A 56,198-nucleotide genomic window follows, 5' to 3' on the forward strand; every position below is an offset into this window, starting at 1 on the left:
GCAGGCCGATGGTGCTGGGCCTCTTCGGGGTGCTGCTGCGCACGTTCGAGAACTTCCGCTACGTCGGTGAGTTCACCGGCACCGCCCGGACCGGCACCGACGGCACATCCGCCCCGTCGGCGGTCCTGCTGTTCCGCGCCGACGTGGGCGGCAAGGAGATCCACGGCATCGATCTGCTGCACTTCGACGAGGACGGCCGCATCAAGGAGTTCACGGTGATGGTCCGGCCCCAGTCCGCCGTACGGGCCCTCGGTGACGCCGTACTCACCGGCCTGATCGCGGACGGACTCGTTCCGGCACCGGCCGGTCAGCAGAGGTAGTCCGCACGTCCGGCCTCGCCCAGGACGTCGCACCACCACCCCGGAAGGGTGGACCAGGGCTCGGGCGACCTCTTGAGTACCCCAACGCCCCCATGCTAGAAAACGCTTACCACGCTGGCATTCCCGCACTGGTCCACTCTTCCTCCGGAGCTTCGATGACAACTGCCTGGTCCCGTCGCGCCCTGCTGGCCACGGGCGGCGGTGCGGCGCTCGCCCTCGGCCTGCCGACCGCCGCGACCGCGTCCGACTCCGCCTCCCGCCCGGCCGCCTCGCCCTCCGCCGAAGCCGCCGAAGCCGCCGACGAGTTCGCCGCCCTGCGCGCCAAGTGGCGCGATCTGTACCTGGGAACGGGGTTCAGCCCGACCGCCGAGCCCTTCAAGTCCAAGCTCGCCGACCTCGGCACCCAGGCAAGCGGTTACCTCTCCACGATGGCCCCCGCGCGCGGCTCCCTCTGGCCGGACCTGGTCTACCTGGACCCCGAACCGGACACCGACACCGAGTCGTTCAACTTCTCCGCCAACATGAACACCGGCTACAACCGGCTGCGCACCATGGCGGAGGCGTACGCCCAGCCCGGCACCGGAGTCACCGGCGACACCGGCCTGAGGGACGCGGTCGTCACCGGCCTCGACCACCTGTACGCCGATGTCTTCAACGAGTCGACCACCCGCTACGGGAACTGGTGGAACTGGCAGATCGGCGCGCCCCAGGCCCTCATGGACACCTGCGTGCTGCTCCACGACGCCCTGTCGGAGACCCAGAAGGCCAACTACTGCGCGGCCGTCGACACGTTCCTGCCCGACTCGGCCGTCGGCTCGTACACCGGCACCAGCACCGGCGCCAACCGTGTCGACCTGTGCCGGGGCATGATCCTGCGCGGCATCGTCGGTGCCAGCACCGCCAAGATCGCGCGGGCGGTCGCCGCGCTCTCGCCGGTCTTCCCGTACGTCACGACCGGCGACGGGTTCTACCCGGACGGCTCCTTCGTCCAGCACACCTCCATCCCGTACATCGGTGGCTACGGCGCGGTCCTCAACGACGGGCTCGGCCGGCTCTTCGCCCTGCTGCGCGGCTCGACCTGGGAGATCACCGACCCGGGCAGCCGGCAGTTCCTCGACACCATCGACGCGGCCATCGCCCCGTTCATCTACGACGGCCTGATGATGGACAACGTCTCGGGCCGCGGCATCACCCGCGTCGGCTCCAGCGACCACACCCGCGCCCACGGCGTCATGGCCTCCATCGTGCTGCTCGGCATGGGCGCGGGCCCCGAGGAGAACGCCCGCTGGCGCGCCATGGTCAAGGGCTGGCTCCAGCGCGACTACTACGCCCCGGCGCTCAAGGCCGGATCCCTGAGCCTGGTCAACACCGCCCGGCTGCAGTCCCTGCTGGACGACGCCACCGTCACCGCGTCCCCGGAGCCGTCCGCGCACCGCGTCTTCCACAACATGGACCGGGTCACCCACCGCCGCCGCGGCTGGGGCGCCGGGCTCTCCATGGCCTCCGAGCGGATCGCCCACTACGAGTTCGGCAACGGGGAGAACAAGCGCGGCTGGCACACCGGCGCGGGCTGGCTCCAGTGGTGGGGCGACGGCACGGGGCTCGACCAGTACTCGGACGCGTACTGGCCGACCGTCGACCCGTACCGGCTGCCCGGCACCACCGTCTCCCGGAAGCGGCTCGCCGACGGGCAGGGCGGCGCCTGGGCCAACCCGACACCGGACACGGCGTGGGTCGGCGGCACCGGCGACGGCGAGTTCGGCACCACCGGCCAGCACCTCCAGGGCCTGGCGAGCACGATGCACGCCCGCAAGTCGTGGTTCTGGCTGGACGACTGCGTGGTCTGCCTCGGCTCCGGCATCACCTCCGCCGACGGCGCGGGCGTGGAGACGGTCGTCGACAACCGCTTCCTCGGCGCGGACGGCACGCAGCGGCTGCTGCTCGACGGCGTGGCGCAGCCCACCACCCAGGGCTGGACCACCACCCGCACCACCACCTGGGCCCACCTCGACCGGCACGCCGGATACGTCTTCCCCGGCGGCACCGGACTGCACGCCCTGCGCGAGGAACGTACCGGCGCCTGGAAGGACATCAACGACGGTGGCACCGGCACGGCCAACACCCGCCGGTACCTGACCCTCTGGCAGGACCACGGCACCGATCCGGCGGACAGCTCCTACGCGTACATCCTGCTGCCGGGCGCGAGCAGCAAGCGCACCGCCGACCGCGCCAGGGACACCGGCTGGCTGCAGATCCTCGCCAATGACGCCCGGCGCAGCGGCATCCGGGTCCCCTCCCTCGGTTTCACCGGCGTCAACTTCTGGGCGGCCGGCACGGCGGGCAAGGTCACGGCGAGCGCGCCGGTCTGCGTGCAGATCCACGAGAAGCGCGACGGCACCGCCACGATCTGCGTCTCCGACCCGTCCCGGACCGTCACCGGGCTCACCCTCACCTGGCGGCGGCCGGTCAAGTCCGTGCTGTCCAAGGCGGACAGCGTCAGCGGTGTCCGGACCGGCTCGTCGGTGACCGTGACCTACGGCGACCTGAGCGGGAGCCGGGGCGCCACGCACACGGTGCGCGTCCGGGTGCGGTGATCACGGGCCGGTCCGGACGGCCGAGCCGCCGGCCGCGGGTGTGCCCGCGTACCGGCGGGATGCCGCCGGGCCGTACGCCACGCCCCGGCTGAGCCGGGCCGGGTCCGACGGGGGTGCCGTCGCGGGAAACGGGTCCGCGACGGCACCCCCGTGCCCGTACCGGCTCACTCGACGTGGCCGCCGGACCCGTTCCGGAGGGTGGCTTCGAGCAGGGCGACCAGCCGCCCGACCCGCTCCTGCGCGTTCCGCCGGTCGGGGCCGCCGGTCATGAGCAGATGGTGGACGGTCCCGACCAGGGCGAGGGCCGCGGTGGCGGTGTCGGCCCCCTCCGCGATCCGGCCGCCCCTCCGCTCCTCGTCCAGGTACTCGGCGATCGCGTCCTGGACCGTGCCGAAGCCCGGCGCACCGCCCGCCAGGGCCTCGCGGATGCGCGAGGACGCCTCGGGCCGGACGAGCGCCAGGCCCGCGACCGTGGGGCCGGCCGAGGACAGCAGCGCGAGAGCCGTGCCGAGCAGGTTCTCCGCAACGGTGCGCTGCCCCACCCGCCCCCGGAGCTCTTCGGCGTGCCGGGCCACTCGCGCGAAGCGGTCCAGGACCAACTCCGCGACGAACTCGTCCAGTCCGGAGAAGTGGGCGTGCAGCAGGCCCTTCGCGCAGCCGGCCTCGCCGGTGATCGCCCTGCTCGTCAGGGCTCCCGGACCCTCGCGTTCCAGCACCCGCTCCGCGGCGCCGAACAGCCGCTCGCGGACGTCCGGGGTCGTCACACCACGCGGTGACATGGGCCCCTCCTTCCCGGTGTGTTTACAGTATGGGCGATTGCCCATACCTTTGAATGGGCGCCCGCCCATACTAGTCGTCCCGACACCTCCGGGCGCCCTCATCCACCGGGGAGCACCACATGCGACACATCGTCAACACGGATCAGGAGCAGGGATGGAACGGTTACGAGGGGACGTACTGGGCGACCCACCAGGCCCGTTGGGACCGTGTGAACGAGGGATTCGACGAACCCCTGCTCACCGCCGCGGCGATCACCGACGGGGACCGTGTCCTCGACGTCGGCTGCGGGGCGGGGTCCACCACCCGGCTCGCCGCGCGTCGGGCGGGCGGCGGGCAGGCGCTGGGGCTCGACCTGTCGGCGCCGATGCTCGCCCGCGCGCGGGAGTCCGCGGAGCACGAAGCGCTCGGCAATGTGACGTTCGAGCAGGCGGATGTCCAGGTCCACCCGTTCGGGCCCGGGAGCTTCGACGTGGCGATCAGCCGGTTCGCGGTGATGTTCTTCGCCGATCCCGTCGCCGCATTCGCCAACATCGGGCGGGCGCTGCGCCCCGGCGGCCGTATCGCCTTCGTCTGCCCGGCGGAGCCCGGCCGGACCGAGTGGCTGCTGGCCGTCCAGGGGCTGCGCGACCTGCTGCCCGTCGGCCCACTGGGCGCCCCGGGAGAGCCCGGCATGTTCTCGCTGGCGGACCCGGCGACCGTGCGCGACGTGCTGTCCCGGGCCGGGTACGAGGCGATCGGCACCGCCCCCGTCGAGGCGTACGGGACGTGGGGCCCGGACGCCGCCGACGCCGCCGGCTTCCTGCTGGGCTCCGGCCCCGGACGGCACCTGATCGACCGGGCCGGGGAGGATGTCCGGGACCGGGCCCGGAGCAGGCTCGTCGATCTCCTGCGCCCCCATGAGCGCGAGGGGGCGCTCCGACTGCGCACCTGTGCCCTGCTGGTCACCGCCCGACGGCCCGGATGACGGCGGGCGGAGTCCGCTGCCGGGACGGACACCCGCCCCCGGCAGCGGGCGCCGCCCGGCCGTCGTCGTCGGCGAACCACCGCCCCCTTTTCAGGCCGTGGCCTTTTCCGACGGGTCGCCGTTGCCCGCGCCCTCGGCGGCGGGTGCGGTACGCAGGCTCAGCAGCGCCGCGAGGGCGCCGGCCACGGCGAGGGCCGCGGCACCGAGGAAGGCGGCGGAGAAGCCGTTGGTGAGGGCCACCGGGTCGCCGGGTTCACGGGCGCCGTGTGCGGCGGCGATCGCGGTCATGGCGGCGAGGCCGAGGGCGGAGCCGACCTGGTAGCTGGTGTTGACGATCCCCGAGGCGAGGCCGCCCTCCTCGGGACGGGCGCTGGAGAGCGCGGTGCCGAGCGAGGGGATGAACGCCAGCGACATGCCCACCGCCGAGAGCAGCGAGGCGGGCAGGACGTCGACGAGGAAGTTTCCGTCCGGGCGGGCGAGCGAGAGCCAGAACATGCCCGCGCCGAGCGCGAACAGCCCGATGACGATGAGGGGCTTGGGCCCGAACCGGGAGATCAGGCGCGGCGCCAGGACGATCATCATGATCATGATGGCGACGGTCATGGGCAGCAGCGCGGAGCCGGAGGCGAAGGCGCCCAGTCCCAGGACCTGCTGAAGGTAGAGGTTGAGGAAGAACCACATGGGTATCCACGCGGCGGCCATGAGCAGCTGGGCGATGTTGGCACCGGCCAGGTTGGGCGCCCGCCAGATCCCCAGCCGCATCAGCGGTTCGCGCCGCCTGGACTGGATCGCGACGAACGCGCCGATCAGTGCCGCACCGGCCAGGAGAACCAGCCAGGTCTCGGCGGAGCCCCAACCGGTCTCGGGGGCACGGACGATGGCGTAGACGGCGGCGGCGAGACCCGCCGTGACGGTGACCGCGCCGGCCAGGTCGATGGAGCCGCGCCGCCCCGCACCCGAGGGCATGACGGCGGGCGTGGCGGCCAGGACGATCAGGGCGACGGGGATGTTGATGTAGAACACCCAGGGCCAGCTGGCGTACTGGGTGATGACCCCGCCGAGGAAGACCCCGGCGGTGCCGCCGGCCGGGGCGGCCGCACCATACAGCGCGAAGGCCTTGCCCAGCTCCTTGGGCCGGGAGCCGAACAGCGTCATCAGCAGGGTGAGGGCGGACGGGGCGATCAGCGCGGCACCCACACCCTGCAGGGCCCGCCCGGTCAGCTCGACCCAGACCTCACCCGCGAGACCCGCGGTCAGGGAGCCCGCGGCGAGGACGCCCCATCCGGCACTGAACAGGCGCCTGGCGCCGAGCAGGTCCGACAGCCGCCCGCCGAGCAGCAACAGCCCCCCGAAGGCGACGACATAGGCGTTGAACACCCACGACAGGTTCTCCTGGGAGAAGCCCAGGTCGGCCTGCATCTTGGGCAGGGCCACGCCGATGATCGACGTATCCATGATGACGATGAACTGGGCCAGGGCGATCAGCGCGAGCGCGGACCATCTCCGCGAATCGGTTGACGCGGTTGGTGCGGCTGACACGGTCATTGCAAGTACTCCTATACGGGAGGGGGGTATCTATGGATCGTGAATATACCCCCTGGGGGTATCTATGGCCAGCGTCGCAGCGCAAAGACGAGTGGCGAGATCCGGCCGGAGACGAATGACCCGCCGACCTTCGTTCGATAGCTTGGGCACGGAAGTTGACGGATCGTCAGAAATCCTGATCAACCGGCCGAAACCAGCACGGAAAAGAGCAAAGATGACAGAGACGTATCGCGCAGTGGAGTTCTCGGAGTACGGAGGTCCCGAGGTCTTACGCGTGGTGGACCGCGAGCTGCCCCGCCCTGGCCCCGGGCAGGTGCTGGTGGAAGTCCGCGCCGCCGGGGTGAGTCCGCTGGACTGGCGGCTGCGCAGCGGGGCCGTCGCGGCGATGATGCCGGTGGAGTTCCCCTCGGTGCCCGGTGGTGACGTCGCCGGTGTCGTCGCGGCGGTCGGTGCGGACGTGACCGGCTTCGCCGCGGGCGACGAGGTCTTCGGTTCGATCGGCTCCGGCGGCTACGCCGAGTTCGCGCTGGCGCCCGCGGCGCAACTGGCGCGGAAGCCCGGGGGCGTGCCCTGGGAGGTCGCGGCCGGACTGCCGGTAGCCGTCAACACGGCGTACCAGGTGCTCGCGGACCTCGGGGTGAAGGCCGGGGAGACCCTGGTCGTGGACGGGGCGGCCGGTGGCGTCGGGTCCGTGGCCGTTCAGATCGCCAGACATCTCGGCGCGACCGTGATCGGCACGGCCGGCGAGCACAACCACGCGTATCTGCGCTCGCTCGGCGCCGAGCCCGTGACATACGGCGAGGGTTTCGCCGAGCGGACCCGCGCCGTCGCGGTGAAGGGCGTGGACGCCGCGTTCGACGCCGCCGGAAAGGGATCGCTTCCGGCCCTCGTCGAACTGACCGGCGGCCCGGAGCGCGTGGTCACCATCGCCGATCACCGGGCGGCGGAGTACGGCGTGCGCTTCGTCTTCGCCGGCCCCGACACCGTCCGCGAGCGCCTGGAGCAGGCAGCCGCACTGGCCGTGAGCGGCGAACTCGGCCTGTCCGTGGCCCGGACGTACCCCCTGTCCCGGGCGGCCGACGCCCACCGGGAGAGCGCGGGCGGCCATGTGCGCGGCAAGCTGATCATCGTGCCGGCCTGACGCCCGTAGCCCTCGACCGGCCTCACCTCACCAGGAGGGATCCACCCTCACCGGCAGGCCGTCCGGCAGGCCGATCGAGGCGGAGGACGCACGCGCGTGCGCGTCTCCTGTCCCGTTCTGCGGCCATTGAGCCTATTGTCAAAAGATGAGCAAAGCCGAGCATGAGACCGGTCCCCAAGGGGCGCTTGTCTGCCCGGTCTGCAAGCAGCCCGTGACCGCGGTCGTGAAGAGGCGCCACAAGAGTCTCGGAATCTTCGTGCCCGTGTGGCATCCCGGCCCCTGCCACAACCCCGAATGCCCTGAGTACCTGGAGGCCCCGGAGCAACCCGGCCACCAGGACGGCTGACACGGCCGAGCCCGGGGCGCCTCCCACCTCAAGGGCGCGGAGCTGCCGAGGGGCGCGCGGGGCATCCTGTCCGGCGTACCGGCCGGGCAGGCGGAGCCGCCGGCCGACCTCAGGGCCGCCGGCTCCGGACACCCCGGGCAGCCGTGGACCGCCCGCGCCCGAGGGACCGGAACGGGCCCCGCACCCCAGGCCGGCGGGCCCGTAACCCGAGCGGAGCCGCAGGTGGCGGTGGACGAGCCGGGCCGCGCACCGGCTCGACGCACCACCCGAACAGGCGCGGGGCGGTCAGCCTCACGAACGACCCGCGCCGGGCGGCGCCGGCGGAGCGCAGGCTCTCCGGACCGGGCCGACGATCCGGCGCCCTGCCAGTGAAGCGATGCAGGACGGAGCCCCCGTCGAAGCGGAGCCCGCGCCGGTGAACCACCCGTCACCCGCCCGCGCGGGCCGGCCGACTCATCGGAAACCAGTTGCGCCGAACCTCTTGCCGGGTCGGTTCGATCTCCCTAATGTGAACCTTCAAATTCCCAGAAGACGTATGCAACAAGCTTCGTTAGGGCAAGTTTTTGAACGATCAAATCTGTGATCAGATCCAGGTACCCGAAGCCGCCACCTCCGCGGCCCCCGGCCCGGCCCCCGTGCGCGGTCCGATGGCGGGCTACCTCGACCACGCCAGGGTCGGCCCGCTCTCCCGCCCGGCCGCCGCCGCACTCGCCGAGGCGACCGCGCTCGCCGCCCGCGTCGACCCCGCCGACCTGGACCGGCTGTTCGCCCTCGGCGACGCCGCCCTGGCCTCGGCGGCCCGGCTGCTCGACGCCCGTCCGCACGAAGTCGCCCTCGCCCCGTCGACCAGCAACGGCCTGTTCACCGTGGCCGCCGCGCTCCACGGCCCCGGCACCGTCCTGGTGCCCCGTGGCGAGTTCCCCGCCAATCTCTACCCCTGGCTCCGCTTCGCCGGCCGCGGCGGACCCGCCGTCCGTCTCGTCGACCCGGCCGGGCAGCGGCACATCACCCCCGACCTCCTGCGCCACCACCTCACCCCCGACGTCACCGCCCTCACCGTCAGCGCCGTCGACTCGCTCACCGGCCACCTGGCACCGCTCGCCGCCCTCAAGGAGGTCCTCGGACCCGAGCGGCTGCTGATCGTCGACGCCATCCAGGGCCTGGGTGCCGTCCCGCTCGAAGCGGACGCCGCCGACATCCTCGTCAGCGGCGGCCAGAAGTGGCTACGGGCCGGCTGGGGAGCCGCACTGCTGCTGATCCGCGACCGGTGCGCCGAGCGCCTGGCTCCCGGGCTCGGCGGCTGGGCCGGCGTAGCGGATCCCTTCGCACCGCGGCATCCGGCGCCGCCGCTGCCCGGGGCCGCCGCCCACCTCGCCACCAACCCGGACTTCCCGGCCGCCGCGGCCCTCGGGGCGGCGATCGACGACCTGGCCGACCAGGGCGGACCGGCCGTCGTCGGCGGCCGGATCCGCGCCGTCCTCGACGAACTGCTCGACCGTGCACGCCGGGCCGGTGCCGAGGTCCTGCTGGACGGGCTCGGGCCCCAGGAGCGCGGCGGCATCGGCGCTTTCCGGCTGCCCGGCCGTGATCCCGCCTCCGTGCACCGCGCCCTCGAAGCGGGCGGAGTCATCACCACCCGCCGCGACGAGTGGATCCGGCTTTCCCCCCACGCCTCGACCCCCGACGCCGCAGCGGACCTGCTCACCGAGGCGCTGCACGTCTTCACCCGCCCCACGTCCCACTCCCAGGAGCCCATATGTCCCACCAACTGAGCCGTCGCCGTCTGCTTCAGCTCGCCACCGCCTCCGTCGCCGGACTCGGCCTCGCCGCCTGCGGCGACAACGGATCGGGCAGCGCCGGAGGCGACGGCGACAGCGGCAGGATCACCGTCTGGAGCTGGACCACCGCGGCCGAGGGCCTGCGCAGCGTCGTCCCCTCCTTCGAGCGGGACAACCCCGGCATCGAGGTCGACGTCCAGGACGTCGGCAACCCCGCCATCTGGGACAAGATCACTGTCGGCCTCGCCTCGGGCGGCAAGGGCCTCGCGGACGTCCTGCACATCGGCGTCGACTACCTGCCCGGTTACCTGGACAAGTTCCCCGACGGCATCGCCGACCTGTCCAGGCTCGGCGCCGACACGTACAAGGATGCCTTCGCCAAGGGTCTGTGGCCGACCGTCCTGGGCAAGGACAAGGCCGCCCACGCCCTCCCGTGGGAGGTCAACCCGCTCGGTCTCTTCTACCGCCACGACCACTTCGAGAAGGCCGGTGTCGACCCCGACACCATCAGCGACTGGAACGACATGGCCGCCGCGGGGTCGAAGATCCTCGACGCCACCGGGGTCCGGCTGCTCGGGCTCGACAAGACCGGCGCCACCCAGGACATGGACTTCTTCCAGAACCTGATGCAGCTCCAGGACGTCTTCTACTTCGACCAGGACGGGAAGATCACGCTCGCCTCCCCGGCCGCCCTCAGGGCCCTCACCCTCATCAAGCGGCTCAACGACGCCGGTCTGATCGCCGACACCGCGGGCCAGGGCACCGAGAAGCGCCTGCTCGGCCAGGGGAAGCTCGCCACCTACGCGGAGGCGGCCTGGGCCGTGGAGTATCTGGCCTCCACCTTCCCCGAGCAGAAGGGGAAGTGGCGCTCCATGCAGCCGCCCGCCGCCGTTCCCGGGGGCAAGCGCAACGCCGTCGTCAACTCCACCTACCTCACCGTCTCCGGCTCCAGCACGCGCCGCAAGGCCGCCTGGCGATTCATCGAGTACGCGCTCACGAAGCCCGCCCGGATCAATCGGATGTTCGCCTCCGGCGGCGTCTTCCCCGCTCTCAAGACGGCGTACGACGACCCGAGGTTCAGCGCGCCGCACCCCTTCTACGGCGGCCAGAAGGTGCTGAAGCCCTTCGTCGAATCGCTCTCCGCCGATGCCGGGGCCACCAACTTCACCGGCGACTACGCCCGCGCCCTCAAGTTCGCCAGCGACGCCCAGAGCCAGGTGCTGCTCAAGGGCGCCGACCCGGCCGACGCCCTCAGGAAGGCCGCCGAGCAGCTTGCCCGGCAGACCGGCCGGCAGCAGGCGGTCTGACCACCATGTCCCTCGCCCCGTCCGAACACGCTCCCGCCACCGCCGCCCCGGACGGCCGCGGCACCACCGACCGGGCCGGCCGCACCCGCCCGGACCGCCGCCGGCTGCTGACCCGCGCCTCCGTCCCGTACCTGCTGATCATGCCCGCCGTGCTGGGCTTCGCGGTCTTCAAGGCGTACCCCGTCGTCGCCTCGCTCTGGATCAGCCTCACCACCGGCAACGGCGCCGGTCGGCACTTCACCGGGCTCGACAACTACCAGCGCCTGCTGAACGACCCGCTGTTCTGGACCGCGCTGAAGAACACCGCGCTGATCCTGGTCGTCCAGGTGCCTCTGATGCTCGGCCTGGCCCTGCTCGTCGCCCTCGGCCTCGACTCCACCAAGGTCTGGCTGCGCCCGCTCTGGCGGCTCGGCGTCTTCGTCCCCTCGCTGACCGGGCTGGTCGCCGCGGGCGTGATGTTCTCCGTGATCCTCAACCGCGACGCCGGACTGTTGAACTGGGTCCTCTCCCTGTTCGGCATCGACCGGGTGAACTGGCTCGGCAGCCCCTTCTGGGCCCGTGTCGGCGTCGTCCTCGTCATCACCTGGCACTACACCGGCTACAACGCGGTGATCTACCTCGCCGGCCTCCAGGGCATTCCCCAGGAGCTGTACGAGGCCGCGAAGGTCGACGGCGCGGGACCGATCCGCCGCTTCGTCTCCATCACCCTTCCCCAGCTGCGTCCGATCCTGCTCCTCACCGTGGTGCTCTCCACCATCGGCACCCTGCAGCTCTTCGACGAGCCGTACGTCCTCACCGGCGGCGGCCCCGACAACTCCACCCTGACGGTCACCATGTACCTCTACAACAACGGCTTCAAATACTTCGACTTCGGCTACGCCTCGGCCCTCGCCTACGCGCTCGCGCTGATCGTGGCCGTGCTCGGCTTCCTGCAGGTCCGCCTGATGGGAGAGCGCAAGTGAAGCGCCGCAGCCTTCTCCTCACCCTGCTCCTCGCGAGCGCCTTCGGGCTCTGCGTCGGTCCGTTCTACTGGCTCGCCATGGCCGCCACGCAGAAGAACAGCGACGTGTTCTCCTGGCCGCCGAAGCTGCTGCCCGGCGGTCACCTCATGGAGAACCTCCAGGGGCTCCAGGATTCCATCGGGCTCTCCCGTGTCCTGTTCAACACCGTGCTGGTGGCGGGTGTCCAGACGGTCGGCGCGGTCGTCGTCTCGGTCCTCGCGGGCTACGCCTTCGCCAAGTTCGAGTTCCGCGGGCGCAATCTCTTCTTCGTCCTGCTGCTCAGCACCCTCGTCCTCCCCGACACGGTGATGCTCATCCCGATCTTCGAGATGATGATGAAGCTGGGACTGATCGACTCCTACCAGTCCGTCGTCCTCCCGGGCCTGGTCACCCCGTTCGGCATCTTCCTGATGCGGCAGGCACTGCGCTCCATGCCCGACGAACTCCTAGACGCGGCCCGCGTCGACGGCGCCGGCGAACTGCGGGTGCTGTGGCGGATCGTCATCCCGGTCAACCGGCCGGTCATCGCGGCGCTCGCGCTGTTCGTCTTCCTCGGCGGCTGGAACCAGTTCGTCTGGCCGCTGATCGCGCTGCGCAGCCCCGACATGTACACGCTGCCCGTGGCCACCGCCACCCTGCAGGGCCTCGCGACCACCGACTACGCGCAGGTCCTGCTCGCCGCCGCCATCGCCGCCGTCCCCGTGATGGCCCTCTTCCTCGTCCTGCAACGCCAGTTCATCTCCGGCCTGCTGGCCGGGGCCACCAAGGAGTGACCACCGTGACCACCGAAACACCCGCGGTCCCGCAGCAGCCCGTCCCGGTCTGGCGCCCCGGCACGCCGGCCGACGCGACCACCGGCACCGTCGTCCACCAGCAGCTCGTCACCGGGCTGTCCGACTCCACCGGAGCCCCGCTCACCGTCCACCTCACCGGGCTCGGCTGCGACCGGCTGGAGACCGCCGTCACCCCGGCCGGCGACGGCGTGGCCCTGATCGAGGTCACGGCATCGGCCGGGGCCACCGTCCGCGCCGAATGGCGGATCCCCTGCGTCGGGGCCACCGCCTACTGGACCCCGGACACCAACGCCTCCCGCTGGCTGCCGCCGTCCTGGATCGCCCCCCGGACCGTCTCGCTCGCCCTGGGCGCCCCCGTCGCCAGTCTGGTCGGCGCCGACGACCGCGCCCTGTGCACCGCCGCCTGCGAGACCTCCGCACCCGTGCGCGTCGGCGCCGGCGTGGTGGAGGAGAGCGGCGAGTTCGCCTTCACCGTCGAACAGGACCTCGCCCCGGACGGGACGCCGCTGCGGCTGCGGATCGACCTCGGCGGCCGTCACTTCGCCGCCACCCTGCAGGCCGTCACCGCCTGGTGGGCCGAGGGACTGGACCACCCCGGCATCGCGCCCGCCGCCCGGATGCCCGCCTACTCCACCTGGTACAGCCTCCACCAGAACGTCGACACCTCCGCCGTCGAACGCCAGGCCGCCCTCGCCGCGGCCGTCGGCTGCGAGAGCATCATCGTCGACGACGGCTGGCAGACCACCGACCGCGCCCGCGGCTACGGCCACTGCGGCGACTGGGAGCCCAATCCGGTGGCCTTCCCCGACCCCGCCGCCCACGTCGCCGAGGTCCACCGGCTCGGCCTCGCCTACCTTCTCTGGTACGCGCTGCCGTTCATCGGCCGGCACAACGACGCCTGGGACCGCTTCCGGGGCATGATCCTGCGCGAGGAGCCCCACCTGGACGCGGCCGTGCTCGACCCGCGTCACCCCGAGGTCCGCGCCTACCTGGTCGAGAAGGTCTCCCGCGCCGTCGAGCAGTGGGACATGGACGGTCTGAAGCTCGACTTCATCGACCGCTTCGCCGTCACCGACCCTCCGCCCGCCCCGGCCGGTGCCGACCGCACCGCCGTCCACGAGGGCGTGCTCCAGCTGCTCGCCGACCTCGACACCCGCCTGCGCCGCACCCGGCCGGACGTGATCGTCGAGCACCGCCAGCCCTACGTCGGCCCGGGGCTGTGGCCGTACGCCACCATGGTCCGCGCCACCGACTGCCCGCTCAGCCCCGCCGAGAACCGTCAGCGCACCGTCGACTGCCGGCTCACCGCGGGCCCGCTGGCCGTCCACGCCGACATGATCACGTGGCACTCCGCCGAAACGCCCGAGTCCGTCGCCGTCCACCTCGTCAACGCCCTGTTCTCGGTGCCGCAGATCTCCGTCGACCTGGCCGCCCAGAACCCCGGCCAGCTCGCCACGCTGCGCTTCTGGCTCGGAGTCTTCCGCCGGTACGCCGATGTCCTCCAGCTCGGCATCCTGGAACCCGCCAGGCCGGACCTCGGCTACCCCCTGGTCCGCGCCCGCGACCACCGCACCACCGTGGTCGCACGCTACGCGCCGCTGCCCGTCGCCCTCCCGGACCGGCGTGGCGCGGACGGCCCGCAGACCCTGCTCGTCGCCAACGCGGACGGCGACCCCGTGGTGCTCCTGACCGCCACCCGGCCCGAACAGACCCTCGCCCGCGTCCAGGACTGCCGTGGTGAGATCCTGTCGGAGACCGTTCTCGACCTCGTCGCCGGGGTGAACCCGGTGACCGTGCCGACCGGTGGCCTGCTCACCCTGACCCGCGAGCACTGACGACCGGGGGCCGGGGGCGGCCACCGGCCGCCCCCAGCCCGCCGACCACAGAGGAACGATGACCGCTCGACAGGTGACCATCGAGGACGTCGCGCACGCGGCCGGAGTCTCCCGCCAGACCGTCTCGAACGCCCTCAACGCCCCCCACCGGCTGCGCGCCACCACCCTCGCCCGGGTCACCGCCGCCATCGACGAACTCGGTTACCAGCCCGACCAGTCCGCCCGCAGCCTGCGCACCGGCACCCGCAAGGTCATCGGCTACCCCGCCCCCGCCGACAACCCCGCCGACCCCAACCCCTTGATGGGCGGCTTCCTCCAGGCACTGGTGACGGCCGCCGATGCCGTCGGACATCGCATCCTGGTGTTCCGTTCCGACCCCCGGCAGGGCGCCGGAGCAGTCGCCAGGTCCTTCAACGGCTTGATCGCGGCCCGCCAGGTCGACGGGTTCGTCCTCTCCGACGTCGTCCACGACGACCCCCGCGTCGATGTGCTCGCCGAGGCCGGCTTCCCGTTCGCCGCCTTCGGCCGCACCGCCCCCGGCCGCCCGCAGAACTGGGTGGACATCGACTCCACCGCCGCCACCGCCGCCCTGACCGGACTCCTGCTCGACCAGGGCCACCGCCGGATCTGCTACCTCAACTCCGCCGCGTCCCTGCCCTGGCTCGCCGACCGCAGAGCCGGCTTCCTGCAAGCCGCGGCCGCCGCCCCCGACGGCGCCTTCGAGGTCGGCGTCCCCGACGACGACCCGGCCGCGCTCTCCCACGCCGTCGAGCGCCTGCTCAGCGGCCCCGACCGCCCGACCGCGCTGGTCTGCGCGAGCGACTGGCTCGCCCTGTCCGCCTACCAGGCCGTCCGCGCCGCCGGCCTCGCCGTCGGCGAGGACATCGCCGTCACCGGCTTCAACGACATCCCGCTCTGCACGCTGCTCCAGCCCGCCCTCACCAGCGCGCGCCTGCCCCTGGCCGCCATCGCCCACACCCTCGTCGACCGGCTGATCACCGCCGTCGAGGACCCCGCCGCCACCCCGGCGAGCGGGCTGCTGCTTCCCGCGGAACCGGTCGTGCGCGGCAGCACGCCGGAGCGGTAGCGGCTGCCGCCCGCCACACCACTCGCCCGAGCCGTGCGAGATGCCCCGGGCACCGTCGAGGAAGGCCGCCATGGCCCATGTGATCGAAGCCCCCCGCGCCGAGGACGCCGAGTCCCTGGGCCCTGTGCAGTTGAGGGCCTGGCTGCAGACGTATCCCAACGAGGAGGCGGGGATAGACGAGAAATGGATACGTGAGCACCGAGGCTCCTCCGCCGCCGCGGAAGGGATCGCTCAGTGGCGGGATTTCATAGCGGCGGTGGAGGAACGGCCGGACCTGCTGTTCTGCCGTGTCGTCCGCTCCAGCGCGGAGATCGTCGGTTTCCTCTGCGGCCGCCGGGACGACGTGGTCACCCTCGGGCCGATGTATCTGCTGAACGAGGCCCAGGGCGAAGGCGTCGGAGGGCGAATGATGAGCGAATTCCTGGCCTGGGCAGGAAGCGCACCCATGCGCCTGTGGGTCACCGAGTACAACGAGCGCGCGGTCCGCTTCTACGAGCGCTACGGATTCAGGGCCACAGGCGAACGGGAGATCTGGCGAGGACGGCTGCCCAACGTGCGCATGACCCGCAACTCCACGCCGGGGGACGGCCTCGGCTGAGCCGGGACACAGCGAGTCAGTGCGTTCCAGGTGTCGGGGCCGACGACACGCCGGGCCCCGGCCAGGGGCCCTACTCGGTGTAAAACCGCAGGTGGCGGCAGACGAGTCGGGCTGTAGGCCCGGGACAGTCACCACAGCGCTATGACCTGCGCAAACACACAGGGAAGGCACCTTTGTGGCTACCTTGACGGCTACGCAAGGAGACGCCCCCGCCCGGCAGAGTCCGGACGGAGGCTTCGTCTTTCCCAGGGCTCAGACGGTCTGTTCGATGCACTCGAAGATGTCCGAGTCCGTCTCCTGCTGCCAGGTCGGCAGCTCGGCCCAGTCGGCGACGTATCCGGGCTTCGGGTCCTCGAAGTGCTTGAACATCTGGGCGGTCCAGCAGATGGCGACGAAGCGGCCCTTCTGCTCACGCGTAAGCCGTGCGGCATGCCCTTCACTGACGCTGATGAAGTCGCGCACCTGTCCGTACACGGCAGCGGCGGCCTCGCGCTCCCATTCGGGCATCTCACCCCACGGCGTGATGTAGCCGGGCTTCGGCTCGCCAGGGTAGTACCTGGTCACCCCTGCGATCCACGCCTCGCGGAAGATTCGACCGTCACTCATGCGCGTGTCCCTCTCGTCATGCGGTGCGCGAAAGCGCCGCGATTCGGTGATCCAGATCTGAGACTCGGCCATCGGTCATGAGCGGGGCAAGGCGCCTTCGAAGCCCGTCCAGCTTCTTGCCGATGAATCCCGAGTCCGAGCGCTCGGTCAGGCCAAGCACGGCCTCCGCGTACTGCACGACCTGATCGACATCGCCCCTATGCGCTCCGAGGACGGCAAGGTCACTCAAGACAGCGGCACGGCGGCGCAGCGAAAGCGACTGGGCGAGGGCTGCGATGAGAGCGTCCTCCGCGAGGTCGGGGCGGCCGAGTTGGAGGTAACAGGCTCCTCGTTCCTCGGGGAGGCGGGAACCGTCGAAGCGGAGCCAGCCACCATTGTGGAAGTGGCCGTCGAGGAAGTGCACCTTCTCTGCCTCGTCGAGAGCCCGGTCGCAGCCGTCGATGTCGCCCATGGCCGCGTACGCCTGAGCCTGGACAGAAGCGACCCAGTGCCGGGTGGACAGGGCAGTGTCGCCCCGCCGGGCGATCCGGGAGGCCACGGCCAACAGGGGCTGGGCGGCGGGTGCGCGGCGGGCGTACAGCTCGACGTAGGCATGACGGGTCATGGCGCAGGCCCAGAGGTCGTGGTCGCCACCGGCATGGGCAGCGTTGGCAGCCAGCGTGTAGCACTGGGCAGCGTCGGTATATCGGTTGGCATCGAAGAAGAGCTCGCCGACGAGCTGGTAGAGGTCGCCTGTCATCGCGCACAGCCGGGCCCGGTCCGTTGCGGTGCGCGCCTCGGCCAGGCCTTTCGCCAAGACGTCGAGTTGCCTGCGGACCGCCGGGAAGACGGCCTGCTTGGAGTCCGAGAGGGTGAAGACCTGCCACAGGCTGCGGTGCAGTTCCTCCCCTGTCTTCAGGAGCGCCGCTGTTGCGTGTCCTTGAGATGCCTCGTTCGAACCGGGCAGGGTGACCAGCGCGCCCGTGACGGCGAGCAGGCCCAGAACATCGCGGCGCTTCATATCGTCATCATCACCGTGGAGGAGGGGCGGGGTGCCAGGAAGCACGGCGGTTTCGGCCGGCTGTTCTTCGAAGAGAAGCCCTTCCAGCTCGGAGAGGGCGACTCCCAACAGGCTGGCGATCTTGGAACGTTGGTGCGGCTGCGGGGTGGCACGGCCGCTTTCCCAGCGGACCACGGTGGACGCGGCCACCGTAAGCGCTTCTGCGAATTCCTCCTGAGAGTAGCCCTTCGCCACCCGCCGCTCGGCAAAGCGCCTACGTCGTAAAGCCATTGGACTCCTCTCACGAAGAGAATCTCTCCCAATCGCGCTACCCGATGCCCGGCAAACGCCTGGGCAACGCACGGGGTTCGCTCTGGGAGACGGTAACGGATCGTCGTTCACTGGTCACACGTCGCCCGGAGGCCGAAGGCCCCTCCGGGCGGTTGCCCACGGAGAGGAGCAACCGCGTGACAAACTCCGAACTGCCCTGCAGAAATTCTGGCGCCAGTGGCCGTACGTACACGTCCCCGGAGCCCCAGCCAGGTGCGCCGAGCCGGGCTCTGCGGGTACGAGCAGCCGGCGGCTGGGAGAGGTTCATGCGCCGCGTCGAGACCCGGCAGGAGTCGCAGGAGTGAACCCGGTCGGCTCCGACGGCTATGAGCATCACCCACTCCTGGACACGGGTGTCCGTGACATCGCCTCGCGCGGGGAGGGCGTGCTCGTCGCCGTCACCCACGAGCTCCACAGCCACGGCACGGTCCGGATCGCGGACATCCGACCCGCGTCCGGAGTCGAGTGGACGACCGCGGCCGACAACATCCAGGCCGCTCGTCCCTGAACCGCTGCCCACAAAGCGCCGTCCGTGCCCCCTGAGGCGGGGCGGCTTTCCGCACCACCCACTTCGACCCAAGGAGTCTCATGACCGCCCCTGTCGCACTCCCCTCCCCCACACGACCATGGGGTGCAGGCCGACTCAAGCCCTACCCGACGATCATCCGCCGACCCCACGCCACGGTCGCCGTCGACCCCAAGACGCAGCTCGGGGTGTTCCGCGACCACGCCGGGCATGTGGTCGAGATGGGCAAGCACGGCACCAGCTCCGGTACCGAGACCTCCACGACGACGAACTCGGACTCCCGGAACGACCAGGGTCACGATCAGGACAGCAACCAGGACTGATGGCCATGACCGAGAAGAGGCCGGTTCTGGTTGCCACCGAGGCGGACGACATCACCGCCGACATGGTGATTGCCGAACTCAACGGACGCAATGTGCCGGTGGTCCGGTTCAACCCCGCCGACATCGGCGAGAACCTCACGGTCTCGGCTCGGTTCGGCACCTGCCCGGCCCCGGTGGTCGGGCAGGTGCGCACCCCGTCGAGAACTGCTGATGTGACGCAGATCCGGTCTGTGTACTGGCGCCGCCCGGAGTGGCCCAGGTTTGCCCACCTGTCCCCTGACGACTCCCGGTTCGCAGCGGCGCAAGTCCGCTACGGACTCGGCGGCACCCTCTACGCTCTGGGCGGCCCGCTCTGGGTCAACCACCCCCTGCGCGTTGCCGCAGCCGACTACAAACCCGCGCAGCTCGTTCTCGCCCAGCAGCTCGGCTTCACCATCCCGCCCACCCTTGTGACCAACGACCCGGACGAGGCCCGCGAGTTCGTCCACGCTCAAAAGCAGGCGATCTTCAAGACACTGCGATGGACCCCCTACACGCGTGACAGCGTGCCGGTGACCGGCTGGGCGGACCCGGTCACCGTCGACGAGATCGACGACAGCGTCCGGGTCACCCCCCACTTGTTCCAAGCCCGCGTGGACAAGGTCGCCGACGTCCGGGTGCTGATCGTCGGCCGGCATACGTTCGCCGTACGCATCGACTCCGACCTCCTGGACTGGCGAAAGGACTACAGCGCCCTCACCTACACCGTCGAGCACCTCCCGGGCCAGGTGGAAAGAGCCCTGCACACCTACCTGGACCGGCTGGGCCTGGCATCGGGAAGCTTCGACCTCTCGGTGGACCGAGGGGGCGACTACTGGTGGCTGGAGCTGAACCCCAACGGCCAATGGGGGTGGCTGGAGACGGAAATCGGCCTTCCGATGTCTGCGGCCTTCGCTGACCTACTCATGCAAGGAGACAGCCGATGAACGACTCAGAGCCCGAGCGGCACCGCCTGGCCACCCTTCTGGTGAGCAAGGGCGTTCTCACATCCCCCTGGCTGCGGGAAGCCCTCGAAACTGTGCCGCGCGAGCAGTTCCTCCATCCCGGCGTCTTCCTCGACGAGGGACGGACCTGGCGGCCCGTCACCGCGCTCGGCACTGCCTCGGATGAATGGTTGAAGATCGCTTACAGCGTCGAGACCCTCACCACTCAACTCGACGGCCATCTCACCGCCGACCAGGTCGGCGAGCCCGTCGCAGGCGTGCCCACCTCGTCCTCGACCGACCCGACCACGGTCGTCAGCATGATCGAGGCCCTGAACCTCACGGCAGAACACCGCGTCCTGGAGATCGGCACGGGCACCGGCTACTCCACCGCCCTGATGTGTCACTACCTCGGCGAGGACAACGTCACCACGATGGAGGTCGACCCGCAGGTCGCAGCACGCGCCGATGCCGCCCTGGAAACGGTCGGTTATCCGACGTGGACGATGACGGGCGACGGACTCCTCGGCCATCCGGTCCGGGCCCCGTTCGACCGGGTCATCGCCACCTGCGCAGTCCGTCGCATCCCGTACACGTGGATCCGGCAGACCAGGCCCGGTGGAATCATCCTCAGCACGGTCGGCTCCTGGCCCTGGGGAACCGGTCTCGCGAAGGTCACCGTCGGCGACGATGGCACAGCCGAGGGCGTCATCATCGGGCGGTCTTCCTTCATGCAGGCGCGGGCCCAGGCAGCGACCCCCGTGGCGGGCGACCTCTCCGCGCGGACCGCGTACGCGGACAGCGAGCGGGCCACGCTGGTCTCTCCCCTCGTACTGGAGGAGTGGATGCCCGCCTTCCTCGCGCAGCTTGCCGCCCCTGGCATGCAATTCGTCCGCGCTGCGTGCAGCGACGGGACACAGCTGCGGTACCTCTTCGATCCGGACCGGGAATCGTTCGCCGAGTTCCTCACCGACGGCGAGATCTGGACCGTCCGCCAAGGCGGACCCGTGGCCTTGTGGGACGACGTCGAACGCTCCCTAGTCGCCTGGCAGGACGCCGGGGCGCCGGAGATCGACTCCGTACGGCTCCGTGTGACGCCCGCGTGCCACCGGTACTGGATCGGCCAGGCCCCCTCCCTGTACTGGGAGCACCGGATCACCTGACCCACTACCCTCCGGACATGGACGACGAACCGCTCTCCCAGTGGCCCGAGCGCCGGGACGCGTGGATCGGGCAACTTCGCGCCGGCCCGTGCCATGCCTCTGAAACGGCTCCCACCCGGTGGACCACCTGGGGCACACTGTCCGCCCGTGAGTAACGGCATATGCGATGACCCATGGGCTCGGCGGGTGTACTTGACGTGGCTGGCCCGCGACACTCGCTACGCTCTGGCGGTCCTCAACGCCCTGATCGACTATGCGCAGAACACTCCGGTCCCGCCAGCAGCATGGGTCTGCTTCGAGGACTTCCTTTCCTTCCCCGGGAAGGCCCCCAGGACTCTGTGGCCTGCCCCAAGGGTCCGAGCGGGACCGACGAAGGCGGCTCTGCCGGCCACTTCGCCCCCTGCCCCGATCATCCCCTTCGACGCGCCCGCGCAGGACCCGGGCGGCATTCGAGCCTGGCTCGACGAGTAAAACTCGACCGATCCCCCGGGACAGCAACGGGAGATACCGAGGCATGGACAGGTGGCAGGGAAGGCCCCTCCCCAGCTCAGCCGACGCCCACGCCAAGCCGCCCGGAGTGGCTGCCTCGATGGCTACCTTCGTAGCGGCGAAGTTCGGTTCGAACCGGTACGAAACGGGGTGAGGCGACGCCCGCGATTCCACGAGAAAAGGCCCCTGGCCTGCGATATCTCAGGCCAGGGGCCTGAGAGGCAGACGAGTCGGGCTGTACGCCGGGTTCTGTCGCCCGGTCGCCTCGCGGCGGCCGGGGAGACGGCCATCCATCTAGGACCGGCATTGCTGCCGGTCTCGTGCGGTCTACCCGCGAACTCGGGCGGGCCGCCCTCGATCATTCGCGCAGGGCCGTCTTGCGACGGCCCCTCTTGACCTTGCTCCGGGTGGGGTTTACCTAGCCGCCTGAGTCACCTCAGGCGCTGGTGGTCTCTTACACCACCGTTTCACCCTTACCGAGGACCGAAGTCCCCGGCGGTCTGTTTTCTGTGGCACTGTCCCGCGGGTCACCCCGGGTGGCCGTTAGCCATCACCCTGCCCTGTGGAGCCCGGACGTTCCTCGGGGAGATCCGAGGATCCCCACGCGGCCGTCCGCCCGGCTCGTCTGCCGTGCCGACCATGCTACCCGTCCGCCGAGGGCGGCCGGTCGGGGCCGGGTTCGGATGAGTTCCTCGGTCTCCAGGTCGAAGGCGAACGGCGCCGGGAGAGTGAGCCGCTTGCCGAACGGGATCGTGCAGTGCTGGCGGTAGTCGTCGCCCTCCGGGTCGCTGAACAGCGTCAGCGAGGACTCCTCCCGGTCGACCAGGAGGTGGAGCGGGATGGGGCCGCGGGCGTAGCAGTGGCGCTTGTCCGTGCGGTCCGCCCGCGGCTTCGTCGAGGTGACCTCGACGACGAGGGCCACCCCGTCACACGGCATCCAGGGTTCCGCTCCTCGGTACAGACGCAGCGCGGTGGGGGCGAAGTTGCCGTCGGGGATGACGTGGTTCTTGGGACAGCGTCCGCCGCTTGCCAGCTTCAGCCCTTTGTTTCCGGAATAGTCCATATCGGTCCGGGCCAGCCTGATCACCTGCTTCACGATCAGGCTGATGCAGTCCTCGTGGTCCCCGTCCGGCGGCGGCGTCACGATGATTTCCCCATCGATCAGCTCGGCCCGGAAGCCCTCCGGCGTATCCAGCGCCAGGAAGCCCTCCAGCAGGACGTCCGCCTGCGCGAGCAGTTCATGCGGCATGGCAGTCATGTCACGCCCCTTCCTCGGTCGCTCGCCAGATTGGGACATCGATGGACCCGCCGTCCGTGAGATGGGAGTGCGCCCGTCGATCGTGGCACAGGCGGGCGCGGGGTTGTCGGATACGGAGAGGTGCGGTGCGCGCTTGACCCTGCCGCAGCGTCAAGGTTTCTACTGGCTCCATGCGTATCGGAGAGATAGCCGCGCTCGTCGGGGTCACCTCGCGGACGGTCCGGCACTACCACCACATCGGGCTGCTTCCCGAGCCCGTGCGCCGCTCCAACGGCTACCGCGTCTACAGCGTGCGGGACGCCGTGGTGCTGGCCCGGATCCGGCGGCTCACCGAGCTCGGGCTCGGGCTGGACGAGGTGCGGGACGTGCTCGCCGATACGGCGGGGCGCGAGCTCATGGACGTGCTGGCGGAGCTGGACGCGGATCTGGCCCGGCAGGAGAGCGGGATCCGGGAGCGGCGGCGCCGGCTGGCCCGGCTGCTGGAGGGTCCCGTCTGTGCCGAGGAGCCCGTGTCGCCGGCCCTCGCCGAGCTGCTGGGCACGGCTCCGGCGACCGGCTCCCCCATGGCCGCCAAGGACCGCGAGCATCTCGTACTGCTGGACACCACGGGCGTCGGCCGCGAGATCTACGCCGCGCTGGCACCGCTGGCCGAGGACCCGGCCGTGCACGCGTTGTACGAACGGCTCGACGCACTGGCCGGGGCGGCCGTGGACGATCCCCGGATTTCCCCGCTCGCCGCAGAGCTGGCGTCCGCCGTGCCGGACGCCGTGCTGGCGGCGATCCCCTCGGACGGGCCGGTCGTGACGGGGCTCGGTGCGGCGCTGCTCGACGACTACGCGCCCGCGCAGGCCGAGGTGGTGCGCCGGGTGATGGCGGCCCTGGCGGCTCGTGTGGCGGGGAGGGCGGTGGGATGAGCGTGCGCCGGCTCGTCGGGCACGAGATGCGCGCCCTGCACAGTCTCGGGCTCTGGGTGCTGCGGCGGCGGCACGCCGTGCCCGAGGACGCCCTCGCCGTCCCGTACACGGGGCCGCAGACGGCGATGATGTACGGCCTGCTGTTCGTCTCCCTGGTCGAGACGGTGATGCTGGCGCTGCTGGTCCCGTGGCCGGTGGTGCACGGGGTACTGCTCGTACTCGATGTGTACGGGGTGCTGTTCGTGCTGGGAATGCATGCCGCGTGCGTGACCCGGCCGCATGTGGTGGAGGCCGACGGCGCGCTGCGGATTCGCTACGGCGGACGGTTCGACCTGCGGATTCCGGCCGGTGCGGTCGCCGGGGCGCGGGTCGAGCGGCGCTTTCCCGAGGGCGGGCCGGTGCTGCTGGGCGCGGACGGGGTGCTCGACCTGGTCGTGGGCGGTCAGACGACGGTGACCGTGGAGCTGGCCGGTCCGGTGGAGTTCGTACGGCCGCTGGGGAAGCGGGGGCTCGCGCGGACGGTCCGGTTCCACGCGGATGATCCGGGGGCCGCCGTGGCCGCGCTCACGCGGGGGCGAAGAGCACCTTCGCCGAGCCAGGATCCGCCCGGGCCAGCCTGACCCGCAGCCGCTCCCCCAGCGGGAGCCTCGCGTCGCCGCCCTCGATCCGGGCGACGACGGCGGGGTCGTCGATGTGGACGGTGCCGGTGGTGGGTTCCCGCTCCGACACGTCGACCACGACCGCGTCGAAGACCTCGCCGATCCGGTCCTTGAGCAGTGCGGCCTCGACCAGGTCGACGCACTCGCGCTCGACGGTGTTGGCGCGCCCGGTCCCGTCCGCCATCTCCTTCGGCAGGCCGGGCAGCGCGGCGCGGGCCCACTCGGGCGGGTCCTGTTCCGCGACGGCGGCCAGGCACAGCTCGGCCGCGTACCGGTCGACGAGGCGGCGCAGCGGGGCGGTGCAGTGCGTGTAGAGGTCGGCGACGGCGGCGTGGACGGCGGGGGTGGGGAGTTCGCCGTGCTCGAAGACGGTGTAGCCGGCGCCGCGCAGCAGGGTGGTGCACTCCTGGAGGAACGCGGCGTGGCTGGCCTTCCGCGGGTCGAGGGAACGAAGGACCTGGGCGTACGGGACGTGGTGCGGCCAGTCGATGTGCAGCGCCTCGGCGGAGCGGCGGAGCCGGGCCACGGCGCCGTCCGGGGCGACCGGCAGGGTCCGCAGGATGCCGGTGCCGGTCTCGGCCATGAGGTGGGCCGCGGCCATGCCGGTCAGCAGGGAGATCTGGGCGTTCCAGCCGTCGGCGGGCAGCGGGGCGCGGTACTCCAGGCCGTAGCCGCCGTCGCGCTCGACGATCTCCTGCTCGGGCACGTCGAGGGAGATGCCGCCTCGGACGACCTCCTGCTCCTCGCGGAGCCGTCCGATGTCGCGGAGCAGGGCGAGGGGTTCCTCGGCGGTGCCGGTGTCGATCTGCCGCTGGACGCCCGCGTAGTCGAGCTTGGCACGGCTGCGGACGAGGGCCCGGCGTACCGAGGTGGCGACGGTGCCGCCCTCGGTGTCGAGGTCGATCCGCCAGAGCACGGCGGGCCGGGTGCGCCCCGGCAGGAGGCTGGCCTCGCCCTCGGAGAGCAGGGTGGGGTGGAGCGGCACCTTGCCGTCGGGGAAGTAGAGGGTCGTCACCCGGCGGTGGGCCTCGGTGTCGAGTGCGCCGCCGGGGCGTACGAAGGCGGCGGCATCGGCGACGGCGTAGTGCACCCGGTAGCCGCGTCGGCGGTGTTCGAGGTACATGGCCTGGTCGAGGTCGGTCGAGGTGGGCGGGTCGATGGTGAGGAACGGCAGATCCGTCGCGTCCTCGTGGGCCGATACCGCCGGGTCCTTCGCCGCCTGTGCCGCTTCGGCGAGGACCTCGGGCGGGAAGTCGTCGGAAAAGCCGAGCTCGGTACGCAGTTTGCGCAGGGACGCCCCCAGCGGGGTGTCGGCCGGCCCGGTCATACGGAGATGGCGGCGGGGCATGGACCGAGCGTATGGCGGGGCGGGGCGGGCGGCATCCCGGGTGGCGGCCCGGCCGGTCCCGGCGTGCCCGTACGCTGGCGCGGGGGCCTGGTCCCGTCGCCCCGACTGTGCGTACGAAGGAGAACCGCCGTGCTCGTGCTGTTGCCGCCCTCCGAAGGAAAGGCCGCCTCGGGGCGCGGGGTGCCCCTGAAGCCGGAGTCGCTGTCGCTTCCGGGCCTGGCCGGGGCGCGGGCGGAGGTTCTCGACGAGCTGGTCGAGCTGTGCGCGGCGGACCGGGAGAAGGCCCGCGAGGTGCTCGGGCTGAGCGAGGGACTGCGCGGCGAGGTCGCGAAGAACGTGGAGCTGCGGACGGCCGGGACGCGTCCGGCCGGGGAGATCTACACGGGGGTGCTGTACGACGCGCTGGACCTGGCCTCCCTGGACGCGGCGGCCAAGCGGCGGGCCGGCAAGTCGCTGCTGGTCTTCTCCGGGCTGTGGGGCGCGGTGCGGGTGGGCGACCGGATTCCCTCGTACCGCTGCTCGATGGGTGTGAAGCTGCCGGGCCTGGGCGCGCTGGGGGCGTACTGGCGTGGCCCGATGGCCGAGGTGATGCCGGAGGCGGCCGGGGACGGGCTCGTCCTGGACCTGCGGTCCTCCGCCTACACCGCGGCGTGGAAGCCGAAGGGGGAGGTGGCGGAGCGCACGGCAAGCGTGCGGGTGCTGCACTCCCAGCTGGTGGACGGGGTCGAGAAGCGGTCGGTGGTCAGCCACTTCAACAAGGCGACGAAGGGGCGGATGGTCCGCGATCTGCTGGTCTCCGGTGCGCGGCCGAAGGGGCCCGCGGAGTTGGTGGAGACCTTGCGCGGGCTCGGGTACGTGGTGGAGGCCGAGGCTCCGGCGCGGGCCGGGCGGGCGTGGTCGCTCGATGTCGTGGTGACGGAGATCCACTGAGCCGTGGGCCGGTTGCCGTTGGGCCGCCGAGCCCTCTTCGTTGCATCATGCGCAACGCTCGTTGCGTACAGTGCGTGCGGCGCGGCAAGATGAGCTCATGACCTCCTCTGTGCTGGACCTCGCCCCCGTCGTGCCCGTAGTCGTCCTGGAGGACGCCGCCGACGCGGTGCCGCTCGCCCGGGCCCTGGTCGCGGGCGGGCTCCCGGCCATCGAGGTGACGCTGCGCACCGCCGCGGCGCCGGCCGCGATCCGGGCGATCGCGGCCGAGGTGCCGGACGCGGTGGTCGGGGCCGGCACGGTCATCTCCGTACGGAATGTCGCCGACACCGTCGCCGCGGGGGCCCGGTTCCTGGTCAGCCCCGGCTGGACCGACCGGCTGCTGGACGCGATGAAGGCGTCGGGGGTGCCGTTCCTGCCGGGCGTCTCCACGACGTCCGAGGTGGTCGCGCTGCTGGAGCGCGGGGTCACGGAGATGAAGTTCTTCCCGGCCGAGGCGGCCGGTGGCACGGCGTATCTGAAGGCGCTCTCCGCACCGCTGCCCCAGGCCCGCTTCTGCCCGACGGGCGGCATCTCCCTGGACTCCGCGCCGTCCTATCTGGCGCTGCCCAACGTCGGCTGCGTGGGCGGTAGTTGGATGGTTCCGGCGGACGCGGTCGCGGCGAAGGACTGGGCGCGGGTGGAGCGGCTGGCGCGCGAGGCGTCGGCGCTGCGCGGCTGATTTCCCCTGCCCGCCCCTTCCCGTAACCGGGGCTCCGCCCCGGACCCCGGTGGGTGCGGGCGGGGGTGCGGGGCACCCCCGGGCGCCGGCAGAAGCGGCAGCTTCACGCCGCCCGGGGAAGCGGAAGGCGCTCCGCGCCTCCGCCGGAGTGGGCGACACCCTGCTGTCCCGCCGGGCGGCCGCCGCTTCCGCGCGCGGAAGCCTCCGCTCGCCGTCTCACCACAGGCGCGGAGGTGTCGTTCGGCAGTCGGACCCACACGTCGCGACCCTCCCGGCACACCAACACCGGGACCAGGACGAAAACGGGCAACACCCCGCCACACCCACCTCACCGCAGATGCGACGTGTCATTCAGCAGTCGGACCCACACGTCCCGACCCACCCGGCACACCAACACCGGGACCAGGACGAAAACGGGCAACACCCCGCCACACCCGCCTCACCGCAGATGCGACGTGTCATTCAGCAGTCGGACCGACGCGTTCCCGTCCGCGTAGTACGCCACCGCCGAGACCGAGGCCGCCGAGAGTTCCATCCGGAACATGGCCTCCGGCGGGGCGCCGAGTGCCAGGCGGATCAGGGTCTTGATCGGGGTCACATGCGTGACCAGGAGGACCGTGCGGCCCGCGTAGCGGGTGGTGAGGCGGTCGCGGGCGGCCGACACCCGGCGGGTGACCTCGGCGAAGCTCTCACCGTCGCCGGTGGGGGCCACCTTCGCGGAGGCCAGCCAGGCGTCCAGGTCGGAGCCGTGGCGCTCACGTACCTCGGCGAAGGTCAGGCCCTCCCAGGCGCCGAAGTCCGTCTCGCGCAGGCCGTCCTCGATCCGGACCTCCAGGCCGAGCCGGGCCGCCACGGCGGCCGCCGTTTCGCGGCAGCGGCGCAGCGGGGAACTGACGATCTCCTCGATCGTGCCGCGGGCGGCCAGCGACTGCGCGATGCGTTCGGCCTGGTGACGGCCGGCCGCCGAGAGTTCGGGGTCGCTGCCGCCGCTGCCCGAGAACCGCTTCTCGGGGGTGAGGGCCGTCTCGCCGTGCCGGAGCAGTACGAAGGTGGCGGGCGCCCCGAGATCCGGCGCCGCGCCCCAGCCGACCTGGGGGGCCGCCGGGGAGGCCGCCGCCGGTCGGGAGGCCAGGGCCGCGCGGGCCTTGGCGGCGCCCGCCGCCGCGTCGCCGGGCGGACCCGAAACCGGGGGGAGGTCCGCGGTGGTCGAGGGCCGGGGGGTGTCGAGGGCGGCCGTCGACGCCGACGGCTCCCACTGCTTGCCGCGCTTGCCCGCGTCCATCGCCTCGTTGGCGAGCCGGTCGGCGTGCTTGTTCTTCTCGCGCGGGATCCACTCGTACGTGACGGCGGAGGCAGGCAGGATCCTGGCGGCCTCCGCCGCGAGCGGCTTCATGTCGGGGTGCTTGATCTTCCAGCGGCCCGACATCTGTTCCACGACCAGCTTGGAGTCCATCCGGACCCGCACCTGGACCGCGCCGTCCGCCGAGGCGTCCGGTACCAGCGCCTTCGCCGCCTTCAGGCCCGCGATGAGGCCCTTGTACTCGGCGACGTTGTTCGTCGCGACGCCGATGTACTCGGCGGCCTCGGCGAGGGTCTCCCCCGTCACCGGGTCGATGACGACCGCTCCGTAGCCGGCGGGTCCGGGGTTGCCCCGGGATCCGCCGTCGGCCTCGATGACGAACTGGCGCGGCTGGGTCATTACAGGCCCGACTCCGCCGTACGGACCAGGATGCGGTGGCAGTTCTCGCAGCGCAGGACGGTGTCCGGGGACGCCGCCTTCACGTCGTTGACCTCGGTGATGTTCAGTTCGAGGCGGCAGCCCTCGCAGCGGCGCTGGTAGAGGCGGGCGGCGCCGACCCCGCCCTGCTGGGCGCGGAGCTTGTCGTACAGCTTCATCAGGTCCGCGGGGACGGAACCGGCGACGACCTCGCGCTCCTTGGTGACGGTCGCGGCCTGCTCGTCGAGCTCCTTGGTCGCGGCGTCACGGCGGGCGGTCGCGTCGTCGGTCTTGGCCTGGACGGCGGAGACCCGGTCGGACAGTTCGGTGACGCGCTCCTGGGCGGACTCGCGGCGCTCCATCACTTCGAGGACGACGTCCTCCAGGTCGCCCTGGCGCTTGGCCAGCGAGGCGATCTCGCGCTGGAGGCTCTCCAGGTCCTTCGGCGAGGTGATCGCACCGGAGTCGAGGCGCTGCTGGTCGCGGGCGGCGCGCTGGCGCACCTGGTCGACGTCCTGCTCCGCCTTGGTCTGCTCGCGGGCGGTGTCGCTCTCCTCGGTCTGCGAGGCGACCAGCAGGTCGCGCAGTTGCGCGAGGTCGCTGGTGAGCGACTCGATCTCGGCGTGCTCGGGCAGCGACTTGCGCCGGTGGGCGAGCTGCGACAGGCGTACGTCGAGGGCCTGGACGTCGAGAAGTCGGATCTGGTCGGCGGGCGCGGCGTTCAGTTGGGGGCTCCAGAAGAGTGGTGGGTGGTGGTGGTCCAGGGGTCGGTGACCTGCTTCGAGACATGGACCCGCAGGTCCCATCCGTGGCGGTCGGAAATCGCGTCGAGCTGCGCCGCGGCCTGTTCGCACCAGGGCCACTCGGTGGCCCAGTGCGCGGCGTCGATCAGGCCGAGCGGGGAGTGCTGGATGGCTTCGGAGGCCGGGTGGTGGCGCAGGTCGGCGGTGAGGAAGGCGTCGACGCCCGCGGCGCGCACCGCGTCGAAGAGGCTGTCGCCGGAGCCGCCGCTGACGGCGACGGTGCGCACGGTCGCCGACGGGTCGCCGGCGAGCCGGATGCCCTGCGCGGTGGCGGGCAGCCGGGCCGCCGCGCGGGCGGCGAGTTCGGCCAGGGTCTCGGGGTGGTCGAGCACACAGATCCGGCCCAGGCCGCGCCGGCCCCCGGGGTCGGACGGGTCCGGCACGAGCGGGCCCTCGACGCGCAGGTCGAGCGCGCCGGCCAGCGCGTCGGAGACGCCCGGGTCGGCGGTGTCGGCGTTGGTGTGGGCGACGTGCAGCGCGATGTCGTGCTTGATGAGGGTGTGCACGACCCGGCCCTTGAAGGTGTCGGCCGCGACCGTCGTCGTACCCCGCAGATAGAGCGGGTGGTGGGTGACGATCAGCTGGGCGCCGAGCCGGATCGCCTCGTCGACGATCTCGTGGACGGGGTCGACGGCGAAGAGCACCCGGTCGACGACGGCGCCGGGGTCTCCGCAGACGGTACCGACCGCGTCCCAGCCTTCGGCCCGCTCGGGCGGCCAGAGAGCGTCGAGCTCGGCGAGGACATCAGACAGACGGGGCACAAGGAAAGGCTACCTGCCCCCCGTGCCCCGTCGCCCATGGCTGTGGCGGTCCGTGCGGACCGCCACGGTCCGCACGGAGATCGTTACTTCACGAGGTCGGCACGGAGGTCGTCGAGGACCAGGTTCGCCGCCGTGACACCGAGGCCGAGGTACCAGGTCTCGTCGGAGACGTCCTTGGCCCGGCCCTCCTTGACGGCCTTCAGGTTCTTCCACAGCGGGTTGGCCTGGGTGGTGTCCCGCTTGGTGGCCTTCACGTCGCCGTAGACACCGGTGAAGATCCAGTCGGCGTCGGCCTCGTCGATCTTCTCCGGGCTGATCTCCGCGGCGAGGTCGTTGATCTGCTGGTTCTTGGGCCGCGGCAGACCGGCGTCGTCGAGGATGGTGCCGATGAAGGAGGCCTTGGCGTAGAGGCGGATACGGTCCGGCAGGTAGCGGACCATCGAGATGGTCGGCTTCTTCGGGCCGATGTCCTCGCCGAGCTTCTTCGCCTTGGCCTCGTAGGCGCCGAGCTCGCTCTTCGCCTTGGCGGTCCTGTCCAGCGCGGCGGCGTTGAGGAGGTAGTTCTCCTTCCAGGTGAAGCCCGGCCGGATGGAGAACACGGTCGGCGCGATCTTGGAGAGCGCGTCGTACTTGTCGGCGGCGCGCAGCTGGCTGCCGAGGATCAGGTCGGGCTTCAGACCGGCGATCGCCTCAAGATTGAGGTTGTTGATCGTGCCGACGTTCTTGGGGTTGCCCGCGTCCTTCTTCAGGTACGAGGGAATCGCGGCGTCGCCCTCGGAGGGGGCGTAGCCGACCGGCTTCACACCCAGCGACACGACGTTGTCGAACTCGCCGACGTCCAGCACGACGACGCGCTTGGGAGCGGACTTGATCTCCGTCTTGCCCATGGCGTGGGTGAGGGTGCGGGGGAACTGGCCGGCCTTGGCGTCCGTCCCGTACTCCGCCGTCTTCTTCGCAGCGTCGCCGAAGTCCTTGCCGCCCGTGGCGACGGCCGCCTTCTTGTCGCCGCCCTCGGACTTGGCCGAGCCGCCCGACCCCCCGTCGTCGCTCCCGCAGGCCGAGAGGGAAAGGGCGGCAGCCACCGCCAGGCCGACTGCGGCGGTACCGCGGCGACGAAGGGACATCACTTGCTCCAGTGCTAACGAACACATCAATAACGCTTAGGGCTGCCTAACCTTACTCATTCGCCCCACGCCCAGCACAGCCACCCCCTCCCTCTCAGGCGAACACCGGCATCGCCACCCTTATGTGTGAAGTGACAGGTCTCGCGTTGTCCGGCTGGAAGTGCGAAAACTACCTTCGGTTGCCGGAGGTGACCAGTCCATGACTGTCTGTGCCAGCGAGAACGGGACCGTAGGCGCGATCGGGGCCGCCGAGGACCACGGGGACGCGGCCCTGGACGGCAGCGGGCCGACGGTGCCCGGTGCGCCGGACGACCGACCGCGCGGAGCGGACGGAGGCGGCGCGCCGCCCGGGGCGGCCCCGGCCACGCCCGCGTTCACGCTCGCCGCGGACGGTTCGTACGCGGCGCGGCTCGCGTTCGCGGAAGTGGCGGCGGACGAGTCCGGCGTGGCCGGCGGGGCGTGGTTCGTGGAGCGCTGGACGCTCGACGGGCCCGAGCCGTACGCCGTGCCGCTCCCCCTCGACCAGCCGGAGGAGCCGGACTCCGAGGTGCTGCCGCTGGCCGACGGACGAGTGCTGATCCGGCGCCGGGTCGCGGACCGGCATGCGGTGTCGCTGCTCTATCCGACCGGCCCCGGGACCGGTGAACTCCCGCTCGGCGCGGTCGAATGCGCGGAGCTGACCCTGCTGCCGCCCACGCCGGACGGTGCGAGCGCGTACGCGTTGTCGGCAGGTGCGCACTCCACCTGTGTCTGGCTGGTGGCGGGCGGCGGCCACGGCCCGGAGCCGGTCGCCGAGGTTCCGGGGCGTTGCTCCGGCGGTGTCTGGCTGGACCGGGCGGGCCGGCTGCTGGCCCTGGACCGGCAGATGCCGGGCGGCGGCCCGGTCAAGGCGGTCGCCGTGGACCTGGAACGGGGCGGCGAGGTGACGCCGCTGCTGCAGATCGCCCCGGACAGCAACGACCGGCTGCTGCTCGCCGACCCGGACAGCGGACTGCTGCTGATCCGCTCGGACGCGCCGGGACACGACCGGCTGGGCTGGGGCGTGCTCGGCAGCTGTCTGCCGGTGCGCTTCCCGGAGTGCCTGCGCCCGGCCGATGTGGCGGTGACGCCGTTCGCCGTGCAGCCGGGCCAGGTACTGACGCCGGAGAGCTGCGCGGTGGCGCTGCGGATCGACGGGGCGGCGGGCAGCTGGGTCGGGGTGTGGCGCCCGGCCGGGCGCCGGCTGCATCAACTCGCCGCCCCCCAGGGGTGGCAGGCCGGCCGCGGGGCGTGGACCCGGGACGGCGTGCTCAGACTCCCGTACGCCGACGGGAACGTGTCGTGCGGCGTGGCCCTGCTGGAGGCACCGGCGGACGACGCGTACGGCGTGCGGCCGCCGGCGGAACCCGGCGCGGAAAGCGGTATGCAACCGTCCGCCGCCGCTGCGCCTCTACCTGTGTGCAAGCCGATTCCGCTGGGGCAGGCGCCTCTCACGGGGCGCATGGTGCCTGGTTAAAATCTGGGCCCGGGCTACGCAGCCGCATCCCGCGGTCGCCCACGGTGACCGCGCCGTGTCGCGGTCGGCGTGATCGGCCTGGTGCACACACGTAAGCGAACACAACGGGGTGACTTCCCACATGTCTGAAGCCCGAACCGACACGACCCAGACGCGTCCGGCGGACGCGGACCGGGCCGAAGCCGACGGCGCCGGAAAGCACCGGGGCGACGAGTCGATGGAGGACGCGTCCGCGCAGCCGCACGGCCGCCACCGCCGCCCCTCCGAGGGGGACGGCCGGGCGGCCTGACCGCGCGGAAGAGCAACGAGGGACGGGTGGGCCCCGGCAGCCGGAGACGGCTGCCGGGGCCCACCCGTTCCCGTGTCGTCCTCGTCAGCCCCGTTTCAGGCCGAGCACCTCCGCCGCGGCGAAGGTCTCGTTCGGCGGGCGGTCCTCGTAGTACGGCGAGATCAGCTCGTCCAACTCGCCGAAGGAGAACGTCTCCTTCGCGGAGTCGAACTTGGCCGCGACCCTGGGGCGTTCGACGATCGCGACCATCCCCCCGTGCACGACGAGCAGTTGCCCGTTGACCTTGGCGGCGGCCGGGGAGGCCAGATAGCCGACCAGTGGCGCGACGTGCTCGGGGGCGAGCGCGTCGAGCCGGCCGTCCGCCGGTTCCTGGAAGCCCGCGAAGACGTCCTCGGTCATCCGGGTGCGGGCCCGCGGGCAGATGACGTTGGCGGTGACTCCGTACCGGGCCAGGGCCAGGGCCGTGGAGGTGGTGAGGCCGACGATGCCGCCCTTGGCCGCCGCGTAGTTCGGCTGGCCCGCCGAACCGGCCAGGAACGCCTCGGACGAGGTGTTGACGATCCGGCCGTGGACCGGGCCGCCGGACGCCTTGGAGCGGGTGCGCCAGTGCGCGGCGGCGAAGTGCGTGGTGTTGAAGTGGCCCTTGAGATGGACCCTGATGACGGAGTCCCACTCGTCCTCGGTCATCGAGAAGATCATCCGGTCGCGCAGGATGCCCGCGTTGTTGACCAGGATGTCGAGCTTTCCGTAGGTGTCGACAGCCAGTTCCACCAGGGCGCGGGCCTGCTCGTGGTCGGAGACGTCGCCGAGGTGCGCGACGGCCCGGCCGCCCGCGGCCCGGATCTCCTCGGCGACCTCCTCGGCGGGCGTCGCGGACGCCTCGCCGGAGCCGTCGCGGCCCGGCTGCCCGTAGTCGTTGACGACCACGGCCGCGCCCAGCCCCGCAAGTTCCAGCGCTTCGGCGCGTCCGAGGCCGCGGCCCGCGCCCGTGACGATCGCGGACATGCCGTCCAGGGGAAGTGACATCGGAATCTCTCCAGTCCTCTCGGGAGGGGCGGGCGGTGGTCAGAGCTCGACGCAGGTGCGCAGCGACTCACCGGTCCGCATCTGGTCGAGCGCGTCGTTGATCCCTTCGAGCCGCACCCGGTGGGTGATCATCGATTCGAGGTCGATCCGGCCGGCCCGCCAGAGCGCGATGGCCCGTTCGTACGAGCGCAGCACATCGCCTCCCCCGTACATGGAGGGCAGGATCCGCTTCTCGTCGAAGAACAGCTCGAACATGTTGACCTGGAAGTGGTCGTCCATCGCGCCCGCGCCGACGACGCACAGGGTGCCGCCGCGCCGGGTGTTCTCGTACGCGGTGCGCGCGGTGGCCGACTTGCCGACGACCTCGAAGACGTAGTCGAAGCCCTCGCCTGCGGTGATCCGCTGCTTGGCGTCGGCGAACTCGTCGGGCGACACCGCCTCGGTCGCGCCGAAGCGCAGTGCCGCCTCGCGCCGGGAGGCGACCGGGTCCACGGCCACGATCTGGGCGGCGCCCTGCACCCTGGCGCCCTGGATCGTGGAGATGCCGACCCCGCCGCAGCCGATCACGGCGACCGACGAACCCGCCTCCACCTGAGCGGTGTTGATGGCCGCACCGAGTCCGGTGGTCACCCCGCAGCCGATCAGCGCGGCGATCTCGAACGGTACGTCGTCGGGGATCGGCACCGCGCAGCCGGCGCCGACGACGACCTCCTCGGTGAAGGTGCCGGTGCCCGCGAAGCCGAACACATCGCCGCCGGGGCGCTTGAAGTTGGGGGTGCCCGCGTTCATGAAGCCGGCCAGGCAGAGCTGGGTCTGGCCGCGTTTGCAGGACGGACACGCCCCGCAGGCGGGCAGCCAGCAGACCAGTACCCGGTCCCCCGCGCTCAGCCCGGAGACGCCGTCACCGACGTCCAGGACCTCGCCGGCGCCCTCGTGGCCCGGGATGAACGGGGCGGGCTGCGGCAGCACCCCGCTCATCGCCGAGACGTCCGAGTGGCACAGTCCGGTGGCCCTGATGCGGAGCCTGACCTTGCCGGGGCCGAAGCCCACCGCCTCGACGTCGTCGAGGACCTCCAGTTTGTCCTGGCCTATCTCGTGCAGTACGGCTGCGCGCATGGTGCGGCTCCCCTCATGGGCGTGTGGAACGTGGGCCTGCGGGTCCTCTTGGAGTCGGTCCGGCTCGGGTCAGGAGTGCTCGACGAAGGTGTCGCCGAGGACCGTGGCGTCGTCCCGCTCCACGGCCCTCACCTCGACCCGCACCTGGTTCTCGGCGGTCCACATCTCGATGCGGAGGGTCTCGCCGGGGAAGACGACCCCGGTGAAACGGGTGCGGTAGGAGCGGATACGGGTCACATCGCCGCCGAGGACCGTGTCGGTGACGGCCTTGAGCGCGATGCCGTAGGTGCACAGTCCGTGCAGGATCGGCCGGTCGAAGCCGGCGAGCGCGGCGAACTCGGGGTCGGCGTGCAGCGGGTTCCAGTCCCCGGAGAGGCGGTACAGCAGCGCCTGGTCCGGGCGGACCGGCCGCCGCACGATGTGGTCCGGGGCGACCTCGGGATACGCGACGCGCTCGGACGGGCCGCGTTCACCGCCGAAGCCGCCCTCGCCCCGGACGTAGATCTGGGCGTCGTTGGTCCACAGCGGGCCCTCCTCGTCGGCGGCCTCGGTGCGCAGCACCAGCACGGCCGCCTTGCCCTTGTCGTACACCGCGGCGACCTTCGAGGTCTGTACGGCGCTGCCCCGGACCGGGATCGGCCGGTGCACCCGTACGCTCTGCCCGCCGTGCAGGACGGCGGCGAGGTCGATGTCGATGCCGGGCGAGGAGAGTCCGCCGACGACTCCCATGCCCGCGCCCGCGACGGTGGCGAAGGAGGGCAGCACATGGAGCCGGGACTCCAGTGTGTAGCGCAGCTCGTGGGGGTCCACGGCGGCGTCGGCGCGGTCGGGGTCGAAGCCGGCGCCGATCCCCAGATGGTAGAGCTGTACGTCCTTGTGGTCCCAGCCGATCCGGGTGGAACGGGGTTCGGCGGCGAGAGCCTTTTCGGCATCAATGGGCATGGGAGAGCTGCTCCTTGATGGTGGGAAGACCTCGGCGCGGCCGTCCGCACCGTCGGCCGCACCGAGGTCGCGCGGGACCGGCCGCAGCGCCCGTTCTAGAACGCGTTCTAGCCGATGAACCCATGTATAACGCAGCACCCGGCAGTTGGGAAGGGCGCTGCTGACGTGGCGTCAGATTCATCCATGGGCCGAGGTCCGGCCATGACATATGTCATGGCGAAGTCCGTACACACACATCTGCCGGGGACCCCGGCCGCCTCCGTAGCGTCATGTCCATGAAGCAGACAACGGGGAGCGGAGCCGCGGTGGTCCTCACCGGGGCGGTCAGGACCTTCGGCCGGGCGGGCGGCGGTGTGCGGGCCGTGGACGGGATCGATCTGTCCATCGGCCGCGGCGAGACCGTCGCCCTGCTCGGCCGCAACGGCGCGGGCAAGTCCACCACCATCCGGCTGCTGCTGGGCCTGGACCGGCCGGACTCCGGCACGGTGCGGGTGCTGGACCGCAGCGCCGAGCGCGCGGTGCTGGACGGACTGGTCGGCGCCATGCTCCAGGACGGGCAACCGATCCAGCGGGTCACCGTCCGCGAGCTGATCACCTTCGTCGCCTCGACCTATCCGAAGCCGATGCCGGTGTCCGAGGCGCTCTCCCTCGCGGGCGTGAGCGCGTACGCGAACCGGCGCGTCGACAAGCTCTCCGGCGGCCAGACCCAGCGCGTCCGCTTCGCCGTCGCGCTGGCCGGCAATCCCGAGCTGATCGTGCTGGACGAGCCGACCGCCGCCCTGGACGTGGAGGCGCGCCGCGCGTTCTGGGAGTCGATGCGGGCCTACGCCCGGCGCGGCAACACCGTCCTGTTCTCCACCCACTACCTGGAGGAGGCCGACGAGAACGCCGACCGGATCGTCGTCGTCGACCGGGGCCGGATCGTCGCGGACGGCACCGGCGACGCGATCAGGAGCTCGGCCGGCAGCAGTCTGGTCTCCTTCGACCTGGCGGGCGGGCCGACCGAGGGGCTGGAGCTGCTGCCCGGCGTGGTCGCCGTCGAGGTGTCCGGGGACCGGGCGCTGCTGCGCACCGACGACTCGGACGCCACCGTCCGCGAGCTGGCCCGCCTCGACGCGATCCGCGGCCTCCAGGTCTCCCGGGCCACGCTGGAGGACGCGTTCCTCTCCCTCACCGCACCGGCCGCCGCTCCGCCCGCAACCGAATCCGAGAGGGAGAACGCCTGATGTACCGCTACATCGTGCTCGAAGTCCGCCGGACCCTGCGCGACGGCTTCTTCCTGATCTTCGGGACCGGGATGCCGGTGATGATGTACCTGCTCTTCACCAACATCGGCGGCGGCAACGACGTCGACGGGTGGAAGACCGCCTCGATGGTCGGCATGGCCGCGTACGGGGCGCTGGGTTCCGCCATGTCGATCGGTACGGGGGTCGCCTCCGACAAGACGCTCGGCTGGCTGGACCAGCTGCGGGTCACCCCGCTCGCCCCTGCGCAGGCGGTCGTGGGCCGCGCGATCAGCGGTTCGGTGACGGTGCTGCCGACGATCCTGACGGTGCTGCTGGCCGGCGGGCTGCTCAACGGGGTGCGGCTGGACGCCTGGCAGTGGATCACGCTGGCGCTGCTGCTGTGGATCGGCGCGCTGCCGTTCACCCTGCTCGGCCTCGGCAACGGCTACCGGCTCACCCCGCAGGGCACCGGGGTGGTCAATGTGGCCTCCCTGATGGGCTTCGCGATCGTCGGCGGGCTGTGGTTCCCGCTGGAGCTGCTGCCCGGGTGGCTGCGCTCCATCGGCAGGTTCACCCCGGCCAACCGGTTCGCCGACCTGGGCTGGGCCACCACCGAGGGGCACGCGCCCGGCGCCGGCACGATCGCGGTGCTGTGCGGATGGCTCCTGCTGTTCGGTACGTACGCCGTGGTCTCGTACCGTCGGTCCGCGAGAACCGTGTGACAGGAGGGGACATGGCCGGGAACCGGACGGATGCGTGTGCGGACGGGCGGCCGCGCCCGTGGCGGCGCCGGCGCGGTAAGGGCGAGGAGCGGCGCCCCGGCCCGCCGGGACCGTACACGATGCTGCCCTGGCTGCTGATGGGGATGGGCGCCTTCTCCAATCTCTTCCAGGGCGAGGCGCCCAATCCCTGGCTCGGCGGTATCGGACTGTTCGCCTTCAACTCCCTCTACGTCTCCGTGGTGTTCCGCGGATTCGACAGGAAGAAGCGCGAGAGCCCGGTGTCGTACTGGCTGCTCGCCGCGATGACGGCCGTCACCCTCGCACTGGCGATCGGCTACGGCGGGAGCTGGCTGCTGTTCTTCCCGCTGCTCTCGCTGGCCTGCGGCTCCATCCTGCGCGAACGGCAGCTGGCGTTCGGGGTGCTGGGGCTCGCCGCGGTCGCGACCCTCGTGGCGGTGTGGCGCGGCCACGGCAGCTCGGACCCGTGGACGATCGGTTACGGCACCTTCATCTCGGGTGCGGTGACCGCCGCGATCCTCACCCTCGCGGAGACCGTGATGGAACTGCGCGCCACCCGGCAGGAGCTGGCCCGCACCGCTGTCGAGAAGGAGCGGCTGCGCTTCTCCCGCGATCTGCACGACCTGCTGGGCCACACCCTCTCCGTGATCGTGGTCAAGTCCGAGGCCGCACGCCGGCTCGCGCCGCGCGACATGGACGCGGCGCTCACCCAGGTCGCCGACATCGAGTCCGTCGGCCGTCAGGCCCTCACCGAGATCCGCGAGGCCGTCACCGGCTACCGGGAGGGCAGCCTGGCCACCGAGCTCGACCGGGCCCGGTCCGCGCTGACCGCCGCCGGCATCGAGCCGGTGCTCCGCCGCTCGGGACCACCTCTCGCCCCGCAGACGGAGGCGCTGCTGGGCTGGGTGGTGCGGGAGGCCGTCACCAATGTCGTACGCCACTCCCACGCGACCACCTGCTCGTTCGTGCTCGACGGCACGGCCGAACGGGTCCGGCTGACGGTGACCGACGACGGCAGCGGCCCCGATCCGGACGCCCCGGTCACACCCGGTATCGGCGGCACCGGGCTGACCGGGCTCACCGAGCGCCTGGCCGCGTCGGGAGGCAGCCTCCGGGCAGGCCCGGGGCCGGGAGGCGGCTTCGTGGTCACGGCGGAACTCCCGGCGGACGGGCCGGGCCTGGCGGACGAGGACACCGGGACGCCGCAGGATCACCGTCCGGCCCGGATGCCGGGGTCATGAGCGGGTAATGATCGAGGACCGCGACTGTCACCGGAGCCGGGAGCGGTGCATGATCGCACCTTGTGAAGGACGACTCGGACGTCATATGCCCCCGGTGCGACGCGGTGCTGACGACACCGGACGACCGGTTCAGCACCTGGTGCGCGGCCTGCGACTGGAACGTCGATCCGATCGGCCCCGTCGGCATCCCGAAGGACAGGGCCCGCGAACTGGCCCGCCACGAACGCGCGTTCCGCCGGATGGCGGCTCACGGACCGGACGCCTCGCCCTCGGGTGCCGCCGTGTACGGCGCACTCGTGCTCGCCACCGCCGTCAATCTGGCCACCGCGGCTCTGGTGGCAACCGGGGTGTGGCTGCTGATCACCGGCACCCTCCCGCAGCGGATCCTGGGCGCCGTCGAGCTGCTGGCCACCGTGATGCTGTTCCCACGCCCGGCACGGCTGCCCAAGCACACCGTCGACCGCGCCACCGCACCCGCGCTGCACGCGATCGTCGAGCGGATCAGCGGCGAACTCGGCACCCGGCCACCCGACTTGATCGCCTTCGACGCGCGGTACGGGGCCCGCTGGGCAGCCGTCGGAATGCGTCGCCACCGGGTGCTCGTTCTGGGCCTGCCGCTCTGGGAGACCCTCGCTCCGGATCAGCGGATCGCCCTGCTCGTCCGTGAACTCGCCCACGCGGCGGCCGAAGCAGGGCCACGCTCCCGCTGGATCCGGTCGGCTCTGGACTCGCTCGCGGGCTGGGAGAGCCTCCTCCGTCCCGATCCCGCGCGGTCGGACCTGGTTCCCGACGCGCACCACGCCGTCACGGGCGGCCGACAGGCGAGCAACATCGCCCATGTGGGCGAGATGCTCGCCCGACCGCTGCTGGGGCTGCTCGCCCAGGGCGCCCAACTCCTCCACGCGCTGCTGCGCAGGCTGGACGGTCGCTGCGTAGGCCATGCATACCGGGCGGACCGGACGGCCGCCCGGATCGCCACCGCCGGCTCCGCGGAGAGCCTGCTGCGGGCCCTGCTGCTGGAGGAGCCGGCCCTCCTCGCTCTGGAGCGCCTCTCCCGGGGCGGCGACGACCTGTGGGAGATGCTGCGCGGTTACCTCGCGTCGGTCCCGGACACCGAGCGAGCGCGTCGGCTCCGTCTTTCGGAACTTCGGGGCGACACGTCCGGCAGCGGGCAGCCGCCCACCTGCTTGCGCATCCGGTTCGTCCAGGCACTCCCCCGCACGGAGCCGGTCCTCACCATGACCGGCACCGAGGCCCGGACGGTCGACCTGGAGCTGGCGCCCGTCCGGTCGTCGATCGGCAGGGAATGCCGGCAGAGGCCGTAGCCGGGCGGGGACGAAGCTCCGCGATACACCGTGTGCCCCGGGCCACGCCCTAACCTGTTCTCCGTGAACGAGATGCCGCAGGATCACCGCCCCTCCGCGTCCGTACGGGTCCTGCTCGCCGAGGACCAGGGCATGATGCGCGGGGCGCTGGCCCTGCTGCTCGGTCTTGAGCCGGACATCGAGGTCGTGGCGCAGGTGGCCGCCGGGGACGAGATCGTGGCCGCCGCGCTGGTGTCCCGCCCCGACGTGGCGCTCCTGGACATCGAACTCCCGGGCCGCAGCGGGCTGGACGCCGCCGCCGATCTGCGCGAGGAGGTGCCGGACTGCCGGGTGCTGATCCTCACCACCTTCGGCCGCCCCGGCTATCTGCGCCGCGCGATGGAGGCCGGGGCGGCGGGGTTCCTGGTCAAGGACGGTCCCGTCGAGGAGCTGGCCACCGCGATCCGGCGGGTGCTCGCGGGCGAGACGGTGATCGACCCGGCGCTGGCCGCCGCCGCGCTCGGCGCCGGGCCGAGCCCGCTGACCGCGCGGGAGCGGGACGCGCTGAACGCCTCGGTGGACGGGGCGACGGTCGCCGACATCGCGGCGAAACTGCATCTGTCCGAGTCGACGGTGCGCAACTACCTGTCGTCGGCGATCGGCAAGACGGGTACGCGCAACCGCATGGAGGCGGTGCGGGCGGCTCGGCAGCAGGGGTGGCTGTAGGGCGTGCGGCCCCTCGCCTCAGCGCCGGTCCGCCCGGTGGCGGGGCAGCCAGAGCGACATCAGCAGCAGCCCGCCGATCAGGACCGTGCCGGCTGTCCGGAAGGCGAGGGCGTAGCCGGCCGTGAGTGCCTCCGGGCCGGTGCCGCCCGCGGTGCGTGCCGCCGCGACGGTGGAGAGCACGGCGAGACCGAGCGCACCGCCCATCGTGCGGGAGGTGTTGACGAGACCGGAGACCAGACCGGCCTCGCCGGGGGCCGCGCCGGTGAGGGCCAGCGAGGCGAGCGGGGTGGACGCCAGCCCCGTACCGGCCATCATCAGGACGCCGGGCAGGCAGACCGAGGTGAGGTACGCGCCGTCGGCGCCCATCGTGGACTGCCAGCCGAAGCCGGCCGCGCCGATCGCCGTGCCGATGAGCGCCAGGTTCTTCGCGCCGGTCACGGCCATCACCCGGGGCGCGCACTTCGAGCCGAGCACGACGGCCAACGACGTGGGCATCAGGGCGAGTCCGGCCTCCAGCGGGGTGTAGCCCAGCACGGCCTGGGCGTACACGGTCATGAAGTACCACATCGAGAACGTCGCCGAACCGATCACGAGCATCGCCGCGTTGGCCGACGCCACCGCCCGCGCCCCGAGCACCCGGAGCGGCATCAGCGGTTCCGCCGTCCGGGCCTCCACCGCCACGAAGACGCCCAGCAGGGCCACCCCGCCGAGCAGCGGTGCCAGGGTCGCCGTCGCGGTCCACCCCGCCACCTCGGTCTGCACGATGCCGTAGGCGACGCAGGCGAGGCCCACCGTGACGAGCACCGCACCGGGGAGGTCGATCCGCCGCCGCCCGCCGGTCCGGCCCTCCACGAGCCGGACGGCGGCACCGGCCAGGACGAGTACCCCGATGGGCACATTGATCAGCAGGACCCAGCGCCAGGAGAGCAGGTCGGTGAGGACTCCGCCGATCAGCCCGCCGGCCGCGCCGCCGCCCGCGCCGACGGCCATCCAGGTGCCGATCGCCTTCGCCCTGGCCGGGCCCTCGGGGACGGCGGTGGTGAGCAGGGTCAGGGTGGCGGGGGCGAGCACGGCGGCGCCGAGTCCCTGCGCGGCCCGGGCGGCGAGCAGCTGCCAGCCCTCCTGGGCGAGCCCGCCGGCCAGGGAGGCGGCGGTGAACAGGCCGAGGCCTATGAGGAACATCCGCTTGCGGCCGTATATGTCCGCGGCGCGTCCGCCGAGAAGCATGAATCCGGCGAAGGCGATCGCATAGGCGTTGAGCACCCACTGGAGTCCTGCCGCGCTCATCCCGAGGTCGGAACGCATCGACGGCAGGGCGACGTTGACGACGGACACGTCGAGCACGACGAGGAACTGGCCGACGCAGGCGGCGAGCACCGCCGCCCAGGTGCGGGTACTGGTCCGCTGTCGCGGCGGCGCGGGCGTCTTGACGTCGGACATGCCCGTCATACTCGCACCCGCGCCGCGCCCCGTACATCGGAATTCGGGCGTCGCTCCGCCCCGCGATGCGCCGCGTCCGACGCCGCACGCCGGTCCACCAGGGACGACGGGAGAGCACCTACCGCCGCAGCAGCGTCACCACCGCCGCTCCGCCGAGCCCGATGTTGTGGGCCAGGCCGACCCGGGCGTCCTTCACCTGCCGGTCCCCCGCCTCGCCCCGTAGCTGCCAGGTCAGTTCGGCGGTCTGGGCGATTCCGGTGGCGCCGAGCGGGTGCCCCTTGGAGATCAGCCCGCCGGACGGGTTGACCACCCAGCGGCCGCCGTACGTGGTGGCGCCGGACTCGACGAGCTTCCCGGACTCGCCCTCGCCGCACAGTCCGAGCGCCTCGTAGGTGAGGAGTTCGTTGATGGAGAAGCAGTCGTGCAGTTCGATGACGTCCAGGTCGGCGGCCGAGAGCCCCGAGGCGTCGTAGACCTGCCGGGCGGCGGCCCGCGACATCGGCAGGCCCACCGCGTCGATGCAGGTCCCCGAGGCGAAGGAGTCGCCGGTGTCGGTGGTCATGGCCTGGGCGACGATCTCCACCGCCCGGTCGCCCAGGCCGTGGCGCTCGACGAAGCGCTCCGACACGACGACGGCGGCGGCCGCGCCGTCGGAGGTGGGTGAGCACTGGAGCTTGGTCAGCGGGCTGTGGACGGGCTTCGCCGCGAGTATCTCCTCGACCGTGTACGGGTCCCGGAACTGGGCGTACGGGTTGTTCACCGAGTGGCGGTGGTTCTTGGCGCCGACGGCGGCGAGCTGCGCCTCCGTCGTCCCGTACCGCGCCATGTGCTCGCGGGCCGCGTTGCCGAAGATCTGGGCGGTGGGCGGGTTCATCGCGAAGCCGTGGGCGGCGGCCATGACCCCGTAGTGCCGGGCCACGGGCGAGGTCTTGAAGTCGGCCGCACCGCCGTCCGCGCCACCGCCGCCGAGGGCGCCGCGCGTCATCTTCTCGAAGCCGAGCGCGAGGACGCAGTCGCTGCCGCCGCCCTCCACGAACTGCCGGGCCGTCATCAGGGCGGTGGAGCCGGTGGCGCAGTTGTTGTTGACGTTGTAGACGGGGATCCCGGTCAGGCCGAGTTCGTACACCGCGCGCTGGCCGGCGGTGGAGGGCTGGAAGCAGTAGCCGACGACGGCCTGCTGGATCTGCCCGTACGCGAGGGAGGCATCGGCGAGCGCGGCCGTGCCGGCCTCCTTCGCCATGTCCCAGTACTGCCAGTCGCGTGTCTCGGGCTTCTCGAACTTCGTCATCCCGACACCGAGGACGTACGCCTTCATGAGCTTCATGGGCTTCGCGTGCTGGGTGGGCTTCATGGCAAGTCCCTTCAATCGCGCGGGAGGCCGAGGATGCGCTCGGCGACGACGTTGAGCTGAACCTGGGTGGTGCCGCCCGCGATGGTCAGGCAGCGGGACATCAGGAAGCCGTGCAGGGCCCGCTCCGCCGGCCCCTCGCCGGCCGCGCCCGCCGGGCCGAGGAGTTCGAGGGCGAGTTCGGCGACCTTCTGCTGGTGGGTGGTCTGGACGAGCTTGCGGACGGAGGCTCCCGCCCCGGGTTCGAGACCGGAGACCTGCCGCATCGTGGTCCGCAGCCCGATGCAGCCGAGGGCGTGGGCCTCGGCGGCCAGCGCCCCGATGCGGGCCCGGCAGGCGCCGTCGAGTTCGCCGGAGCGGGCGATCAGCGCCTCCAGGCCGGTGTCGAAGGTCATCTGGTCGGCCATGTGGACGCGTTCGTTGCCCAGGGTGTTGCGGGCGACCCGCCAGCCGCCGTCGGGCTCGCCCACGACGGCGTCGGCGGGCAGCAGGACGTCGTCGAAGTACACCTCGTTGAAGAGGCTGTCGCCGGTGATCTCCTTCAGCGGCCGGATGTCGATGCCCGGGGTGTTCTTCATGTCGACGAGGAAGTAGCCGATCCCCTGGTGCTTGGGGGCGTCCGGGTCGGTCCTGGCCAGCAGGATCCCGTGGTCGGCCCACTGGGCGGCGCTCGTCCACACCTTCTGGCCGTTGATCCGCCAGCCCTCCTCGGTCCGTTCCGCCTTCGTGCGCAGCGAGGCGAGGTCGGACCCCGCACCGGGCTCCGAGAACAGCTGGCACCACAGGAGTTCGCCGCGCAGGGTGGGCAGCAGATAGCGCTCCTGCTGCTCGGCCGTGCCGTGGGCGATGAGCGAGGGCACCACCCAGGTGGCGATGCCGAGATCGCTCAGCTTCACCCCCTGCTCCGCCAGCTCCTGCTGGATGGCGAGTTGTTGCACGGGGCCGGCGCCCAGGCCGTAAGGGGCGGGGAGGTACGGGGCGGCGTAGCCGGTCGGCGCGAGGACACGGCGGGCGGCCCTGGGGTCGAGGCCGCGGGCGGCAGCGACGGCCTCGCGCGCGGCGGCCCGGTGGGCGGCGGCCCCGGCGGGGAGTTGTTCGAGGGCAAGCCCGCGGCGTGCCCCGCCCTCGGCCAGCCGGACGGCCCGCAGCCGGTGGGTGTCGCCGGTCCCCAGCAGCTGCCGGGCCACCAGGGCCCTGCGCAGATACAGATGGGCGTCGTGCTCCCAGGTGAAGCCGATGCCGCCGAGGATCTGGACGCAGTCCTTGGCGCAGCCGTACGCGGCGTCGAGGGCGTCCGACGCGGCGAGGGCGGCGACCATGGACCGTGCGTCCGCATCCGTCTCCTCGTCGGCGGCGCGGGCCGCGTCCCACGCCAGCGCACGGGCCCGCTCGACCCGTACGAGCATGTCGGCGCAGAGGTGCTTGACGCCCTGGAACTGCCCGATGGGGCGGCCGAACTGTTCGCGGACCTTGGCGTGTTCGGCGGCGGTTTCCAGCGCCCTGGCCGCGGTTCCGCAGGCTTCCGCGGCCAGGAGCGCGGCGGCGAGGTCGCGGACGCGCGTGGTGTCGGTCCGTACGAGCCGGGCGGCGGGGACGAGCACCCCCTCGGCGTGGACCCGGGCGGTGGGCCGGGTCGGGTCGGCGCCGTGGTGCGGGCGGGCGGTCAGCCCGTCGGCGGCGGCGTCGACGGCGAACCAGAGGGTTCCGGTGGCCGATTCGGCGGGCAGGAGGAGGAGATCGGCGTCGGCGCCGGAGAGGACGGGCGGTGCGGTGCCGTCCAGTAGATGGCCGTCCTCGCTCTCGACGGCGGTGAGGGTGCCGGGGCCGAGGGCGACGGCGCCGATGCGCGTTCCGTCCGCGAGCCCGCGCACCAGCTCGTGCGACCCCGCCGCGTGCAGTACGGCGGAGGCCAGGGAGCTCGACAGGTACGGGCCGGGGAGCGCGGCCCGCCCCGCCTCTTCGAGGACCACGGCCAGGTCGAGGAGCCGGCCACCGCCTCCCCCGTGTTCCTCGGGCAGATGGACGGCGAGCAGCCCCTGTTCCGCGAGACCGTCCCAGTACCCGGGGCGTACGCCGGGGGCATGAGGGGCGTCCGCGTCGAGCAGCTTGCGGATCTCCTGCGGCGGTACGGCGCGCGCCAGCCAGCCTCGTACGGACTGCGCCAACTCCCTGTGTTCTTCGGTGATTCCGATGCCCATGCGGATCCTCGCCGGTCGCAGCCACTGGAACGGCGCAAGAGTAGAACACGTTCCATTCTGACGGAAGGTCAGATACGGACCGGATCTCCGCACCCGCCGATCCGAGTGCGCCGTCGTGCCCCCGTTCGCACCTCGTTCACCGGAATACCGCGAACACCTGGAAGGTTTCAGCCTGCACGCAGTTGGCGGCCGGCGCAGCCCGCCCGCCGCACCCGCACGCCTCTTCACACCCTCGATCACGCCGCCCGGAGGCCGCACGCATGCCAGAGACGACGAACGGACAGCACACCGGGGAGCTCCCCGATCCGCGGCCGCGCAGGGCGGGCGGCGGTGTCGTCCCCGTGCTCGCCTTCGCGGGCATCACCGTCGCGGTGATGCAGACCCTGCTCGTCCCCGTCATCAAGGACCTGCCCGCCCTGCTGCACACCGACCCGTCGAACGCCACCTGGGTGATGACCGCGACACTGCTCGCGGGAGCCGTCGCCACCCCGATCATGGGACGGCTCGGCGACCTCTACGGCAAGCGGAGGATGCTGCTCGCCAGCCTTGCCGTGATGGTGGTCGGCTCCTTGATATGCGCCTTCACCGACACACTCGTGGTCATGATCTCGGGGCGTGCGCTCCAGGGCTTCGCCATGGGCGCCATCCCGCTGGGCATCGGCATCATGCGCGACGAACTGCCGCGCGAGCGGCTCGGCTCGGCGATGGCGCTGATGAGCTCGTCGATCGGGGTCGGCGGCGGACTGGCGCTGCCCGCCTCCGCGCTGGTCGCCCAGCACGCCGACTGGCACACCCTGTTCTTCGGCGCGGCCGGGCTCGGCGTGCTGTCGATGGCGCTCACCGCCCTGGTCGTACCGGAGACCACGCTGCGCGCCCCCGGCCGGTTCGACGTGACCGGCGCGCTGGGGCTCTCGCTCGGACTGGTCTGCCTGCTGCTGCCGATCACCAAGGGCAGCGACTGGGGCTGGACCTCGGGCAGCACGCTCGGGCTGATCGCCGCCGCGCTGGTGATCCTCGTCCTGTGGGGCCTGTTCGAGCTGCGCAGCCCGGCCCCGCTGGTCGATCTGCGGACCACGGCCCGGCGCGAGGTGCTGCTCACCAACCTCTCCTCGATCATGGTCGGGGTCGCCTTCTACGCCGTCTCGCTCGTCCTGCCGCAGCTGCTCCAGCTGCCGGCCTCGACGGGGTACGGGCTCGGGCAGTCGATGGTGGTCGCCGGGCTGTGCGTGGCGCCGCTCGGGCTGACGATGATGCTCGTCGCCCCGCTGTACGCCCGGCTCTCCGCCCGCCGGGGCCCCAAGGTCTCGCTGATGCTCGGCATGCTGATCATCGCGATCGGCTACGGGGCCGGGCTCGGGCTGATGAGCGCCGCCTGGCAGACCGTGGTGATCGCGGTGATGCTCGGCGCCGGCATCGGGCTCGCCTACTCCTCGCTGCCCGCGCTGATCATCGGGGCCGTCGACCCGTCGGAGACCGGCGCGGCCAACGGCCTCAACACCCTGATGCGGTCGATCGGTACGTCGGTGTCGAGCGCCGTGATCGGCATGGTGCTGGCGAACACCTCGGTGCACACCGGCGGGGCCGTGCTGCCCTCGATGGAGGGGTTCCGCATCTCGTTCCTGATCGCGACGGGTGCGGTGGTGATCGGTCTGGTGCTGGCCTCGTTCCTGCCGTCGCGGCGCGAGGCGATGCGCCCGGTGCTGCTGGCGAGCAGCGACGAGGACGCCCCGGCGCCCGCCGCCTCCCGCCCCGTCGCCCGCTCCGACGGCTTCCGCGGCCGGGTGCTGGACGGGGACGGCGCCCCGGTGGCCCGCGCCAATGTCACGCTGATCGACCACCGGGGCCGGCAGGCCGGTCTCACCGTGGCGGACGAGGACGGCCACTACACGCTGGCCGTCCCGCACGGCGGCAGTTTCGTGCTGGCCGGGTCGGCCACCGGGTACGCGCCGAGCGCCCGCCCGGCCGTCCACCCGGGCGACGGCCTGCCCGTCGGCACGGACCTGGTGCTGACGGTCAGCGCACTGGAGCGTCGAACCGCGGTGTCGTCGTGAGCAGATGAGAGACGTCCGAGCCCGCCGGGAGCTCCTGCGGCTGCGCGCCGCGGGTGAACAGCCGGGCGGGCCGGGCGCCCTGCACCCGGGCCTGACGCCCGTCGACCCGCAGCCACGACCCCTCGCGCAGGCCGAGCACCGGCACGTCGTTCTCCTCCAGGAATTCGGTGAGCCGCTCCTCGCGGGTCTCGCCCTTGTGGGTGCTGGCCGGGTCCGGGTCCAGGTAGTGCGGGTTGATCTGGAACGGGACGAGGCCGAGCGTCTCGAAGGACGGCGGCTGCACGATGGGCATGTCGTTGGTGGTGCGCAGGGTGGGCGCCGCCATGTTCGTCCCGGCGCTGGCCCCCATGTACGGCAGCCCGCTTCGCACCGCCTCGGTCACGGCGTCCCGCAGACCGGTCCGGTACAGGGCGCTCAGCAGCCGGAAGGAGTTGCCGCCGCCGATGAACACGGCGTCGGAAGCGGCGAGTTCGGCGACCGGGTCGGCGTTCTCATGGACCCCGCGCACGGTGATCCCGGACGGCGCGAGGGCCTCGCGGACGCGTGCGGTGTACGCGGTGTAGTCGGCGAGCGCGTAGGGGACGAAGGCCAGCCGGGCGCCGGAGGGCAGGAACGCGGTGACGGTGTCGAGGGCGTGTTCCAGGTAACCCCGGCCGTACTGGGTGGAGTTGGAGAGCAGCAGCAGATTCATGGGGTTCCTCTTGGTTCTCTTCCGGGTCATCGGTCGGTACGGGGACGTCGGGTGCGGGGTTTCGGGCGCTGCGGAGGGTGGGTGAGCCGCTTCTCCAGCAGCTGCGCCGCGTGGCGCAGCGCGTCGAGCCGGTCGTGCGGCGCGCCCGCGAAGAGTTCCTCGGCGCCGCCGAGGCTGAGGCTGCCGTACGGTTCGCGACCGAGGAAGACCGGTACGGCGACGGTCGCGATGCCGGTGTCGTACTCGCCGACCGTCCAGGCGTAGCCCTGGGCGCGGACCTTGAGGAACTCCTCCTCCAGCCGGTCCGGGTCGGTGACCGTCCGGTCGGTGAACCGGGCCATCGGGCGGCCCCGGAAGAGCCGGTGGCGCTGCTCGTCGGGGAGGTACGCGTAGTACGACTTGCTGGTCGCCCCGGCGTGCGCCGGGTAGAGCTCGCCGACCAGGGGGTAGTAGCGCAGCGGCCCGGCCACGCCCTCCTCGGCGGCGACGCACCGCATGTGGAAGCTGTCCGGCAGGCAGAAGAGCACGGTGTCGCCGGTGACCCGGCACAGCTCCTCCAGGACCGGCCCGGCCAGCAGCTCCAGGGATCCGGAGCGCTCCCAGAGCCTGCCCAGGCGCAGCACGGCGGGGCCGATGCGGTAGCGGCGGGTGGCCGGGTCGGAGACCAGGAAGCCGCGGCCGGCGAGGGTGGCGAGCAGCCGCTGGGCCACCGAGGTGTCCCAGCCGAACTCCTCGGCGACCTCGGTGACGCCCCAGTCGGGTCTGGTCCGCTCGAAGGCGAGCAGCACGAGGAGCGCCCGGTCGACGGTTTGCAGGGCTCCGGCGGGGGTGCGCCGGTCCAGATCGAAGTCCGCCATCGTCATCTCACCATTCAGACCTGAATTGCAAATAACGGGAAACAGTTGCGTTCAACGCTATCCGATCCCGAATGTGGCCTCAGCACCCCGCCCCGCGCTTCCCCAGTCGAGGGCCTCGGCCCGGGTGCCCGGATGAGCGAGAAAGTAGGGCCCCCATGTTGAAGTACGTGCTGGACATCGTCGATCTGCTGGACGATCCCCAGGTCAATGGCAAGACGGTCGTCGAGTACCTCGACTCCGTGAGCGGGACCGAGGGCTCGTCCGCGAAGGTCACCACGGTCGCCGGCGAGCAGGGTTCGACGGACTTCGTGATGGTCCGTATTCCGGGCTCCCACGGGCGTACGTCCGGTGGCAGCGCCCGCACGCTGGGCGTGGTGGGCCGGCTCGGCGGCATCGGCGCCCGGCCCGAGGTGACCGGCCTGGTCTCCGACGCCGACGGCGCCGTCTCGGCCATCGCCACCGCCGCCAAGCTGCTCGACATGCGCCGCCGCGGCGACGTGCTGCCCGGCGATGTGATCGTCGCCACCCACATCTGCCCGAACGCGCCGACCGAGCCGCACGACCCGGTGCCGTTCATGGGCTCGCCCGTGGACATCGCCACCATGAACCGCCACGAGGTGACCGGCGAGATGGAGGCCGTGCTCTCCATCGACACCACCAAGGGCAACCGGATCATCAACCACAAGGGCCTCGCCCTGTCGCCCACCGTCAAGGAGGGCTGGGTGCTGCGGGTCAGCGAGCAGCTGGGCGAACTGCTGGCCGTGGTGACCGGTGAGCCGTTGGTCACGTACCCCGTGACCACGCAGGACATCACCCCGTACGGTAATGGGGCACACCACATCAATTCGATCCTGCAGCCCTCCACCGCGACGGCCGCCCCGGTCGTCGGTCTGGCCGTCACCTCGGCCGCCGCGGTGCCGGGCTGCGGTACGGGCGCGAGCCACGAGACGGACATCGCGTCCGCCGCCCGCTACGCCGTGGAGGTCGCCAAGGCCTACGGCAGCGGCCAACTGGACTTCCACGACGCGGTGGAGTTCGACAACCTCGTCAGCCGCTACGGGTCGCTGACGCACCTGCAGACCTTCGGCCGTACACCCCAGGAGTCCTGATGGCAGCCACCCCGCAGGCCGAGGCCGTGGCCCCCGAGGCCAAGAACATCGGCAGCGACGACTACGCGCTCTCCCGCGTCCCGCGCGACAAGCGGTTCGGCTTCTGGTCGATGCTGCTCCAGTGGCTCGCCCAGTCGGGCTCGATCTCGCAGTTCACCCTCGGCGCCACCATCGGCGTCGGCATGACCTTCGGGGACGCCTTCCTCGCCTTCACGCTCGGCGCGGTGATCCTGGAGATCGTGATCTTCGCGATCGGCCTGGCCGGTATGCGCGAGGGCCTGGCGACCCCGATGCTGACCCGCTGGGTCGGCTTCGGCCGCAACGGCTCGGCGCTGGTCAGCTTCGTCATCGCGGTCAGCCTGGTCGGCTGGTTCGGCGTCCAGAACACGATCTTCGGCAACAGCGTCTCGGCGCTGGTCGGCGGCCCGTCCTGGATGTGGTGCGTGCTGGCCGGTATCGCCATCACCGCGCTGGTGATCTTCGGCTTCAAGTACATGGCCGTCTTCGCCAAGATCGTGACGCCGCTGTTCTTCGCGATGGTCGCCTGGTCGATCGTCTCGACGCTGAAGGACCACTCGCTGAGCGAACTGATCCACTCGCCGCCGCCCGGCCAGACCATCCCGCTCGCCGTCGCCGCCACCGCCATCGCGGGCGGCTACATGACCGGCGCGATCGTGTCCCCGGAGATGACCCGGTACAACCGCAAGGGCTCGCACGTCTTCCTGCAGAGCGCCTCGTCGATGATCCTCTCCGAGTACATCGTCGGCCTGACCGGTGTGCTCCTCGGCCACCTGGTCAAGAGCAACGAGGTCTCGCACATCGTGCTCTCCACCTCGGGTGCCTTCGGTGTGATCGTGGTCCTGATGTCCACCGCCAAGATCAACGACTGGAACCTGTACGGCTCCTCGCTCGGCGTCGTCAACTTCTTCCAGGTCGTCTTCGGCAAGCGGATCCACCGCGGCGCGGTCACGATCGTCCTCGGCATCGCCGGCACGCTCCTGTCCGCGGTCGGGATCATGACCCACTTCACCGAGTTCCTCTCCATCCTCGGCGTCGCGATCCCGCCGATCGGCGGCATCATCGTGGCCGAGTACTGGGTCGTGAAGCGGATGCGCAAGCCGCTGGACGACACCCGGGAGTCCGAGACCCTGCCGAAGACCTCGCCGACCTGGGTACCGATGTCCATCGCCATCTGGATCGCGGCGTTCTGCGTCGGCAAGTTCTACGAGGGCGGCATCCCGGCCCTGAACTCCCTGGCCACCGCCTTCATCCTGTACAGCGTCCTCGGCCTGCTGGGCTGGGTGAAGCCGTACGGCACCTCCACCCTGGACGACGAGGACGCCGCCCCCGCCGCCCGTGCGACAACCACTGTGGGAGCAGCATGACCACCCCCGACCCCACCACCTCGTTCGTCCCGGCCTCCGACGAGGCGCAGGACGAGGTCGTCGAACTCTGCGCCGAACTGATCAGGTTCGACACCTCCAACCCCACCAGCGACGAACGGGCGAGCGCCGACTGGGTGGTGGGCCGCCTCGCCGAGGTGGGCATCGAGTCCGAACTGGTCGAGTCCGCCCCGGGCCGGGCCAATGTCATCGCCCGGATCGCCGGTACCGACCCGGAGCGCGGTGCCCTGCTGGTCCACGGCCACCTGGACGTGGTCCCCGCCGACGCCTCCGAGTGGCAGGTCCCGCCGTTCTCCGGCGAGATCCGCGACGGCTACCTGTGGGGCCGCGGCGCGATCGACATGAAGGACACGGTGGCCGTCATGCTGGCCACCGCCCGCCACTTCGCCCGTACCGGCACCAAGCCGTCCCGCGACCTGGTCCTCGCCTTCCTCGCCGACGAGGAGGCGGGCGGCAAGTTCGGCGCCCACTGGCTGGTCGAGCACCGCCCGGAGCTGTTCGCCGGGGTCACCGAGGCGATCGGCGAGGGCGGCGGCTTCTCCTTCGCCATCGACGACACCCGCCGTCTCTACCCGATCGAGAACGCCCAGCGCGGCATGGCCTGGATGGAGCTCACCGCCACCGGCCGGGCCGGCCACGGCTCGTCCCCCAACGACGAGAACGCGGTCACCGACCTCGCCGAGTCGCTGGCCCGCATCGGCCGCGAGACCTTCCCGGTCCGCCTGATCGAACCGGTCCGCGCCCTGCTCGAAGAGGCCGCCCGCCTCTACGGCGTCGAGTTCGACGAGAACGACATCGAGGGCAGCCTGGAGCGGCTGGGCCCGGTCTCCGACTTCATGCAGGTGGTGCTCCGCAACTCCGCGAACCCCACCATGTTCGACGCCGGCTACCAGACCAACGTCATCCCCGGAAAGGCGACCGCCCGGGTGGACGGCCGCTTCCTGCCCGGCCACGAGCAGGAGCTGGTCGACACCATCGACAGGCTGCTGCTGCCCTCGGTCACCCGCGAGTGGGTCAACCACGACATCGCGATGGAGACCACGTTCGACGGCCCGCTGGTCGACGCCATGTGCGAGGCCGTGCGCGCCGAGGACCCGGACGGCCACCCCGTCCCGTACTGCAACCCGGGCGGCACCGACGCCAAGGCATTCACCCACCTCGGCATCCGCTGCTTCGGCTTCAAGGGCCTCAAGCTCCCGCACGACCTGGACTACGGCCGCCTGTTCCACGGCGTGGACGAGCGCGTCCCGCTGGAGGGCCTGCGCTTCGGCGTCCGCGTCATGACCCGACTCTGGCAGAGCTGCTGACCTCCATATCGCATCCCTGCCAGGGGCGCCCGACCCGGGCTCACCCCTCGTACGCCCCCGCCGACACCTTCGGCGGGGGCGTACGGCACGATGGGGCGCCGTCGAACGCGTAGCGCTCATCACCGCCCCCACCAGGAGGAACCGTGCCCGCCGAGTCCGCCGTCGAGCCGTCGCCCGAGATTCTCGCCGCCTTCCGGGCCGCCAAGGGCTTCATGCCGGAGGGCGAGGGGCTCGCGCTGTACGCGGCCGCCACCGGGGCCGCCGCGCTGGGACTGCCGGTCCTGGAGGTCGGCACGTACTGCGGGCGCTCCACGATCCTGCTCGCCGACGTGGCGCGGGCGGCCGGGGTGACGGCGCTCACCGTCGACCACCATCGCGGCAGCGAGGAGCAGCAGCCCGGCTGGGAGTACCACGACCCGACCGTGGTGGACCCGGAGGTCGGCCGGATGGACACGCTGCCGACCTTCCGCCGGACCCTGCACGCGGCGGGCCTGGAGGACCACGTCGTGGCGCTGGTGGGACGGTCCCCGCAGGTCGCGGCGGTCTGGGGCGGGAAGCTCGGCTTCGTCTTCATCGACGGGGGTCACACCGACGAGCACGCGAACGGCGACTACGAGGGCTGGGCGCCGCATGTCGCCGAGGGCGGGCTGCTGGTGATCCACGACGTCTTCCCGGACCCCGCGCACGGCGGCCAGGCGCCGTACCGCGTCTATCTGCGGGCGCTGGAATCAGGGGCTTTCACCGAGGTCTCGGTGACGGACTCGCTGCGGGTGCTGCGGCGCACGGGCCCGGGAATCTGAGGCGGGCCCCGGACCGCCCGGATAGCATCGCGTGGTGCCGTACGACGAGAGTGTTCCCCCCATCCGGCGCCGCCGGTCCCTGCTCGCCGCCACCGCGCTCACGACCGTGTGCCTGAGTGCCGCGGGCTGCGGGGCGGGCGATGTCGGTGCCGGAGCGCCGGCCCGGCCCGGCCCGAGCGGCGGTTCCGCCACCGTGTCGCCGTCGCCCTCGCCCTCGGCCCCGCCCCCGAAGAGCGCTCCGACGCCGGCGCGGACGTCCCCCTCCCCCACCCGGTCCGCACCGCCCGCGGGCGGCAACTCCGGTCCGCTGTCGGGCAGGACCGTCGTCATCGACCCCGGGCACAACCCGAACAACCACCTGCACACCCGCGAGATCAACCGCCAGGTGGACATCGGCACCACGCACAAGGAGTGCGACACCACCGGGACGTCGACCGACTCCGGTTACGCGGAGGCCCGGTTCACCCTCGATGTGTCGCACCGGCTGCGCACACTGCTCCGGGCGCAGGGCGCCAAGGTCGTGCTGACGTACGACAACGACCGCCCGTACGGGCCGTGCGTGGACGAGCGGGCCCGGATCGGCAACCAGGCGCGGGCCGACGCGGTGGTGTCGGTGCACGCGGACGGTTCCGCGGTCGGCAACCGCGGTTTCCATGTGATCCTCCCCGGGCCGGTGCGGGGCGGGGCGGCGGACACCTCGAAGATCGTCGAACCCTCGCGCGACCTCGGCACCCGGATCGCGGGGCTATTCGTCCGCGCTACCGGAAGTGCGCCTTCCAATTACGTCGGCGGCAATACCGGATTGGATGTTCGCAAGGACCTGGGCGGACTTAATTTGTCGACCGTGCCCAAAGTGTTCATCGAATGCGGCAATATGCGTGATCCGAAGGATGCCGCCCTGCTCACCAGCGCGGGCTGGCGCCAGAAGGCGGCACAGGGCATTGCCGATGGCATCAGCAGCTACCTCAACGGGTAGCAAGAGGTTGTTCTGAGGCGAAATTGGGGGGATGTGCGTCCGGCCTCCGGGCAGGGACACAACCCGCCCGGGCAGACGATAGATTCATCCGTACGATGGGGGCCGCCCCCGAGCTTCGTGCCGTGCCCGCCGCACCCGTGCAGGCGGCAGCGACGACCGCCCCGACGAGACGACCGACTAAGGACCTTCACGTGAATATCCGCTCCCTCACTC

The 56,198-nt window shown here is 71.8% G+C and carries 50 protein-coding genes, 1 other RNA gene and 1 pseudogene (2 of these 52 only partly in view); 33 read left to right on the top strand and 19 right to left on the bottom strand.

Going from position 1 to position 56,198, the window contains the following annotated elements; genetic code table 11:
- A protein-coding gene (locus tag AB0D53_RS12975; protein ID WP_362444825.1) for a nuclear transport factor 2 family protein crosses the window boundary here: on the top strand, window positions 1-320 show its 3' portion. Its footprint begins 118 nt before the window's first position; the window shows 320 of its 438 coding nt (coding positions 119-438); its start codon lies off the left edge, out of view; it ends in the stop codon at window positions 318-320.
- Between the two features lie 155 nt (window positions 321-475).
- On the top strand, window positions 476-2,914 hold the full coding sequence (locus AB0D53_RS12980; protein ID WP_362444331.1) for a polysaccharide lyase 8 family protein: 2,439 nt from the start codon (window positions 476-478) through the stop codon (window positions 2,912-2,914).
- A 164-nt stretch (window positions 2,915-3,078) separates the two neighbouring features.
- Here the strand turns inward: AB0D53_RS12980 and AB0D53_RS12985 are convergent, their stop codons facing one another.
- Window positions 3,079-3,693, bottom strand: a complete 615-nt coding sequence (locus tag AB0D53_RS12985) for a TetR/AcrR family transcriptional regulator (RefSeq protein ID WP_362444334.1) — start codon at window positions 3,691-3,693, stop codon at window positions 3,079-3,081.
- Window positions 3,694-3,812: 119 nt separating this feature from the next.
- Here AB0D53_RS12985 and AB0D53_RS12990 point away from each other — a divergent pair, with 119 nt between their 5' ends.
- Window positions 3,813-4,658, top strand: coding sequence for a methyltransferase domain-containing protein (locus AB0D53_RS12990; protein WP_362444337.1), 846 nt, complete (start codon window positions 3,813-3,815; stop codon window positions 4,656-4,658).
- A 90-nt stretch (window positions 4,659-4,748) separates the two neighbouring features.
- Here the strand turns inward: AB0D53_RS12990 and AB0D53_RS12995 are convergent, their stop codons facing one another.
- Complete coding sequence (locus AB0D53_RS12995) at window positions 4,749-6,203, bottom strand: MFS transporter (RefSeq protein WP_362444340.1); 1,455 nt, start codon at window positions 6,201-6,203, stop codon at window positions 4,749-4,751.
- A 214-nt stretch (window positions 6,204-6,417) separates the two neighbouring features.
- On the opposite strand from AB0D53_RS12995, the gene AB0D53_RS13000 reads away from it, so the two are divergent.
- From AB0D53_RS13000 to AB0D53_RS13035, 8 genes are all read left to right on the top strand, one after another.
- Window positions 6,418-7,344 carry an NADP-dependent oxidoreductase gene (locus AB0D53_RS13000; RefSeq protein ID WP_362444343.1) on the top strand — a complete coding sequence of 309 codons (927 nt, stop codon included), beginning with the start codon at window positions 6,418-6,420 and terminating at the stop codon, window positions 7,342-7,344.
- 909 nt (window positions 7,345-8,253) lie between these two features.
- Entirely contained in the window at window positions 8,254-9,462 is a 1,209-nt protein-coding gene (locus AB0D53_RS13005; protein ID WP_362444346.1) for an aminotransferase class V-fold PLP-dependent enzyme, read from the top strand.
- Entirely contained in the window at window positions 9,447-10,775 is a 1,329-nt protein-coding gene (locus AB0D53_RS13010) for an extracellular solute-binding protein (RefSeq protein WP_362444349.1), read from the top strand. Before AB0D53_RS13005 ends, AB0D53_RS13010 begins: the two co-directional genes overlap by 16 nt.
- A 5-nt stretch (window positions 10,776-10,780) precedes the next feature.
- Complete coding sequence (locus AB0D53_RS13015; RefSeq protein WP_362444352.1) at window positions 10,781-11,737, top strand: sugar ABC transporter permease; 957 nt, start codon at window positions 10,781-10,783, stop codon at window positions 11,735-11,737.
- Window positions 11,734-12,549: a carbohydrate ABC transporter permease gene (locus tag AB0D53_RS13020; protein ID WP_362444356.1), complete on the top strand. Its 816-nt coding sequence runs from the start codon at window positions 11,734-11,736 to the stop codon at window positions 12,547-12,549. The genes AB0D53_RS13015 and AB0D53_RS13020 overlap by 4 nt, the downstream gene beginning before the upstream one ends.
- Window positions 12,550-12,554: 5 nt before the next feature.
- The gene (locus AB0D53_RS13025) at window positions 12,555-14,405 is read left to right on the top strand and encodes a glycoside hydrolase family 36 protein (RefSeq protein ID WP_362444359.1); all 1,851 of its coding nucleotides are present in this window, start codon (window positions 12,555-12,557) and stop codon (window positions 14,403-14,405) included.
- 58 nt (window positions 14,406-14,463) lie between these two features.
- Window positions 14,464-15,492 carry a LacI family DNA-binding transcriptional regulator gene (locus AB0D53_RS13030; RefSeq protein ID WP_362444362.1) on the top strand — a complete coding sequence of 343 codons (1,029 nt, stop codon included), beginning with the start codon at window positions 14,464-14,466 and terminating at the stop codon, window positions 15,490-15,492.
- A gap of 70 nt (window positions 15,493-15,562) precedes the next feature.
- The gene (locus AB0D53_RS13035) at window positions 15,563-16,090 is read left to right on the top strand and encodes a GNAT family N-acetyltransferase (protein WP_362444365.1); all 528 of its coding nucleotides are present in this window, start codon (window positions 15,563-15,565) and stop codon (window positions 16,088-16,090) included.
- A gap of 252 nt (window positions 16,091-16,342) precedes the next feature.
- On the opposite strand, the gene AB0D53_RS13040 is transcribed toward AB0D53_RS13035, so the two are convergent.
- Together AB0D53_RS13040 and AB0D53_RS13045 are read right to left on the bottom strand one after the other, a co-directional pair.
- On the bottom strand, window positions 16,343-16,696 hold the full coding sequence (locus tag AB0D53_RS13040) for a hypothetical protein (protein ID WP_362444368.1): 354 nt from the start codon (window positions 16,694-16,696) through the stop codon (window positions 16,343-16,345).
- Window positions 16,697-16,712: 16 nt separating this feature from the next.
- Complete coding sequence (locus tag AB0D53_RS13045) at window positions 16,713-17,966, bottom strand: helix-turn-helix transcriptional regulator (protein WP_362444371.1); 1,254 nt, start codon at window positions 17,964-17,966, stop codon at window positions 16,713-16,715.
- A gap of 340 nt (window positions 17,967-18,306) precedes the next feature.
- Here AB0D53_RS13045 and AB0D53_RS13050 point away from each other — a divergent pair, with 340 nt between their 5' ends.
- The 4 genes from AB0D53_RS13050 (at window position 18,307) to tgmC (ending at window position 20,979) form a co-directional block, all read left to right on the top strand.
- Window positions 18,307-18,513: a hypothetical protein gene (locus tag AB0D53_RS13050; RefSeq protein WP_362444374.1), complete on the top strand. Its 207-nt coding sequence runs from the start codon at window positions 18,307-18,309 to the stop codon at window positions 18,511-18,513.
- Between the two features lie 80 nt (window positions 18,514-18,593).
- On the top strand, window positions 18,594-18,854 hold the full coding sequence (tgmA, locus tag AB0D53_RS13055) for a putative ATP-grasp-modified RiPP (protein ID WP_362444377.1): 261 nt from the start codon (window positions 18,594-18,596) through the stop codon (window positions 18,852-18,854).
- A 5-nt stretch (window positions 18,855-18,859) separates the two neighbouring features.
- Window positions 18,860-19,819, top strand: coding sequence for an ATP-grasp ribosomal peptide maturase (gene tgmB, locus AB0D53_RS13060; protein WP_362444380.1), 960 nt, complete (start codon window positions 18,860-18,862; stop codon window positions 19,817-19,819).
- Window positions 19,816-20,979 (top strand): ATP-grasp peptide maturase system methyltransferase, encoded by a 1,164-nt coding sequence (gene tgmC, locus AB0D53_RS13065; RefSeq protein WP_362444383.1) that lies wholly within the window; start codon window positions 19,816-19,818, stop codon window positions 20,977-20,979. Before tgmB ends, tgmC begins: the two co-directional genes overlap by 4 nt.
- 711 nt (window positions 20,980-21,690) lie before the next feature.
- Here the strand turns inward: tgmC and rnpB are convergent.
- Window positions 21,691-22,092, bottom strand: an RNA gene (gene rnpB / locus AB0D53_RS13070) — RNase P RNA component class A.
- Window positions 22,093-22,150: 58 nt separating this feature from the next.
- Window positions 22,151-22,717, bottom strand: a pseudogene (locus AB0D53_RS13075) (Uma2 family endonuclease); the annotation flags it as partial.
- 179 nt (window positions 22,718-22,896) lie between these two features.
- Between AB0D53_RS13075 and AB0D53_RS13080 the strand changes: the two are divergent.
- On the top strand, window positions 22,897-23,640 hold the full coding sequence (locus tag AB0D53_RS13080; RefSeq protein ID WP_362444386.1) for a MerR family transcriptional regulator: 744 nt from the start codon (window positions 22,897-22,899) through the stop codon (window positions 23,638-23,640).
- On the top strand, window positions 23,637-24,260 hold the full coding sequence (locus tag AB0D53_RS13085; RefSeq protein ID WP_362444389.1) for a hypothetical protein: 624 nt from the start codon (window positions 23,637-23,639) through the stop codon (window positions 24,258-24,260). The genes AB0D53_RS13080 and AB0D53_RS13085 overlap by 4 nt, the downstream gene beginning before the upstream one ends.
- On the opposite strand, the gene AB0D53_RS13090 is transcribed toward AB0D53_RS13085, so the two are convergent.
- Complete coding sequence (locus tag AB0D53_RS13090) at window positions 24,205-25,647, bottom strand: RNB domain-containing ribonuclease (protein ID WP_362444392.1); 1,443 nt, start codon at window positions 25,645-25,647, stop codon at window positions 24,205-24,207. The two genes, AB0D53_RS13085 and AB0D53_RS13090, sit on opposite strands and share 56 nt — an antisense overlap.
- Before the next feature lie 129 nt (window positions 25,648-25,776).
- Here AB0D53_RS13090 and yaaA point away from each other — a divergent pair, with 129 nt between their 5' ends.
- Both yaaA and eda read left to right on the top strand, forming a co-directional pair.
- Complete coding sequence (gene yaaA / locus AB0D53_RS13095) at window positions 25,777-26,577, top strand: peroxide stress protein YaaA (protein WP_362444395.1); 801 nt, start codon at window positions 25,777-25,779, stop codon at window positions 26,575-26,577.
- 97 nt (window positions 26,578-26,674) lie between these two features.
- Entirely contained in the window at window positions 26,675-27,295 is a 621-nt protein-coding gene (eda, locus tag AB0D53_RS13100) for a bifunctional 4-hydroxy-2-oxoglutarate aldolase/2-dehydro-3-deoxy-phosphogluconate aldolase (protein ID WP_362444398.1), read from the top strand.
- A 439-nt stretch (window positions 27,296-27,734) separates the two neighbouring features.
- Here the strand turns inward: eda and AB0D53_RS13105 are convergent, their stop codons facing one another.
- The 4 genes from AB0D53_RS13105 to AB0D53_RS13120 all read right to left on the bottom strand — a co-directional run bounded on the left by AB0D53_RS13105 (window position 27,735) and on the right by AB0D53_RS13120 (window position 31,700).
- Window positions 27,735-28,994, bottom strand: coding sequence for a bifunctional RNase H/acid phosphatase (locus AB0D53_RS13105; protein ID WP_362444401.1), 1,260 nt, complete (start codon window positions 28,992-28,994; stop codon window positions 27,735-27,737).
- Window positions 28,994-29,737: a C4-type zinc ribbon domain-containing protein gene (locus tag AB0D53_RS13110; protein WP_362444828.1), complete on the bottom strand. Its 744-nt coding sequence runs from the start codon at window positions 29,735-29,737 to the stop codon at window positions 28,994-28,996. The genes AB0D53_RS13105 and AB0D53_RS13110 overlap by 1 nt, the downstream gene beginning before the upstream one ends.
- The gene (locus AB0D53_RS13115) at window positions 29,734-30,576 is read right to left on the bottom strand and encodes a Nif3-like dinuclear metal center hexameric protein (protein WP_362444405.1); all 843 of its coding nucleotides are present in this window, start codon (window positions 30,574-30,576) and stop codon (window positions 29,734-29,736) included. Before AB0D53_RS13115 ends, AB0D53_RS13110 begins: the two co-directional genes overlap by 4 nt.
- Window positions 30,577-30,659: 83 nt before the next feature.
- Window positions 30,660-31,700: an iron-siderophore ABC transporter substrate-binding protein gene (locus tag AB0D53_RS13120; protein WP_362444408.1), complete on the bottom strand. Its 1,041-nt coding sequence runs from the start codon at window positions 31,698-31,700 to the stop codon at window positions 30,660-30,662.
- A 199-nt stretch (window positions 31,701-31,899) separates the two neighbouring features.
- On the opposite strand from AB0D53_RS13120, the gene AB0D53_RS13125 reads away from it, so the two are divergent.
- The gene (locus tag AB0D53_RS13125; protein WP_362444411.1) at window positions 31,900-33,195 is read left to right on the top strand and encodes a hypothetical protein; all 1,296 of its coding nucleotides are present in this window, start codon (window positions 31,900-31,902) and stop codon (window positions 33,193-33,195) included.
- A 121-nt stretch (window positions 33,196-33,316) separates the two neighbouring features.
- Window positions 33,317-33,484, top strand: coding sequence for a hypothetical protein (locus tag AB0D53_RS13130; RefSeq protein ID WP_362444414.1), 168 nt, complete (start codon window positions 33,317-33,319; stop codon window positions 33,482-33,484).
- Window positions 33,485-33,568: 84 nt separating this feature from the next.
- Here the strand turns inward: AB0D53_RS13130 and AB0D53_RS13135 are convergent, their stop codons facing one another.
- The 3 genes from AB0D53_RS13135 to AB0D53_RS13145 form a co-directional block, all read right to left on the bottom strand.
- Window positions 33,569-34,510: a 3-oxoacyl-ACP reductase gene (locus tag AB0D53_RS13135; RefSeq protein ID WP_329816207.1), complete on the bottom strand. Its 942-nt coding sequence runs from the start codon at window positions 34,508-34,510 to the stop codon at window positions 33,569-33,571.
- A 39-nt stretch (window positions 34,511-34,549) separates the two neighbouring features.
- Window positions 34,550-35,626 (bottom strand): Zn-dependent alcohol dehydrogenase, encoded by a 1,077-nt coding sequence (locus AB0D53_RS13140; RefSeq protein WP_362444418.1) that lies wholly within the window; start codon window positions 35,624-35,626, stop codon window positions 34,550-34,552.
- A 69-nt stretch (window positions 35,627-35,695) separates the two neighbouring features.
- A complete protein-coding gene (locus AB0D53_RS13145; protein WP_362444421.1) occupies window positions 35,696-36,568 on the bottom strand; it encodes a MaoC/PaaZ C-terminal domain-containing protein in 873 nt (290 codons plus the stop codon).
- 305 nt (window positions 36,569-36,873) lie between these two features.
- Between AB0D53_RS13145 and AB0D53_RS13150 the strand changes: the two genes are divergently transcribed.
- The 5 genes from AB0D53_RS13150 to AB0D53_RS13170 all read left to right on the top strand — a co-directional run bounded on the left by AB0D53_RS13150 (window position 36,874) and on the right by AB0D53_RS13170 (window position 41,805).
- Window positions 36,874-37,794 (top strand): ABC transporter ATP-binding protein, encoded by a 921-nt coding sequence (locus AB0D53_RS13150; protein WP_362444831.1) that lies wholly within the window; start codon window positions 36,874-36,876, stop codon window positions 37,792-37,794.
- Window positions 37,794-38,516, top strand: coding sequence for an ABC transporter permease (locus AB0D53_RS13155; protein WP_362444424.1), 723 nt, complete (start codon window positions 37,794-37,796; stop codon window positions 38,514-38,516). Before AB0D53_RS13150 ends, AB0D53_RS13155 begins: the two co-directional genes overlap by 1 nt.
- A gap of 11 nt (window positions 38,517-38,527) precedes the next feature.
- A complete protein-coding gene (locus tag AB0D53_RS13160) occupies window positions 38,528-39,775 on the top strand; it encodes a histidine kinase (RefSeq protein ID WP_362444427.1) in 1,248 nt (415 codons plus the stop codon).
- A gap of 62 nt (window positions 39,776-39,837) precedes the next feature.
- Window positions 39,838-41,100 carry a M48 family metallopeptidase gene (locus AB0D53_RS13165; RefSeq protein WP_362444430.1) on the top strand — a complete coding sequence of 421 codons (1,263 nt, stop codon included), beginning with the start codon at window positions 39,838-39,840 and terminating at the stop codon, window positions 41,098-41,100.
- 72 nt (window positions 41,101-41,172) lie between these two features.
- A complete protein-coding gene (locus AB0D53_RS13170) occupies window positions 41,173-41,805 on the top strand; it encodes a response regulator transcription factor (protein WP_362444834.1) in 633 nt (210 codons plus the stop codon).
- A gap of 18 nt (window positions 41,806-41,823) precedes the next feature.
- Here AB0D53_RS13170 and AB0D53_RS13175 read toward each other — a convergent pair whose 3' ends face one another.
- The 3 genes from AB0D53_RS13175 to AB0D53_RS13185 all read right to left on the bottom strand — a co-directional run bounded on the left by AB0D53_RS13175 (window position 41,824) and on the right by AB0D53_RS13185 (window position 46,791).
- Entirely contained in the window at window positions 41,824-43,254 is a 1,431-nt protein-coding gene (locus AB0D53_RS13175; protein ID WP_362444433.1) for an MFS transporter, read from the bottom strand.
- A gap of 109 nt (window positions 43,255-43,363) precedes the next feature.
- Window positions 43,364-44,560, bottom strand: coding sequence for a lipid-transfer protein (locus tag AB0D53_RS13180; protein WP_362444837.1), 1,197 nt, complete (start codon window positions 44,558-44,560; stop codon window positions 43,364-43,366).
- 47 nt (window positions 44,561-44,607) lie between these two features.
- Window positions 44,608-46,791, bottom strand: a complete 2,184-nt coding sequence (locus tag AB0D53_RS13185) for an acyl-CoA dehydrogenase (protein WP_362444436.1) — start codon at window positions 46,789-46,791, stop codon at window positions 44,608-44,610.
- A gap of 260 nt (window positions 46,792-47,051) precedes the next feature.
- Between AB0D53_RS13185 and AB0D53_RS13190 the strand changes: the two genes are divergently transcribed.
- Complete coding sequence (locus AB0D53_RS13190) at window positions 47,052-48,842, top strand: MFS transporter (protein ID WP_362444439.1); 1,791 nt, start codon at window positions 47,052-47,054, stop codon at window positions 48,840-48,842.
- On the opposite strand, the gene pepE is transcribed toward AB0D53_RS13190, so the two are convergent.
- Window positions 48,805-49,533, bottom strand: a complete 729-nt coding sequence (gene pepE / locus AB0D53_RS13195) for a dipeptidase PepE (RefSeq protein WP_329816216.1) — start codon at window positions 49,531-49,533, stop codon at window positions 48,805-48,807. The two genes, AB0D53_RS13190 and pepE, sit on opposite strands and share 38 nt — an antisense overlap.
- Window positions 49,534-49,559: 26 nt before the next feature.
- The gene (locus AB0D53_RS13200; protein ID WP_329816217.1) at window positions 49,560-50,390 is read right to left on the bottom strand and encodes an IclR family transcriptional regulator; all 831 of its coding nucleotides are present in this window, start codon (window positions 50,388-50,390) and stop codon (window positions 49,560-49,562) included.
- Window positions 50,391-50,545: 155 nt separating this feature from the next.
- On the opposite strand from AB0D53_RS13200, the gene AB0D53_RS13205 reads away from it, so the two are divergent.
- The 6 genes from AB0D53_RS13205 to AB0D53_RS13230 all read left to right on the top strand — a co-directional run.
- Window positions 50,546-51,499 carry a DUF1177 domain-containing protein gene (locus AB0D53_RS13205; RefSeq protein WP_362444444.1) on the top strand — a complete coding sequence of 318 codons (954 nt, stop codon included), beginning with the start codon at window positions 50,546-50,548 and terminating at the stop codon, window positions 51,497-51,499.
- Window positions 51,499-52,884, top strand: coding sequence for a cytosine permease (locus AB0D53_RS13210; protein WP_362444447.1), 1,386 nt, complete (start codon window positions 51,499-51,501; stop codon window positions 52,882-52,884). Before AB0D53_RS13205 ends, AB0D53_RS13210 begins: the two co-directional genes overlap by 1 nt.
- Window positions 52,881-54,209, top strand: coding sequence for a M20/M25/M40 family metallo-hydrolase (locus AB0D53_RS13215; RefSeq protein WP_362444450.1), 1,329 nt, complete (start codon window positions 52,881-52,883; stop codon window positions 54,207-54,209). The genes AB0D53_RS13210 and AB0D53_RS13215 overlap by 4 nt, the downstream gene beginning before the upstream one ends.
- Before the next feature lie 212 nt (window positions 54,210-54,421).
- Entirely contained in the window at window positions 54,422-55,009 is a 588-nt protein-coding gene (locus AB0D53_RS13220) for a class I SAM-dependent methyltransferase (RefSeq protein ID WP_362444840.1), read from the top strand.
- Window positions 55,010-55,043: 34 nt separating this feature from the next.
- Entirely contained in the window at window positions 55,044-55,985 is a 942-nt protein-coding gene (locus tag AB0D53_RS13225; protein WP_362444453.1) for an N-acetylmuramoyl-L-alanine amidase, read from the top strand.
- Between the two features lie 191 nt (window positions 55,986-56,176).
- Window positions 56,177-56,198, top strand: partial view of a hypothetical protein gene (locus tag AB0D53_RS13230; protein WP_362444456.1) — the 5' portion only. It continues 797 nt past the right edge of the window; the window shows 22 of its 819 coding nt (coding positions 1-22); the start codon lies at window positions 56,177-56,179; its stop codon lies off the right edge, out of view.

The organism is Streptomyces sp. NPDC048295 (genome assembly GCF_040652135.1).
Taxonomy (GTDB): domain Bacteria; phylum Actinomycetota; class Actinomycetes; order Streptomycetales; family Streptomycetaceae; genus Streptomyces.

What these genes read in the sequence shown, in the direction of transcription:
- AB0D53_RS12980 (WP_362444331.1), top strand. Translation starts at nt 476, where the DNA reads ATGACAACTGCCTGGTCCCGTCGCGCCCTGCTGGCCACGGGCGGCGGT.
- AB0D53_RS12985 (WP_362444334.1), bottom strand. Translation starts at nt 3,693, where the DNA reads ATGTCACCGCGTGGTGTGACGACCCCGGACGTCCGCGAGCGGCTGTTC.
- AB0D53_RS12990 (WP_362444337.1), top strand. Translation starts at nt 3,813, where the DNA reads ATGCGACACATCGTCAACACGGATCAGGAGCAGGGATGGAACGGTTAC.
- AB0D53_RS12995 (WP_362444340.1), bottom strand. Translation starts at nt 6,203, where the DNA reads ATGACCGTGTCAGCCGCACCAACCGCGTCAACCGATTCGCGGAGATGG.
- AB0D53_RS13000 (WP_362444343.1), top strand. Translation starts at nt 6,418, where the DNA reads ATGACAGAGACGTATCGCGCAGTGGAGTTCTCGGAGTACGGAGGTCCC.
- AB0D53_RS13010 (WP_362444349.1), top strand. Translation starts at nt 9,447, where the DNA reads ATGTCCCACCAACTGAGCCGTCGCCGTCTGCTTCAGCTCGCCACCGCC.
- AB0D53_RS13015 (WP_362444352.1), top strand. Translation starts at nt 10,781, where the DNA reads ATGTCCCTCGCCCCGTCCGAACACGCTCCCGCCACCGCCGCCCCGGAC.
- AB0D53_RS13030 (WP_362444362.1), top strand. Translation starts at nt 14,464, where the DNA reads ATGACCGCTCGACAGGTGACCATCGAGGACGTCGCGCACGCGGCCGGA.
- AB0D53_RS13035 (WP_362444365.1), top strand. Translation starts at nt 15,563, where the DNA reads ATGGCCCATGTGATCGAAGCCCCCCGCGCCGAGGACGCCGAGTCCCTG.
- AB0D53_RS13040 (WP_362444368.1), bottom strand. Translation starts at nt 16,696, where the DNA reads ATGAGTGACGGTCGAATCTTCCGCGAGGCGTGGATCGCAGGGGTGACC.
- AB0D53_RS13045 (WP_362444371.1), bottom strand. Translation starts at nt 17,966, where the DNA reads ATGGCTTTACGACGTAGGCGCTTTGCCGAGCGGCGGGTGGCGAAGGGC.
- tgmA (WP_362444377.1), top strand. Translation starts at nt 18,594, where the DNA reads ATGACCGCCCCTGTCGCACTCCCCTCCCCCACACGACCATGGGGTGCA.
- tgmB (WP_362444380.1), top strand. Translation starts at nt 18,860, where the DNA reads ATGACCGAGAAGAGGCCGGTTCTGGTTGCCACCGAGGCGGACGACATC.
- tgmC (WP_362444383.1), top strand. Translation starts at nt 19,816, where the DNA reads ATGAACGACTCAGAGCCCGAGCGGCACCGCCTGGCCACCCTTCTGGTG.
- AB0D53_RS13080 (WP_362444386.1), top strand. Translation starts at nt 22,897, where the DNA reads ATGCGTATCGGAGAGATAGCCGCGCTCGTCGGGGTCACCTCGCGGACG.
- AB0D53_RS13085 (WP_362444389.1), top strand. Translation starts at nt 23,637, where the DNA reads ATGAGCGTGCGCCGGCTCGTCGGGCACGAGATGCGCGCCCTGCACAGT.
- AB0D53_RS13090 (WP_362444392.1), bottom strand. Translation starts at nt 25,647, where the DNA reads ATGCCCCGCCGCCATCTCCGTATGACCGGGCCGGCCGACACCCCGCTG.
- eda (WP_362444398.1), top strand. Translation starts at nt 26,675, where the DNA reads ATGACCTCCTCTGTGCTGGACCTCGCCCCCGTCGTGCCCGTAGTCGTC.
- AB0D53_RS13105 (WP_362444401.1), bottom strand. Translation starts at nt 28,994, where the DNA reads ATGACCCAGCCGCGCCAGTTCGTCATCGAGGCCGACGGCGGATCCCGG.
- AB0D53_RS13120 (WP_362444408.1), bottom strand. Translation starts at nt 31,700, where the DNA reads ATGTCCCTTCGTCGCCGCGGTACCGCCGCAGTCGGCCTGGCGGTGGCT.
- AB0D53_RS13125 (WP_362444411.1), top strand. Translation starts at nt 31,900, where the DNA reads ATGACTGTCTGTGCCAGCGAGAACGGGACCGTAGGCGCGATCGGGGCC.
- AB0D53_RS13130 (WP_362444414.1), top strand. Translation starts at nt 33,317, where the DNA reads ATGTCTGAAGCCCGAACCGACACGACCCAGACGCGTCCGGCGGACGCG.
- AB0D53_RS13135 (WP_329816207.1), bottom strand. Translation starts at nt 34,510, where the DNA reads ATGTCACTTCCCCTGGACGGCATGTCCGCGATCGTCACGGGCGCGGGC.
- AB0D53_RS13140 (WP_362444418.1), bottom strand. Translation starts at nt 35,626, where the DNA reads ATGCGCGCAGCCGTACTGCACGAGATAGGCCAGGACAAACTGGAGGTC.
- AB0D53_RS13145 (WP_362444421.1), bottom strand. Translation starts at nt 36,568, where the DNA reads ATGCCCATTGATGCCGAAAAGGCTCTCGCCGCCGAACCCCGTTCCACC.
- AB0D53_RS13155 (WP_362444424.1), top strand. Translation starts at nt 37,794, where the DNA reads ATGTACCGCTACATCGTGCTCGAAGTCCGCCGGACCCTGCGCGACGGC.
- AB0D53_RS13160 (WP_362444427.1), top strand. Translation starts at nt 38,528, where the DNA reads ATGGCCGGGAACCGGACGGATGCGTGTGCGGACGGGCGGCCGCGCCCG.
- AB0D53_RS13170 (WP_362444834.1), top strand. Translation starts at nt 41,173, where the DNA reads ATGCCGCAGGATCACCGCCCCTCCGCGTCCGTACGGGTCCTGCTCGCC.
- AB0D53_RS13175 (WP_362444433.1), bottom strand. Translation starts at nt 43,254, where the DNA reads ATGACGGGCATGTCCGACGTCAAGACGCCCGCGCCGCCGCGACAGCGG.
- AB0D53_RS13180 (WP_362444837.1), bottom strand. Translation starts at nt 44,560, where the DNA reads ATGAAGGCGTACGTCCTCGGTGTCGGGATGACGAAGTTCGAGAAGCCC.
- AB0D53_RS13185 (WP_362444436.1), bottom strand. Translation starts at nt 46,791, where the DNA reads ATGGGCATCGGAATCACCGAAGAACACAGGGAGTTGGCGCAGTCCGTA.
- AB0D53_RS13190 (WP_362444439.1), top strand. Translation starts at nt 47,052, where the DNA reads ATGCCAGAGACGACGAACGGACAGCACACCGGGGAGCTCCCCGATCCG.
- pepE (WP_329816216.1), bottom strand. Translation starts at nt 49,533, where the DNA reads ATGAATCTGCTGCTGCTCTCCAACTCCACCCAGTACGGCCGGGGTTAC.
- AB0D53_RS13200 (WP_329816217.1), bottom strand. Translation starts at nt 50,390, where the DNA reads ATGGCGGACTTCGATCTGGACCGGCGCACCCCCGCCGGAGCCCTGCAA.
- AB0D53_RS13205 (WP_362444444.1), top strand. Translation starts at nt 50,546, where the DNA reads ATGTTGAAGTACGTGCTGGACATCGTCGATCTGCTGGACGATCCCCAG.
- AB0D53_RS13210 (WP_362444447.1), top strand. Translation starts at nt 51,499, where the DNA reads ATGGCAGCCACCCCGCAGGCCGAGGCCGTGGCCCCCGAGGCCAAGAAC.
- AB0D53_RS13215 (WP_362444450.1), top strand. Translation starts at nt 52,881, where the DNA reads ATGACCACCCCCGACCCCACCACCTCGTTCGTCCCGGCCTCCGACGAG.
- AB0D53_RS13220 (WP_362444840.1), top strand. Translation starts at nt 54,422, where the DNA reads ATGCCGGAGGGCGAGGGGCTCGCGCTGTACGCGGCCGCCACCGGGGCC.